Raw genomic sequence first — 56,732 nt, 5'->3', positions numbered from 1 at the left:
CCGGAGCGCGAGCTGGTGCCCTGCGCCAGGTCGTCCTTTTCGCACAACAGCACCGAGAGCCCGCGCCCGGCCGCATCGCGCGCGATGCCCGCACCATTGACGCCGCCGCCGACGACGAACAGATCGTATATTCCGGTCTCGGAACTCACCATCGTTGCTCCTGTCATCAGCACGGATTGACCGGCGGCAGACCGGCGATGTAGCGGCGGACTTCCTCGGCCGCCATTTCGGCGGCGAAGGTGACGGTGCGTACCGAGGCGCCGGCAATATGCGGCGTCAGCGTCACATTCGCCAGTTGCAGCAGCGGCCAGTCTTTCGGCACCGGCTCGATCGCGAAGGTTTCGAGCATCGCCGCCGACAGATGGCCGCTCACCAGGTTCTCATAAAGGGCGTCGTAGTCGCAGAGCGGACCGCGCGCCGTGTTCACGAAGATCGCGCCCGGCTTCATCCTGGCGAAGGTCTCGGCGTTCATCATGTTGCGCGTCTCCTCCGTGACGCGCGGATGCAGGGTCACGACATCGGAACGGGAGAGAAGCGTGTCGAGCGACACCTGCTCGACGCCGGCGTTCAGATCATCGGCCGAGAGCTGCACATAGGGATCGTGCACCACCACCTTGGTGCCGAAGGCGCGCAAAAGGCGCACCACCTTGGTCCCGATATTGCCGTAGCCGATGACGCCGACGGTCATTTCGCAGAGCTCGCGACCGGTGCGATCGGCGCGGTAGAGATCGCCCCGCCACTCGCCCTTGCGCAAGGCTTCGTGGCCGGTGCGGATCAGCCGCGTTTCGGCGAGAATGGCACCAAGCGTGAACTCGGCAACGGCGTTGGCATTGCGGCCGGGCGTGTTGACGACGCGAACGCCGGCATCGCGTGCGGCCCCCATGTCGATGTTGACAGGACCGCCGCGCGAGACGGCGACGAGCCTCAAGCCGGGCAGTGCCTGAAGCATTCCGCGCGACAGAGGCGCCAGCTGCGTCACCAGGATCTCGGCGTCACCGATGAAGTCGATAATGTCCTCCGGCTTGCCGAGATATTCCTTGAGCCCGTCCATGCCCTCGACGGCATAGCCGTGCTCCATCGGCACATCCGGCCAGGGCAGTTCGAGCGTGCGGATGTCATGGCCGTTGCCGGTCGCCTCGACGATCTTGTCGCGAAACACGTCCGGCAGCATGAACCGGTCGCCGATAATGGCTATCTTCTTCATTTCGATGTTTCCTGTTGAGTTCCCGCGGCCGCACCTTGGGAGAGTGCGTGCCAGACGGGCCTGAGCGCTGTGCGCGACTGCTGGTAGGTGGGAAAGAGTTCGTTGTAGCGGCGGGCAAGCGCCGGATCGGCGGCCTCCGCGGGGCGCTGATAGGGCGTCACCCAATCGCCGAGGCAATCGGCCATCGAGGGATAGATGCCGAGCGAGACGGCGGCGATCATCGCGGCACCGGCAGCACCGGCCTCTTCCCGCTCGCTCGTCTGGACGCTGGCGCCAAGGGCAGCACCGAGGATGCGGCGGAGCGAGGCGCTGCGGGCAGCTCCCCCCGTCAGCCGGATGCGGCCTGGAAGCGGCCCCATCTCGGCGTAGCAATCGCGCGCCGCCATGGCGAGCCCGTCGAACACCGCCTTTACCATGTCGGGAAAGCCGTGGGTGATTGACAGCCCGACGAAGGACGCCCGCGCCGTCGCGTCGACGAAGGGGCCACGCTCGCCGGCTTCCGAGATATAGGGCTGGAAGATCAATGGCGTGTCCTTGGCATCGGCCAGCCAGCCGTCGACAAAAGCGAGCAACTCGCTCTTGGATTTCTCGACCCCCATGCCCTTCAAGAGGCCTGAGGCCAGCGAGAGGATCCAGTCGATATTGAGCGTCGCGGCCATGTTCGACTGCATCTGCGCATAGGCGCCGGGGATCGGCATGCACATGGTGTAGCCGGTCAAGTCCCGGTTCAGCCGCACATCGTCGGCGCCATTGGCGAGCCGCATGTGCATGCCGGTCGAGCCGATGATCGAGCAGCCGGTATCGGTGCCCGGATCGTAGAGCCCGGCGCCAAGGGCTGTGCAGACGACATCGACGTAGCCGAGCACGATGGGCGTGCCCTCGGTGAGCCCGGTGATCCCGGCCGCTTCCGCCGACAGCGGATGATGGGTCGCCGCTCCGTCGACGATCTCGGGCAGCACATGCTTCAGCTTTTCAAGGCCGAGAAAGCGGATGACATCGTCGCTATAGCTGCGGCTGCGGAAATTGCCGAAACTGAAATTCGCCTCGGAGGGATCGGTGGCGCGTTTGCCCGTCAGCTTGAAATAGAGCCAGTCCTTGCAGTGGAAGGTGGTGGCGACGCCTGAGAGCATCTCGGGCGCATGGTCGCGCATCCAGCGAAGCTGCGGCCCCTGCTGGCAGGCGGCAAGGCCCGAGCCGGTGCTTTCGAAGCGGGCGATATCGCCGCTGTCGGCGCGCAGCCGCTCGACGGTCTCGCCGGCGCGCGCGTCGAGCCACAGCCAGCCCTTGCCGACCGGCACGCCGGCCTTGTCGATCATCCATGTGCCGTCGCCCTGACCGGTCACGGCGATCGCAGCGACACGGCCGGCGAGGTTCTCGATCTTGTCGGAGAGCTGCTTCAGCGTCGTTGCCGCGTCGGCCCAGGTGCGGTCGAGGTCCTGCACGCTGCCGGCGCGGCCTACGGCCTCATAGGCGTTCGGTAGTGCCGCCGTGGCGATCTGCCGGCCGGTGAGATCGAAGGCCACCGACTTGATGACCGACGTCCCCGCATCGATGCCGATGAGGATGTCCCGCATCAGGCGAGCTCCTGTCCGTGACTGATCGCCCGTCCGCTCTCGCCATCGAACACATGCAGGCTCGACGGATCGAGATGAATGCCGATCGGCTGGCCGACATCGAGCTCCGTGCGATCGTGCTCGACCAGCACCATGGTGCCGCCGGCAAAGTCCGCGGCGATATGGGTCTGGTCGCCGAGCCACTGGTTGACGGCGACGCGGCCCGTCACACCATCAGCGCTGCGGCGCACCGAATAGGGCCGGATTCCGAGCACCACCTTCTGCCGCTTGATGAGTTCGTCGCGCACCGCATGCGAGAAATCCGACGCCGCATATTCGAGCCGCACGCCGTCCTTGAGCCCAAAGGCCATCTTGCTGTCCGAGCCGGTGACGCTGGCCTCAAAGACGTTCATCGGCGGCTCGCCGACGAAGGTGCCGGTGAACAGATTGGCCGGCCGCTCCTTGATCTTCTGCGGCGTATCGAACTGTTGCAGCACGCCGCCCTCCATGACCGCGATGCGGTCGGCAAGCGCGTTCGCTTCGGTTTGGTCGTGGGTCACGAGGATCGCCGTCAGCCCGCGCTCCTTGATGAAGTGCTTGATGCGGCCGCGAAGCAGCGCCCGAAGCTGCGGCTCGAGCTGTCCCATCGGCTCGTCGAGCAGGTGCAGGTTGGCGTCGCGGATCAGCGCCCGCCCGAGCGAGGCGCGCTGCTGCTGGCCGCCGGAGATCGAGCTCGGATAGCGCCCGAGAATGTCCTCGATTTCGAGCAGTTTGGCGATACTGGCCACCTTCTCGTCGACGACGCCCTGCGAGAGCTTCGAGGCCTTCAGCGCAAAGGCGATGTTCTCGCGCACCGTCAGCGGCGGATAGAGTGAATAGCCCTCGAATGCCATGGCGACGTTGCGGCGCACCGGCGGCAGCGTCTGGACCTCTTTGCCTGCAAGCGAGATCGTTCCGCGCGAGACCGCCTCGAAGCCGGCGATCATGCGCAAGGTCGAAGTCTTGCCGCATCCGGAGGAGCCGAGCAAAGCGATGATCTCGCCCTTTCGCACATCCATGTTCAGCTTCTTCACGGCATGCACGCCGAAGTCGACGGGGCCGTAGAACTTGTCGACGTCCTTGATCAAAAGAGCGGTGTCGGTCATGCCGCTTCTCCATTACGCTTGGCTGCAAGGTCGGCGCGCGGCAAAAGAGCGCCGCTCGTCTTGTCGAAGAGAAAGGCCTGCGCGCCATTGACGGCAATATGGGCAGGTCCGGCGGTCGGACCAGGCGTGCCGGCCGGACGCGACACCAGGATTTCGCGGCCGCGTGCCGTCAGCGCCAGCGTCACGGTCTTTTCGTTGAGCGGCGTTTCCGCCTCGACCGTCACAGGAATGGCGCCAGGTGCTGCCGCATCGACGAAACTGATCGCCTCCGGCCTGAGCCCGATAACGCACGGACTGCCGACGACATCGGCGCCATAGTCGCCGAGCCGCACCCGTACATTCGAGAGCTCGACGAAGGCGTCTCCGCCGCTGCGCTGCGGCGTGACATCCAGCAGGTTGATCGTCGGATCGCCGAAGAGCCGTGCGATCTCGATGTCGGCGGGCGCGTTGTAGATCTCTTGCGGCGTGCCGATCTGGCGGATGCGGCCTGAGGCCATGACCGCGATCCGGTCGCCGAGCGCCATCGCCTCCTTGTAGTCCTGGGTGACGTAGACGACGGTGGCGCCTTGCGCTGCGAGCAGTCGCGGCAGTTCCAGCCGCATCTCGAAGCGGAGCTTCGCGTCGACGTTGCGCAAGGGATCATCGAGGAGAAGCAGCGGCGGCGAGCCGACAAGCGCACGGGCAAGTGCCGTGCGCTGCTTCTGACCGTTCGACAGTGCCTTCGGGTGATGCGTCAGCACATGGTCGATCTTTAAGAGCTTGGCGACCTTCTGCACGCCTGCCGCTATTTTCTCCTTCGACGATCGCGTCGCCGTCAGCGGGCTTGCAATGTTGTCGAAGGCACTCATGTGCGGGAAGAGCGCGAAGTTCTGGAATGCCATGCCGACGCCGCGATGTTCGGCATCGACATCGGTCATGTCCTCGCCGCCGATCAGCACCCTGCCCTCGTCCGGCTCGATAACGCCGGCAACCAGCCGGAGCAGCACGGTCTTGCCGGCGCCGGAGGGGCCGAAGAGCACCAGCCGTTCACCGTCGGCGACGTCAAGCGTAAGATCGTCGAGAACCGTCTGGCTCTTGTAGCGCTTGACGATATTCTTCAGTTGCAGCGTGGTCATGAGTTACCCTTTCACCGCGCCGAGCGACAGGCCTTCGACGAGGTAGCGCTGGGCGTAGAGTGCAAGTGCGAGCGTCGGCGTCACCGAAAGCACGATGGCCGCGGCGATCTGTCCGTATTGGATGCCCGAGGAGGTGACGAAGGCAAGCGCGCCGACCGTCACCGGCTGCTTGTCGGCAGATGCCAGCACCAGCGCGAAGACGAAGTTGTTCCAGGCGAAGATGAAGGCGAGCAGGCCGGCGGCGGCAATGCCCGGTCCGGCAAGCGGCAGGGCGATCTTGCGGAACGTCGCAAACCAGGAATGGCCGGCGATGCGATAGGCATATTCGACGTCGGCCGAGATGTCCTCGAAGTAGCCGCGCACGATCCAGAGAATCAGCGGCAGGCAGATCAGCTGGTAGACCCAGATCAGGCCGAAGTAAGTGTTGGAGAGCCCGAGCCACTGGAAGTACTGCGTCAGCGGCAGGAGCACCAGCAGCGGCGGCGCGAAGCGGAAGGACAGCAGCGTGAACGCGATGTCTTCCGATCCTTTGAACTTGTGGCGGGCAAAGGCATAGGCCGCTGGCACGCCGAGCACCAGCGCCACGGCGACGGAGGCGACCGACAGGAAGATCGAGTTGCCGAGATTGCGCATGAAGGCGATGTCGAGCGTTCCGGCCGCCGTCTGCAGCTTGCCGGTGATCAGCGCCGCATAGTTGGAAAGCGTCGGCGAGAACACGACCGATGGCGGGATCGCGAGGATCGTCTCGTTCGTCTGGAACGACATCAGGAAGATCCAGAAGATCGGGAACATGAAGAAGACGACGACGAGCGTGAGGGCGAGACCGCGCAAGGTCCGTTCGAGCGGAGACATGGTTTCCATTGGTCCCTCCTTTACGCTTCGCCGCGTGCGCGTTCGCGCAGCCGCAGCCAGTTCTTGATGAAGACGTTGGACAGCGTGTAGGTGATCGCCCACAGGATGATCAGCAGTGCCGCCGACCGGCCGACATTGGTCGACTGGAAGAAGTTGAGATAGGCCTCGACCTGGAAGACGGTGAGCGTGTTGCCGGGCCCGCCCTGGGTCATCGCGTAGATGATGTCGAACTGCTGGATACTGTCGAGCAACCGGAACAGCGTTGCCGTCAGGATGTAAGGTGTGAGCATCGGAAGCGTGATGCGGAAGAAGACGAAGCTGCGCGGCACGCCATCGAGTGCGGCCGCCTCGAAGGGCTGCGTCGGCAGCGAGCGCAAGCCCGCAAGCAGCAGGATCATGATGAAGGGCGTATAGACCCAGATGTCGACGAGCACGACGGTGAGCAGCGCTGTGTCCGGCGAGGACGCCCAGCGGAAATCATGCAGTCCGATCAGGCTTGCGAGATAGCTGAGGATACCGAAGCTCGGATTGGTCATCAGCTTCCACATCAAGGCGGCCAGCGCCGGCGCGATCATCAGCGGCAAAAGCAGCATGATCGAGATGAAGTTGTTGACCGCGGAGCGCCGCTGCAGCAGCAGCGCGATGCCGAGACCGAGCAGCAGTTCCAGCGTCACGGTGAGGCCGGCATAGAGCAGCGACACTTTCAGCGTGTTCCAGAAGGCCGGGTCGGTGAAGAAGTTGAGGTAGTTTTCGCCCCAGTTGAACTGGCGCGCCCAGGGCTGGCTCAACCGGTAGCGCTGGAAGGAGTAGATGACCGCCGTGAAGAACGGGATGAGGATGCCGATGCAGACGAGCAGCGCCGGCAGGCTCAGCACATAGGGAAGCATCTTCCTGCTGATCCTGAAACCGGAGGCTGGTCTCTTGAGGGTTTCTGTTGAAGCCATGTCGAGCTCCGTTCCTGACGTCTTTGAAGAGCACGCGGCACGCGGCAGCCTTCAGGCGCCGCGCCAGTTCCTCGGCATCTCAGGTTGATTTCGGCGCGACCTCAAACCGGTCGCAACAGGCCGGTCGAGCCGGCATCTCGGGATCCCCGGCGCGTGCTGGCGCCGGGGATCGCTTGGGAGGCCTATCAGCCGAGACCCGCCTCTTGGAGCTGGCGGTTGATGCTTTCCACGAGCTGGTCGAGACCCTCATCGACCGGCACCTGCTTGGCGACCATCTTCTGCAGCGTCGACGCCCATTCGGTGGTCACGTCGAAGAACAGCGGCTGCGGCGTGAACTTGATGGAGGCGCCGGCGGCCGAGGCGTCGAACATTTCGACGTAACCCGGATACTTGCCGTTGAGCTTCTCGCGGAAGATCTCGTCCTTCCAGATCGACTGGCGAACCGGATCGACGAAGTCCATCTTGGTGGCGCCGAACAGCGCATGCTCCGGACCGGAAGCCCATTGCAGGAAGTACCAGGTGGCGTCCTTGTCCTTGGAGAAGTTGGACATGGCGAGCGACCAGATCCAGATGTTCGGCGTCGAGGCAGTGGCTTCCGGGTTGGCGGCGAAGGCGGCATAGCCGAGCTTGCCGGCCATCTTGTTGTCGCCACCGTTCATGAAGTAGCCGAGGCAATCGGCGTCGAAGATCATCGCCGAAGCGCCGGCGCCAAGGTCGGTGCCGACCTGATACCAGGTGTAGGTCGACCAGTCCTTCGGACCGCTTTCCTGGATCATCTGCACGAACTTGGCGTGGTAGGCCTTGGATTCCGCCGTGCCCATCGCCGCTGACAGCTTGCCGTCGGCCGAGACGTTCAGGTCCTTCTGGTTGAAGTTGGCATAACCCGACAGGAAGCCCGGATGGATCGTCGCCCAGGAGCGCGAACCGCGAACGCCGATGCCGTAGATGCCACCGATGTCCTTCTGCAGCTTGGCCGCCACCGTGATCATGTCGTCGAGGTTCTTCGGCAGCTCGACGCCGGCCTTGTCGAACATCTCGCGGTTATAGGTGATGTTGTTCTGCTCGAACGCCCACGGAATGCACCACTGCTTGGCGTCTTCCGAGCCGAGCGCCCCGCCCGGCTGGCCGTTCCAGGCGCAGGAATTCTTCACGCCTGCGAGGAAATCGTCCCAGTTGTAGTTGGGGTTGGTCTTGGCCGGATCCTTGATCCATTCGTTGAGGTCGGCGATCCAGCCGGCCGGTCCATAGGTCCAGGTCATGTAGGCGCCGGTCATGAAGGCATCGTATTCTGCCGAGCCCGAAGACAACGCCGCCGTCACCTTGTCGAAATAGACGTCTTCCGGAAACACGTCATAGGTAACGTCGATGCCGGTCAGGTCCTTGAAGGCCTGCAGGTTGGCGATCATCGCATCGGCGTAAGGGTGCTTGTTCAAAAGCAGCTTCAGCTTCTTGCCCGAATGCGCCTTCCAGTCGAAATCGGCGGCGAGCGCCTGCGTCGACATCATGTTGAACAACGTGCCGGCCGTGCCGGCTGCCAGGCCTGCAGCCCCCAATCCCTTGAGCATGCCGCGGCGGTCCACCTCCCCACGCAGGAATGCGCTGATGAGGTCCTTCTCCTTCTCGTACATTCGTCTTCTCCTCCGTTGCGGGTATGATTGCGACTGCCGGCTACCCCACCGGTATTCCTCCCGTTAAGGCCCGGATGGCAGATCCTCCCTGCCCTCCGCATGGCCTCGAATGTTTCAGCGCCTCATGCGCCGTCGGCGGCCAGCGCCCTCGCAGTCCTCTCGTCGGTGATGAGACCGCTCAATTGCCCGCTGGCGAGCACCGCCCGGATGGCCGGAACCTTGATCTTGCCGCCGGCAACAGCGACCGTGCGGCGGTTCTTCAGGTCCTCGCGGCTGAGCGTAAACGTGCGGTCGGAAAGCGTCGTCTCGACCGGCTTGCCGTCGCGGTCGAAGAAGTGGCCGAGCAACTCTCCCATCGCCCCGCCCTTCTGGATGTCCTCGATCTCGCTGGTCTCGATCATGCCGGTCGAAACCAGCGACGCCTCGCGCTCGACGGTGCCAATGCCGACCATCAGGAGATCGGCTGTCTTGGCGAGATCGAAGACTTCGCGCACGCCGCGCTGGCTGAAGAGCACGTCGCGATCCTCGACCGTGTTGGCGAAGAACGGCACTGGCATGACATAGGCCTCTGCCCCCGTACGCTCGGCGAGCCGGTGGATCACGTCATGCGGGTTGGCGGAGAACTTGCGGGTAAGCCCGCCGAGCAGCGACACGAAGCGGGTGTTGCCGCTGGCGATCCGCGGCAGATATTCGACGCAAGCAGCAAGCGTGCGGCCATGACCGACTCCGACCAGCGCCGTTTCGCCACGCTCGATCTCACGCTTCAGGAACTGTGCGCCGGAAATGCCAAGCGCCTTCAGCGGCAGGTCATCGGAATCGAAGTCCGGCACCACTTCGCAATAGTCGAGGCCGTAGCGCGCCGAAAGCGCCTGTTCGAGCTCCACGCATTCGGAGACTTCGCCGTCGATATAGACCTTCACCAGGCCTTCCTGGTTGGCCTTCATGATCAGCCGGTGGGCCTTGAGCGAGGTGAGCCCCAGGCGCTTGGCGACCTCCGCCTGGGTCAGGCCGCCGGCATAGTGCAGCCACGCCGCCCGTGTCGCCATGCTGGTTTCGTCATCACGAATGCCCGTCCCGCCAATCGTCATTGTCTCCACCCGGCTCTTGTTGCGCTGCATGATATTTTTTGCACCGCGTGATATTTTTATCCGTTAATGAAAGAAATTTCATGGCGTGAAATTTTTGTCAATAGCGTTTGACAAATGAGCGATCACGTTTGCGAAGAGACGGTTGAGCAGTTGCGGCGGCTGCACGCAGGGGCAGCGGTCGCAGGCAAGCGCCAGACGGCGTAGGCTCGTCAAAAGCGGAAAAAGGGCAACGCAGGCGGAAGATCGAACGGCCGATCAGCGGTGCAAGGATCGCAGGATTATTGCCCGAGATTTCTCAGATAGAGCGACAGAAGCTGGGTCTGCGAGGAGATGCCGAGCTTGCGATAGACGTTGCGGCGATGAACCTTCACCGTGCCGGTGGAGATGCCGAGCCTGAGGCCGATCGATTCTGACGAATGGCCCTGCAGCACCAGTTCGATGATCGAGGCTTCGCGGTCCGTCAGATTGAGATGCTGCCAGACGCCGTCGGCCGGCGGGTGCGTCGCCTTGCGCCTGCTGCGCCCGGTTTTCGCCAGCGCCGCATCGAACCGGCGGCCGAGATCGGCCCAGTGATGGCGCACCAGGCCGGAGACCAGCGGCTCCACCTTTTTCAACAGCGCGAACTCCGTCGCGCTGAAAGTCCCCGTCGCCTCGCGCCGCATCAGCGAAAGCACGACGGTGATCTGCTCGTCGATCGGCACGAAGAAGCCGACCTCTTCGGCAAGCCCCGTCTGCACATAATAGGTGCGATAATATTCCGAGGAGAAGAACCGGTCGGGCGCCAGCTCCCGCATCCGCCAGACGCCGGGCTCACTCTTGATCGCCGCGTGGTAGAACGGGTCGAGCAGGTACGGTCCAGCCTGATAGAGGCTGACGAAGAGCACGTGATCCTTGGCGTTGAAGGTGCTGTAGAGGTCGATCGGGCGTTCCTTGCCGCGATAGGCAAAGACAACCACGTAGTCGAAGGTCATCAGCGTCGACATCAGCCGCCGATAGGTGGAGCCGACAGCATCGTCGTCCATCGCGGCACCCGCCACCAGCGGCGCCATGACCTGAAAAAGTCCTTCGAGATCGACGCTCAAACCGCCCTCCCGGCCGGTGTTTCCTGCTCTGGGGTATACTCCTCACACAGAGCAATCTGCGTTGAAATACCTCTCTCGGGGTATATACCGGCAGGGCACGCGGTGACTAGGCTGTGTGTCAATGACGGTGGAGTGCCAGGATGCAAGATCCTGGCGACATCCGATAACAACCGCAGGGAACAGACGTGACATCCGCTTCGACGAACGACATCGAGTTCCGTTCGGTCGCCAAACGTTATGGCGCCGTGACGGCCGTTTCCGACATCAATCTTCAGGTGCCGCGCGGCGCCTTCATGGCGCTTCTCGGGCCATCGGGTTGCGGCAAGACCACGTGTCTGCGCATGATCGGCGGCTTCGAGCAGCCGAGCGAAGGCACGGTCTTCATCAGCGGCGAGCCGATGAATGGCGTTGCCGCCTATCGCCGCCCGGTCAACATGGTGTTCCAGCACTATGCGCTGTTCCCCCATCTCGACGTCGAGCAGAACGTCTCCTACGGGCTGAAGCAGATGCGGCCGCGCATCGCCGGCGCCGAGATTTCTCGCCGCGCCCAGGAGGCGCTGGAGATGGTACGGCTCGGCGGTTTCGGCAAGCGCCGCATCCACGAAATGTCCGGCGGCCAGCAGCAGCGCGTGGCGCTCGCCCGCGCCATCGTCAACAAGCCGAAGGTGCTGCTGCTCGACGAGCCCCTCGCCGCCCTCGACAAGAAGCTGCGCACCGCCATGCAGATCGAGCTGCAGACGCTGCAGCGCGAACTCGGAATCACCTTCGTGCTCGTCACCCACGACCAGGAGGAAGCGCTGTCGATGAGCGATTTCGTCTGCGTCATGAATGCCGGTCGCATCGTCCAGGTCGGCCCGCCGCAGGAAATCTACGACAGGCCCGCAAGCCTCTTCGTCGCCGATTTCGTCGGCAAGACCAACCGCATCTCGGCGACCGTCGACGGCAACGCCTCGATCGAGCTCGCCAACGGCACGCGTTTTGCCGCCCCCGCGATCAACGGCACACGGGGGGCGGCCATGGTGGCACTCCGGCCCGAGGCGATCCGCCTGACGCGCAACGGTGCCGTCAGCACGGCGGCGCTGGCCGGCACCGTCACCCACCGGATCTTCCTGGGGTCAGCGGTCGAATATTCCGTCGCGGTCGACGGTCTCGGCGACTTCCTCGTGACGGCCGACCGCCGCACGCTCGGCGACAGCGAGCTGGTCGAGCCCGGCGAAAAGGTCGGCCTCGCCTTCGATCCGAACGCGCTTCACGTCTTTCCAGCCTGACATCGCCCGGCTTCCGAAGCCGGTTCTGCCGCCTACGCATGAACGTCAAACGATAAAGGGAACAGCGTCATGAGCAAATGGTACAGAGAAAATGCCCCTATCACCGCCGACCAGCTCGCGGACGAACTGATGCGCCTGAAGCGCGGCTCGGTCACGCGCCGCCACTTCCTCGGCGTCACCGGCCTCGGTCTTGCGACCGCCGTTCTGGCGCGCCAGCCCGGCCTCTTCAATTCCACCGCCTTTGCCGGCGACCTCGGCACGCAGATGTCGATCGCCACCTGGCCGAACTACCATGATCCGGCGACCTTCGAAGCCTTCCAGGCGGCCACCGGCGTTGCCGTCGAGGTCAACGTCTTCGGCTCCAACGAAGAGATGCTGGCGAAACTCCAGGCCGGCGGCACCGGCTGGGACCTCTTCGTTCCCACCAACTACACGATCTCGACCTATGTGAAGCTTGGCCTCATCGACGAACTCGATCTTTCCAAGCTTGCGAACTACGACGCGTCGACCGAGACGGCGCGCTTCACCAACGAAGGCATCGTCGACGGCAAGACCTATGCCGTGCCGAAGAACTGGGGCACGACCGGCATCGCGGTCAACTCGGCGAAGATCAAGAAGCCGGTGACGAGCTGGAAGGAATTCTTCGAGATCGCCATGACCGAAGGCGACGGCCGCGCCATGGTGCACGATTACCAGCTCACCACCATCGGCAACGCGCTGGTGTCGCTCGGCTATTCCTTCAACTCGATCAAGCCGGACGAACTCGCCAAGGCCGAGGAACTGCTGATCAAGGTGAAACCACACCTCTACGCCATCAACAGCGACTACCAGCCGTCGATGCGCGCGACCGATGCCTGGATGACCATGTGCTGGACCAATGACGGCGCCCAGCTCAACCGCGACATGCCGGAAATCCTGTTCACGCTCGGCAAGGACGGCGGCGAGATCTGGTCGGACTTCTACGCGATCCCGAAGAGTGCCGCCAACAAGGCCGCCGGCTACGCGCTGCTCAACTATCTGATGGCGCCGGAAAACGCCATGAAGGAGCACATCGCCAACGGCGCACCGACCACCGACAGCCGCGTCATGAAGCTGCTGCCGGTCGACGTTACCTCCAACAAGATCGTCTATCCGGACGAGGCCGCGCTGACGCCGCTCGAATTCGGCGCCGCCGTGACCCTCACCGACCCCGGCCGCGCCGAACTGATGGCGCGCTTCAAGTCGGCTTGATCTGGCATGTGACTGCCCCTCATCCGCCTGCCGGCACCTTCTCCCCGCAAGCGGGGAGAAGGAACAAGCGGCAAGCTCCCCGCCCTCCTGCTTCTGCCGGAAGAAAGGGACCGGGCGGGTGCCACAAATCCCCTTCCCCCACCTGCGGGGGGAAGGTGCCGGCAGGCGGATGAGGGGCCTTTCCCTCCCGCTCGCATCGAAGTGCTGATGAAACGCGAACGGAAGAATTTATGACCGCGGCAACGAACACGAAGAGAAACCTGGTGACGGCGGCGCTGGTGGCGCCGGCCGCGGCCTGGCTGATGATCTTCCTCGTGCTGCCCTTCATCGCCATGCTGGTCTTCGCTTTCGGCGAACGCGCACCGGAAGGCGGCTATCAGGCAGCCTTCACCTTTGCCCAATTCGCCAACCTGCCGACACGGGCGGCCGCCTTCTGGAACACGCTGATCCTCGCGCCGGTCGGCGCGCTCGCCTGCCTGCTGATCGCCTATCCGGTCGCCTATTATCTGGCGGTCAAGGCGAACCCGCGCTACCGGCTGATCCTCGTGTCGCTCGTCGTCGTGCCCTTCTGGACGAGCCTGCTCGTGCGCACCTATGCCTGGATGTACATTCTTGGCTCGCGCGGGATCCCCAATCTGCTCTCGATGATCGGCATCGAGGACGTGAGGATGTTGAACACGCCGGGCGCCGTGCTTCTCGGTATCGTCTACGGCTACCTGCCGCTGATGATCATGCCCATTTACGTGAGCCTTGAAAAACTCGATCGCCGCCTGCTCGAGGCCTCCGCCGACCTCGGCGGGAGGCCGGTGTCGACCTTCTTCGGCGTCACCCTGCCGCTCTCCTTGCCGGGTGTCATGACCGGCGTCGCGCTGGTGACGATCCTGCTGCTCGGCGAATACCTGATCCCGCAGCTCCTGGGCGGCGGCAAGGTTTTCTTCATCGGCAATGCGTTGGTCGATCTCTTCCTGCAATCGCGAAACTGGCCGTTCGGCTCCGCGATCGCCGTCACGCTGGTTGCCGTCGTCGTCGTGATCCTGATGGTGGCAATGCGCATTGCCTTCCGCGTCGCCGGCACAAGACAGGTGGATCTCGTCTGATGCGCGCCTTCATCTCCTCCGTCTACCTCTTCCTCTACGCCCCGATCGCGCTCGTCGTCCTGTTCTCCTTCAATGCCGGGCGCAATGCGAGCGAGTTCACCGGGTTTTCGACCGCCTGGTACGGCAAGGCGCTTGGAAATACCTTCCTGGTTTCGGCGCTGCAGAACAGCCTGCTGATCGCCTTTACCAGCGCCACACTCGCCGCGATCTTTGGCACCATGGCAGCCCTCGGGATGGAGCGGATGGCTCCGCGCAACCGGGCGATCTTCGATGCGCTGTTTGCAGCCGCAATCGTCGTGCCCGGTGTGGTCATCGGCATCGCCACGCTGGTCGCCCTCGTTGCCGTCTTCTCCTTCGTCAACCCGGCGCTGGCGACGATCTGGCCCGGCGACCAGCCGCCGCAGCTCGGCCTTGGCTACGGCTCTATCATCGCCGCTCACGGCCTGTTCTCGATGGCGCTGGTGACGATGATCGTGAAGGCCCGCATCGCCAGCCTCGGCCGCGATATCGTCGAGGCATCGAGCGACCTTTACGCGACACCGCTCACCACCTTCCGGCTGATCGTGTTGCCGCAGATCCTGCCGTCGATCCTTGCCGGCTTTCTTCTGGCCTTCACCTTCTCCTTCGACGATTTCATCATCGCCTTCTTCGTCGCGGGCTCGAAGACCACGCTGCCGATCTACGTCTTCGCCTCGATCCGCCGCGGCGTGACGCCCGAGATCAACGCGATCGCGACGCTGGTGCTCGTCGCCTCGCTGCTTCTGATCCTGACCGCCCGCATCCTGATGCGGGAAAAGAAAACGAAATCCGGGGAGTGAAACCATGATCCTGAAAGACCGGGTCGCGATCGTGACCGGAGCGGGCTCCGGGATCGGTCAGGCGGGTGCGGCCATCATGGCGCGCGAAGGCGCCCATGTCGTCGTCATCGACCGCAGCCTTTCGGCCGCGGCAACCGCCGTCGAGGCAATCGCCGCCAAAGGCGGCAGCGCCGAGGCGCTCACCATCGACGTGACGGATGACTCGGCCCTTTCTGACGGCATCGCCGATATCCTCTATCGCCACGGCCGCATCGACATTCTGCACAACCACGCCGGCGCCCAGGTCGCGGGGGACCTGGAAGAGGTCGAGGTCGCCGGCTTCGACCGCTCCTGGAACCTCAATGTCCGCGCCCATTTCATGGCAGCGCGGCTGGTCATGCCGTCGATGCGCGCCGCCGGCCGCGGCGTCATCCTCAACACCTCCTCATCCTCGGGCGTGCTCTACGACCGCGAGATGATCGCCTACACGACCACCAAACACGCCGTCATCGCCATGACCAAGCAGATGGCCGGCGACTACGCCCGCCACGGCATTCGCGTCAACGCGCTCTGCCCCGGCTGGGTCGACACCCCCTTCAACGAACCGTTCATCGCGCAAATGGGCGGCCGCGGCGCAATCGAATCCTATATCCGCGAAAAGGTGCCGCTCGGCCGCTGGGCCAGCGTCGAGGAGATCGCCGAGTCGATCCTCTTCCTCGTTTCCGACCGCTCCTCCTACATGACCGGCCAGATCCTGGTGGTGGACGGCGGCGAGACGGTGGTGTGATGAACAGAGAGTGCGGTAACATCCCGTCATGGTGAAGTGCCGCGGCGGAAAATCCGACACTGAAGAAGTGAGCGCCGGAAGGCCCACGCCGTGAGGCGGTCCCAATGCTCGCAATCACGAGATGGCAAGGCATGAGCCGGTTCAAGAATGGGCGCAGATGTGCCGCGTGTTGCATCACTTCGGCGTCATGAAGGATTACAGCGCAGCGGAATGCTACCGCATCGCCAAGGAACTGAAAAAGCTGGTCGCTGAAGGCAAGGTGGTGAAGATCAGTCGCGGGCGCTATCGCTTCCTGCCACCAGTCGACGACAGAAATGGTGAGGAATGACGGCGGCAAGTGAGGAGCCCGCTACGCCCCAGGAACAATCCCCCGGCAGGCCCAGGCAACCGCCGCAAAGGACCGCGGCCCATCGGGCTGGCCAGCCTGGTAGGCGGCCCTGACCGCCGCATCGATCTTCGCCCGCTGACCAGAATCCAGCGCACCGATGTATTTGCCGAGCGGTCCTTCGCCCGCCGCGATCGGCTGCCAGAAATCCTCGAACGACTGATAGTCCATGCGGATCATCAGTGACGTCTGCTCGACCCTTTCAAGACCGTGCGCCGCAAAGTTCTGCATCATTTCCCCGGGCCGCATCATCGGCTGGAAACAATAGCGACTGCGCACCTGCTCGGCATTTCCATCCAGCATCGCCGCCACATCGAGCACCATGCGCATGCCCGGCATGCCGCCAAAGTGATCCCAAACAACGGCTGCAACGACGCCGCCCGGCCGGGTGACTCGGCGCATCTCGGCGACCGCCTTTCCCGATTCCGGCACGAAATGCAGCACCAGCAGCGCCATCGCCCGGTCGAAGGATGCATCGGCAAAGGGCAGCGCGCAGGCGTCGGCCTGCTGGACTTTGATCCGCGGATCTGAACTCGCCCGGATCGTCGCTTCGACGAAAACAGGCGAAAAGTCGATTGCAACGATCTCGCTGACATCGGCCGCGCGCGGTAAGGCAAAGGTAAGGCTGCCCGTGCCGCAACCGACATCCAGCACCCGCTCACCGTCGGCAACACCCGCAAAGTCGATGAATGGCGGCGCAAGCCGCCGGCTCCACCGGCCCATCAACTGTTCGTAGCCGGCAGCACTCTGCACATTGAAGCTCGATGTCATGATCGCCTCCGGGCAGTGAGGCGTGCATTGTAACGTGTGGCAGGCGCGACACCAAGACACCGGCTCACCGCTCGAGCGCCGTCAGCAGAAACGGTGGAAGGTACGTCGTCAGATCGCCTGCGTGAGCGGGCGTGATTTTTGAGAATGGCAAAGCAGCAAGGAAGTCAGGAAGGTTGAGGCGTCTGAAGCAAGTTGCTCGGGATTTGTTGCAACAATTCCGCCAATCGTTTCTGCCAATGCGGATTGCGCTGTCTTAGCGGCTCTAGAGCGTCGCCTGACACGTTCTCCAATTCGCTCATCAACGCGCGCGATGATCGAGCCTCTGCAAGACGCCCGGCAGCCGCATAACAGCAGGCCAGCGTTTCTTGGACCGGCCGCCATCCGGGGCGCACCTTTTGGGCCTTCACGGCAGCAGCGAGCGCGTTTGTTCCATCGCCTGCAAACAGGTGGGCGAGCGCCAGAAAATTCAGCCAGACGAAGTTCTGCGGGTCATTGGCGTTCAACATGAGACCGTGTTCAAGCGACGCTATGGCACCGGACGCGTTCCCCCTGAACAGCTCCGCCATCCCCAGGACAAGGTGGCCAAGGGCGAAACTCGGGCTGATCTCGATCGCCCTTTCGGCGGCGAGGACCGCCTGCTCGGGCGCATTCGCGTACGCGCTGCAGATCGCCAGCGCATAGTGTGTGTACGGGTTCTTTTCGTCGAGCCGAACGGCTGCCAAGGCGGCGTCCAAACCCTCTCTGATGTCATCGGAAGGAAGCTCGCTCCATCCATAGGCGACGATGCCTGCGCTCACGCGACCAAGCCAGAGATGCGCTTCGGCAAGCTCGGGATCAAGCCGACACGCCTCCCTGAATAGCTCTCGCGCCATCAAGTGGGTCTGCTGGCCAACCTGGTGAAAATACCAGGTCCCCTGCCGCACGATCTCCCACGCCGACAAATTTCCCGTGTGCCGCGCCGGCGAGGGGAATGATGCCGTCTTCAACAGTTCTGGTTCAATCGCACCTGCAACTCTCTCTGCGATGGCGTCTTGAACTGCGAATGCCTCTTCCATTTCCAGGTCATACCGTTCGGCCCAGACCTGGCTGGCCGAGGTGGTCTCGACCAGTTGCGTGGAGACCCGAAGACGGCCGCCGGAGCGGCGCACGCTTCCTTCGAGCACGTAATCGACATCCAGGTCTCGGCCCACCTGCTTGGCGCTCACCGACTTGTGCTTGTAGACGAAACTTGAATTGCGCCCGATGACCCGAAACCACCGAAATCTCGTAAGCGCGGTGATCACATCTTCGGTGATGCCATCGACCAGATACGACTGTTGCTTGTCACTGCTCAGATTTGCAAACGGTAGGACCACGATCGATGGTCTGCCCGGGTTCGCGGGCGAACCTGGCAGTGCCGGCGACGCATCAGCGGCAACCGGATGCAGGCTATTCACCCGGGCGGCAAAACGATAGCCCGCACGCGGCACGGTGGCGATCCATTCGTTCCCCTCCGGTTGAGGGCCCAGCATCTTGCGCAAGGCAGCGATCTGAACCGAGAGATTGCTCTCCTCGACGACAGCCGCGGGCCAGGCTGCCTCCATCAGCGCGGACTTGCTCACGACCTGCATCGACGCTCGCACCAGCGCGTGCAGCAGCAACAAGCCCTTATGGCCAATTGCGACCCGCCGCCCTTCACGCGTCAGTGCGCCGCGCTCCATGTCGAGGATGAATGTCCCGAACGCGAACAGTTGCGGCTCGACACTATCGGCCACGACGTCTTCGGAAGAATTCGGAACTTTTCGCCCTCCCATTCAGGACTCCAGCCGGTCTTCTTGCGATCCTTTGCGCAGGTCGACCAGACTACCACAGAGGAGACCGAAAAATGACGATTTCAGAAGAACGAACCGACGCGCGTCCAGGCTTCTCGCGGGGCAAGGCCCTCGTATCCAAAGGGGACGCCGGTTACCGGGCTGAACAGGGGCCCGATTACCTGCCCGGCATTAGTGCAGAGTCGGTTGGCTCCACCGCACTGTGGCTCGGTATCGCTACGATACCGCCTGGAAAGCGCACCAAGGCGCATGTGCATGAGCGCCACGAAACTGCCTTCTACATGTTGAGCGGCGAAGAGCTGGAACTATGGAGTGGCGATGAACTCCAGCACCGGGATGTGATGCACCCAGGAGACTATCTGTACATCCCCGCCAACGTGTTGCACGTGGCCGTTAATCGAGCTGACCAACCAGCCGTATTTATCGGGGCGCGCAACGAGCCAACCGCGCAGGAGAGCGTTGTTCTTTATCCTGAAATGGATTCCAGAGTGCCGTAACAGGTGCAAAACTGCTTATGGCAAAGCCGCCGCCAGGTCCTTACACCTTCACAGGTCCTTACACCTTCACATGCCCGATGCCCTTGGCGGCGATCTCCTCAAGGCTCTCGTCATAGCCGGCATCCGCATAGCGGATGACGCCAAGCGAGGTGTCGTTGGTGAGGGCATAGTCGAGGCGCTCGTCGGCCTCGACCGTGCCGTCGGCAACAACGGTCACGCCGCAGCTCGTCATGTAGCCGGCATAACCGCCACCACCGGAATGGACGACCACGAGATCGGCCATGGAGGAGCAGAGCAGCATGGCGTCGAGTAGCGGCCAGTCGGCGATCGCGTCCGAGCCGTCCTTCATCCGCTCGGTCATGATGTTCGGATGCGCCATGGCGCCGGCATCGAGATGGTCGCGGGAAAACGCGATCGGGCCTTTGAGTTCGCCAGATGCCACCAGTTCGTTGACGCGCCGCGCCAGCGCCGTGCGTTCGCCGTGGCCGAGCCAGGCGATGCGGGCCGGCAGGCCCTCGAAGGGAATATGCTGGCGCGCAAGCCTGATCCAGTTGGTGACGATGCGGTTGTGCGGAAACATGTCGAGCAGCAGATCGTCGATCCGGGCGATGTCGCTCTCCTCGCCGGAAAGCGCCATCCAGCGGAAGGGGCCGATGGCGCGGGCAAAGAGCGGACGCAGATAGGCCTCGGTGAAGATCGGGATGTCGAAGGCATTGGCAACGCCGCCCTCGCGCGCCTGGGTGCGGATGAGGTTGCCGTTGTCGAAGACTTCCGCGCCCTTCTGCTGGAAGTCGAGCATCGCCTTGACGTGCTCGACGATCGAGGCGCGGCTCGCCGCCATCAATTGCCCCTGGCCGTCGTCGCGCAGCGATTTCACCTGGTCGAGGCTCATGCCCTTCGGCACATAGCCGTAGACAAGATCATGCGCTGACGTCTGGTCGGTGACGACGTCGGGCACGATGCCACGCCGGGCGATCTCCGGATAGATCTCAGCCGCATTGCCGACGAGGCCGACGGAGAGCGCCCGCTTGTCCTTCACTGCCGCGTCGATCATCGAGAGCGCAGTATCGAGATCGGGCGCGATCTCCTGCAGATAGCCGATCTCCCGGCGCTTCTTCGCCCGCTCCGCGTCGATATCGACACAGAGGATCGCCGCCCCCGCCATCCGGCCGGCAAGCGGCTGGGCGCCGCCCATGCCGCCAAGCCCCGCCGTCAGCACGAAACGCCCGGAGAGATCGCCGCCGAAACGGCGTTCGGCGATGCGCATGAAGATCTCGTAGGTGCCCTGGATCACGCCCTGGCTGCCGATATATTGCCAGGCGCCGGCCGTCAGCCCGCCCCAGCAGATCAACCCTTTTCGCTGCAAATCATAGAACACCTCGGCGTTCGCCCATTGGCCGACAATGTTGCAATTGGCCATGATGACGAGCGGCGCCTTGGCGTGGGTCTTCAAGAGCCCCACCGGCTTGCCGGACTGGATGACGAGCGTCTGGTCCTCGTCCATTTCGATGAGCGTCTTGACGATAGCCCGGTGCGCCGGCCAGTTGCGCGCCGCCTTGCCAAGTGCTGCATAGACGACCAGATTGTCAGGATCCTCGCCGACCGAAAGCACGTTTTCCAGGAGCCGCAGCAGCGCTTCCTGCCGCCAGCCCTTGGCGCGCAGCTCCGGTCCACCGGGGATGGGAAAACCAGGATGACGGGGATTGGCCTTGGGCATCGTCTCGTTCCTCTTTGTCTTGTCGGCGGGGTGGTTGCCCCACGCATTCATGGCGACGGGAGGTCGCTGCCTCTCGTTTATGGCGGGGGCAGATCCCTGCTCCCTTGCATTCGTGGCACGCGCAAGTCGCCGCCTCTCATGCTTGTGGCGACGGGTGGTGACGGCCCGACACGCACTGGCGAGAGCGGCCAATGAGGCTCGCCGCCGAGGCAGCGAGCCTCATTCACTTCGGCGGCAGCGTCTCGACGAACGCGATCGCCCCATCCAGCAACCGCCGGCGCAGCGCATCATCGCCATAGGCATCCGCCCCTGCGCGCACCCAGCCATGCATCGCCCGTCCGTTCATCACCATCAGCTCGATATCCGGCAACGCCAACGCCCAGCCGTCATTGCCCTTGCCGAGGCGCACGAGCAGAGAGCCCTCGCGCGCGCCAAGTAGCAGGTTGCCTTGAAGCAGATAGGCCCAGCCGCCGAACATGGCTTTTTCCGAAAGCCCGGCGCGGTCACCGAGCTCTTCGCGGATTAGTTCCTCTAGCCCTGCATCGCGCGCCATCACCCTGCTCCCGTCAGCTACGGCTGGAAAGCGCGTAGCGGGCGAGCTCGATGCCCATCGCCTTTTCAACCGATGGATAGACCGTCGGGTCGAGCACGCTGGAGGACAGCGGGATCACCGTCTTCGGCACATGCAGCACGAAGATCCTCATGCCCACCTGCAGCTGGCCGACACTCAAAGGCTCGCCCTCCCGCGACAGCGTGGTGATGACGTCGGGGAAGGTCGCAAGCCGCGTGCCTTCCGCAGAGTCAACCGCCATATACTCGTTCATCACGTGCAATACCGTTGAGTCAGCGCCCTTCCCCAGCGTCACCGTGCCGATGTCGAAGGCTTCCTTGGTATAGACGACCGATTTGTCAGTGATCGTGCCCTCGGCGAGAATCGCGCCATTGGTCGTCTTGACGATCGCGTCGATCACTGCGCTGCCGCCCTTGGCTTCCGCCGCGATGATCGCCTCGCCGAGCGCCAGCGCCAGCGAGATGCCGCCCAGCGCCGCATTGGCTTTCACATAGGATGCCCTGACCGGATTGCGGCAGGAGGCAATGAAGCCGCCGGACATGTCGGAGGCGGTGCGCAAGACCGGCGAGACCTTGGCCGTGGCGCCGCGCACGACCAGCTCGATATAGCGGTTCTCGTCGCGATTGCCGCCGACCGCCGTCTGGATCATCGGCTCGGGCGAACCGGCAAGGCCGATCGAGCCCATGTCACCGGTCGGGTGCGCGCGGATGTCGCCGACCGCGTCCACCACCTTGGTGCCGAGTATCGCCGACGGCAGCCAGCCGTTCAGCGTCGAGGACTTGCCGTTCTGGCCGATGATGAGCCCCGAGAGCTTCTCGCCGAGCGCCTCCTGCAACAGCTGCACGGCCTTGACGTAATCGACCCCACGCATCTCCCAAGGCGTGGTCGAGGCCGGTGCACCGATCGCGGCGGCCGTAGCCACCCAGTCCTGTGCCTCGAGTTCGTCGATCGAGACGAGCTCGGGTTTGCCGATCGAGACCGCTGCATAGCCGAGCATACGACCATGATCGGCCCAGCCGCCGCCGCCTGCGGCATAGACGGAACCGCCCTTGACCGCTGCCTCGACATCCTTTTCCTTCAGTATCCGGCCCATCTCACACCTTCTCCTGCAATTTCTTGTCGAGTCGCTTCACCGCATCGAAGAGAACGGCCGCGCCGAGCGCGATATCATCGTTTTCGGCCCACTCCTCCGGCGCATGCGAGCGCCCGCCGAGGCAGGGAATGAAGATCATCGCCGAACGGGTGATGCGTCCCATCCAGGCGGTGTCGTGACCGGCGCCGGAGGCCATGCGCCGATGCTTGGCGCCGATCGCATCGCAGCTTTCTTCAAGCGTCGAAAGCAGGAGCGGATCGCCCGGCGTCGGGTGGTTGTCCGAGATCACATTGGCGGGCGGGATCGTCACGCCCGACGCCTCGGCGACACCCTGGCAAAGGGAGCCGAGCGTTGCCAGAAACCGCTCCATTTGCGGCCGCAGCTCGGCACGCGCATCGATCAGCAGCCGGACGCGAGACGGCACCACATTGGCTGCATTCGGCTCGATCGAGAATTCACCGACCGTCGCGGTGAAATGCCCGTCGCCGTGAGAAAATTCCGTCGCCAGCCGCTCGATCTCCAACACCAGATGCGAGGCGGCAACCAGCGCGTCGCGCCGATGCCCCATCGGAGTCGTACCGGCATGGTCCGCCTGGCCCTCGACGATGATCTCGATGCGGGTGATGCCCGAGATGGCGGTGACCACCCCGACATCGAGCCGCCCAGTCTCCAGTATGGGCCCCTGTTCGATGTGCAGTTCGAGGAAGGCCTTGATGTCGGAGCGTTTCGAGCCGGAAAGCCTGGAGGGGTCACCGCCCACTTCGACGATACCCTGCCTGAGGCTCAGATCCCCTTGCGTGCGGCTGAGCCACCCATCGGGCAGCACGCCCGCCATGCCGCGGCTGCCGACGCAGGAAACGCCGAAGATCGACACTTCCTCGGCCAGGAAATCAACGATCTCCAGATCGTGGTCGAGGTCGATGCCGTTGTCAGAAAGCGCGCGCGCCACTTCAAGCGCCGCCGCCACGCCGGCGATGCCATCGAAGCGGCCGCCATCCGGCACCGTGTCGGAATGGGAGCCGAGCAGGATGGTGCCGAGCGCCGACTTGTTCCCCTTGCGCCGGCCGATCAGGTTACCGGCGGCGTCGATGCGGGTTTCAAGCCCGGCCGCGCGAAAACGCCGGTCGAGAAAGGCCCGGCCTTCGAGGAACAGCGGCGTGAAGGCGCGGCGTGTGTAGGGCCGGTCCGGCTCGGTGATACCAGCCAGGCCGTTGACGATGCCGGCAATCCGGCTGGCATTGACGGGCAGATTGGCCGGAACTTTGTGGGCGGTCTTGCTCATCACATTTCCTACATCTCGATGCCGGATGCGGGCGGAAAATCGCACGCACTTTTCCGCATTCCGCTTTACAGAGCCAAAGTGGCGAGTGGCCGGACAAACTGTCCCGCGCCCGGCTCGGCCAAAACCTGGCGACCATCGAACGCAAGCCTGCCCCGCAGATAGGTCGCTGAAACGCGCCAGGGCAGTCGAATGCCATTATAGGGCGACCAGCCGACGACGTTGTGACCGCTCTCGGCCGCATCATAGACATAGGGCTCCGGCGTCATGACGATGATGTCGGCATCCTTTCCAGGTTCCAGCGCACCCTTCTGATGATCAAGACGGAAATGCCTGGCCGGGTTCAGCGTCATCAGCTCGGCTGCGCGCGTCAAGGGAATGCCGCGCTCCAGCGCGCCCTTGACGAAGAGCGGCACCATGACTTCGAGCCCCGGAACGCCAGACGCGTTCGCCAGCATGTCCGGATTGGTCTTGCGATCCTCAGACCAGCTGACGTGATCGGTCGAGACCATCGTCACCGTGCCGTCGGCCACGTGCCGCCAGAGCTTTTCCACCTCGGCGTGCGGCCGGATCGGCGGGTTGATCTTGGCCTTGCCGCCGAGACGGCGAACATCGTTTTCCTCGTCGAGCGTCAGGTAGTGGATGCAGCACTCGATCGTCGCTTTGTAGCCCTGGGCGCGATAGGCGGCGGCAATCTCATAGCCGCGCCCGAGCGAGCAGTGCACCACATGCGCCGGGCAGCCCGTGGCGGCACCCGTCTCGTAGATCTGATTGGTGGCGAGCAGTTCCGTCAGCGGCGGACGCGACAGCCCATGGGCGCGGTAGTCGGTGATGCCAGCCGCCTTGACCTTGTCGATCGCGGCACGCACCGCCTCGTCATCCTCGTTGTGGACGCCGGCTGAAAGCCCGGTTGGCGCGATCGCCCGGAAGCAGTCTTCGAGAAGGGCTGCCGGAATGCGGGGAAAGCGCTTTGGATCGGTGCCGAAGGTCGAGAACTTGAAGGCGGCGACACCCGCCTCCACCATCTCGCCGATGCGCGCCGGTCCCTCCTCCGGGTCCACGGTGCCATAGAGCGCGAAGTCGACGCGCGCCTGCGGTCCCGCATGGTCGATCTTGCGACGAAGAGCCTCGGCCGAACAGACAAGATTGCCCTCGTCATAGGGCATGTCGACAATAGTGGTCACACCGCCGGCCGCCGCCGAGCGGGTCGACCAGAGGAAATCCTCCTGGTTCTTCTGCGACAGCGAATGCACCTGCGCGTCGACGGCCCCGGGCAGGATCAGCGCGTTGCCGAGATCATGCCGCTCCCGCGCGGCGGGTGCAGCCCCTTGCCCGACATGCACCACCTTGCCGTCGCGCACCGCCACGTGGCCGCCCTCGACGATCCTTTCGGGGAGAACAACGGTGCCTTTCAGAACGAGATCGAAATCGGACATGCTGCTCTCCCAGTCGGATTATTTGTCGAGCGCGAAGAAGTCGTCGAATTCCGGCATCGGCGCCAGAGCGACGAAGGAGCGCAACAGGTCGTGGCAGGTGAACGCATCCTGCAGCGCCTCGATCTCCTTCGAGAGCGGCCGGTCTTTGAGATACATGGGGCTGACCGAACGGGTCTGGTCATAGGCGCGCTTGACGATCCCCTGCGGCTGGTCGCCGACGAGATCGATCGCCTGGGCCGAAAGCATCGCCTCGATCGCGGCGAGCTGGCGCAGATCGCGCACCTGGGTTTCCATGCGCTCGACGATCAGCGGCAGGAAGGTCGCCTCCTCTTCGAGACCGCCGGCAACCACGATCGACTGCGCCGAAAGCGGCACGGCGAGCGACTGCACGCGCATATAGAGTTCGACCGCAAGCTTCATCAGCGGCCCGAGCCCGGTCGCGACTTCCCCCGGCGCCACCAGATTGACCGAGAGATTGCGGCGTCCGCCGTTCGACAGCAGGATGCAGCGGTTCAAAACATTGCGCGCCGCATGGGAAAAGGCGATCTGCGCCGCCTCGATATAGAGCGTCGTCGTCAGCGGCAGCGATGCGCCGGAGGAATGGACCTGGCCGCCGATGACAACAGGGTTGTCGTCGGAGAGATAGGTCTGCTCCACCAGCCGGCCGGCGGCGACCAGCAGCGTATCGACGACCGCGCCGAAGACCTGGGCGGTCATGCGCAGGCTCAAGGGATCGTGGATCGCCGTCGGTAACGGCCAGTCGGAAATGCCGGACTGGCCATAGAGCCAGGAGCCGACCAGCGCCTCGCCGCGGGTCGAGAGCGTCGCGGCCACCCGCCACGGGTCGGCGGAGGCACCGAGCGCCTGAGACGACATGACGCCGGTGACGAGCAACACGCGGATCGCGGCCGCCGCCTCGCGCAGCACGTTTACGGCAGCGGCAAAGGAAATGGCGTTGACGCTGAGAGCCGCCAGTGCATCGCGCGGCTGCATGACGAACGGCTTGAGACCCGCCTCGGCAAGCGCCGTATCGGCCGAAACGAGGCGCCCTTGGTAATAGGCCTCGCCGACACCGGTCAGCACCGAGGCGATCTGGCCCATCAGCCCGATATCGGCGCAGCCCATGGAGCCGTGGCGGCGCACCGCCGGAATGATGTCGTGCTCGCTGAGTGCCAGAAACGCCCGGATCAGGTCCGGGCTGCAGCCGGTGTGGCCCCGCATCGCGGTGTTCACGCGGATGGCGATCGCCATGCGTACGATCGCCGGCGCAAAGAATTCGCCGGTGCCGAAATGGTGGGCTCTGACCAGCGCATTGTTGAATTCGGCGAGATCGTCGGCGGTCCAGAGCCGGTCCTTCATCGAGCCGACGCCGGTGTTGGAGCCGTAGACGGGAAGCCCCATCGCGACACGTTCGGCAACCACCTTGTGGGCGGCGGCCACCCGTTCCATGCCGCCGTCGTCAGCCACCGGTCGCGCCCTTCCCGCCCCGATATCCTCGAGCGTCGCGAAGTCCAGCGGTTTCCCGCAGAGAACGGTGGTTTTGACCTGATACAGCATGCCGATAAATATCCTTCCGCGCCGAGCGCGCTTCGGTTTCGAAACGGTGCGCGGATGCTCTGATGTCTCGCACCCGACGCTCGAAAACGCCGGGGTGCTTCATGCATGCTATGCGCTTATCGCGCATCCATGCTATATCCCAAATCCGGAACGGGTGATGCATATTTCAGAACGCACCTGATGAAGGTGCCACGTCCGGGGTCATTGGAATGGATATGGCGACGATCGCTTTGGTCGATGCGGTGCTTCGTGAAGGTGGCGTTCGCCGCGCCGCAACTCTCTGCGGCCGGGCGCCGTCGAGCGTGAGCGCCGCGGTCAAGCGCTTCGAGCAGGCGATCTCCATGCCGCTTTTCCGTCGGGAAGAAACAGCGCTGGTGGTGACGCTCGAAGCGCGCGCGCGCGCCGTCGACGTCGAAGAGGCAACCGGCAAGATCACCGCCATCCTGGAAGGCGTCGAACGGGAGACGACCGCCCCCGTGCCGCCGATAGGCCTCGTCGCGCTCGACCGCTTCGTGCGCATCGCCCGCTCCGGCAGCATCCGTGCCACGGCAAAGGCGCTCGGCCTCGGCCAGCCGCAACTGACGCGGCAGATGGCGGATCTCGAACGCCATCTCGGCACCAGGCTGTTCGAACGCTCCCATGGCGGGGTCCTCTGTACGCCAACCGCGGAGCGGATCATTCCTCTCAGCGAGGCCCTGCTCGATATCTGGGCGCGGCTGACCCACGCCTCTGCCGACCGCTTTCGCCGCGACGTCGCCACCTGGCGGCTCGGCGCCGTCATGCCGCTTGGTCCGGAAAGCGAGATCGCCCGCATGCTGGCGGCCCTGACGGCGAACTGGCACCGCGCCCGCCCGCGCCAACCACTGTTCATTTCCAGCACCACGGCCGACGAACTGCTCGTCGGCCTTCGCAGCCGACGGTTCGATGTCGCGCTGCTCGATGTCGCCGAGATCCCGGCCGACTGCGACGGCCGGCTGGTGTCGCAGACGCCGCTGGTGCTGGCGGGGCCAGCCTCCGCCCTTTCGGAACTGGGCGGCAACCTGCCCCGGCTGCTCGCCGCCTGCCCGATCGCGGTGCCGAGCGTCCGGAGCGGCCTTCGCCGCGAGGCCGCGCGCTTCCTCGACGACACGCTTGATGAAGCCGAACGGCGGCGCATCACCCTCGTCGAGGTCGATTCCATCCCCGTGATCATCAACCTCGTTCGCCAGCACGGTTATCTCTCGGTGCTGCCGCAATCCTCGCTCGCCCGCGTGCATCGCCCGCCAGCCATGATCCGGCTCGGCCCCGCCTATCGGCAGTCGCTGACACTCGTCTGGCCGCGCGGCGCCTTCGCCGCCGAGATCGGCGAGTTGATGATTTCGATGATGAAGATGAGCGCCGAGACGAGATCGCCGGCGGAATCAGTTCCTGATCATCGGCCGCCAAACGCCTGAAACGACTCTGAAATTCCCGCCTGAATCGATACTTGAAGCGCGCGCTCAGCTCTTCAGCTTCAGCCGCCTGCGCGTTTCGCTCGGGCTTTCACGGTAGTGCGCCCTGTAGCTGCGCGAGAAAGAAGACGACGAGTTGAAGCCGGAGATCGCGGCAATGTCGGCAAATTCCATCCGCGTCTCGATCACCTTGCGCCGCGCCGCATTGAGACGAAGCGCCAGGTAGTGCTCGTGCGGCGCAACGCCCATCGTGTCGCGAAAGAGATCTTGCAGATGCCGGGTGCTGACGCCGATGCGGCGGGCGAGCCTGGCGAGCGTCAAGGGCGCTTCCACCGTTTCCTCCATCAGCTTGACGGCGGCACCGACGCGTGGATCGAGGATGCGCATGTTGCCGATCGTCGGCATCTGCAGGAGATCGCCGCGGGTGCGCTCCTGCTCGTAGATGAAGAGGCGGGAGACTTCGAGTGCCAGCGAATAGCCATGCGCCCGGCGGATCAGCTCCAGCATCAGGTCGAGCGTCGGCAACGAGCCACCGGTCGTGATGCGCTTGCCGTCGATGACGAAGCGCTCGCGCACCATCGTCACCTGCGGGTAGGCAGCGGTGAAATCCTCGAAATCCTCCCAGTGGGTCGTCGCCTTGAAATTGTCGAGCAGGCTGGTCTCGGCAAGCAGCCAGGAGCCGGATTCGATGCCGGCCATCAGCTCGCGGTGCCGCGCGGTCTGCGAGAGCAGCATCTTTAGCTGCGAAGTGGCGCTGCGCTGCCAGTTGTAGCTCGAGAGGATGAAAAGCGGCGACGTCTCGCGCTGCGGCCGGAAGATACCGGAGACCGGAATGGGGATGCCGCTCTTCGTTTCGATCGGCGCACCGTCGGGGCTGTAGATCGTCCAGTCGTAGAGCGGGCGGCCGGCAATGCGGTTGGCGGCACGCATCGGCTCGATGACCGAGGCAACGAGGATCAGATTGGTCTCCGGCAGCACCAGGACATCGACGTGCTGCACCTGCGAAACGTTCTGATCCATGCCCAAACTTCTCCACTCTGTCGCCGATAATGTATAGAATGAAGCCGATAATGAAAAGCAACGCGGTCTTTCTTGGCTCGTAATGGGCGCAATAAAAGGGAGACAGCAATGCCGCTCAGCATGAACCGCGAGGTATTCATCACCTGTGCCGTCACCGGCTCGGGAGACACCGTTTCAAAGTCCAGCCACGTGCCGATCACGCCGAAACAGATCGCCGAAGCGGCGGTCGAGGCGGCCAAGGCCGGCGCTGCCGTGGTCCACTGCCACGTCCGCGATCCGGAGACCGGCGCGCCGGCCCGCAGGCTTGATCTCTACAGGGAAGTGACTGACCGTATCCGCTCTGCCGATGTCGACATGGTGCTGAACCTGACCGCCGGCATGGGCGGGGACCTGATCTTCGGCAATGTCGAAAGCCCGCTCCCGCTCAGCGAGAAAGGCACCGACATGGCCGGCGCCACCGAGCGCGTCGCCCACGTGGCCGAATGTCTGCCGGAAATCTGCACGCTCGACTGTGGCACCATGAACTTTTCGCTCGGCGACTACGTCATGACCAACACGCCGTCGATGCTGCGCGAAATGGCCCGCCAGATGACCGCCCTTGGCGTGCGTCCGGAGATCGAAGCCTTCGACACCGGCCACCTCTGGTTTGCCAAGCAGCTGGTCGAGGAAGGCCTGATCGAGGATCCGGTCTTGATCCAGCTCTGCATGGGCATTCCGTGGGGCGCGCCCGACGACCTCAACACCTTCATGGCCATGGTCAACAACGTGCCTGCCAACTGGACCTTCTCGGCCTTCTCCATCGGCCGCAATGCGCTCGCCTATCCGGCAGCAGCCATCCTTGCCGGCGGCAACGTCCGCGTCGGCCTCGAAGACAACCTCTATATCGGCAAGGGCCAGCTCGCCACCAACGGTCAGCTCGTCGAAAAGGCGGTTGGCGTCATCGAGGGCATGGGCGCCAAGATCATCGGACCGAAAGAGGTCCGCGAGAAACTGAAGCTGACGAAGCGCTGAGCAAGGACTGGACACCATGAGCTTTATAACCAAAGCAGCCTGTGTCGGCGGCGGCGTCATCGGCGGCGCCTGGGTGGCGCGCTTTGCGCTTGCCGGCATCGACGTAAAAATCTTCGACCCGCATCCGGAAGCCGAGCGCATCATCGGCGAAGTCATGGCCAATGCCGAGCGCGCCTATGCCATGCTGACCATGGCGCCGTTGCCGCCGAAGGGAAAGCTCACCTTCTGCAAGAGCATCGAGGAAGCGGTCGAAGGCGCTGACTGGATTCAGGAAAGCGTGCCGGAGCGGCTGGAACTGAAGCGCGGCGTGATCACCAAGATCGATGCCGCCGCAAGGCCCGATGCGCTGATCGGGTCCTCCACCTCGGGCCTTTTGCCCTCCGACCTGCAGTCCGAGATGCACCACCCCGAGCGCATGTTCGTGGCGCATCCCTACAACCCCGTCTACCTCTTGCCGCTCGTCGAGCTCGTCGGCGGCAAGAAGACGTCGAAGGCGACGATCGAGCGCGCCATGCAGGGCGTCGAGCAGATCGGCATGAAGGGCGTCGTCATCGCCAAGGAGATCGAGGCCTTCGTCGGCGACCGCCTGCTCGAGGCACTCTGGCGCGAGGCGCTCTGGCTGATCCAGGACGACATCTGCGATACCGAAACGCTCGACAACGTCATGCGTTATTCCTTCGGCATGCGCTGGGCGCAGATGGGCCTGTTCGAGACCTATCGCATCGCCGGCGGCGAGGCCGGCATGCGCCACTTCCTCGCCCAGTTCGGCCCCTGCCTGAAGTGGCCCTGGACGAAGTTCACCGACGTCGTCGACCTCGACGATGCGTTGGTCGAAAAGATCGGCGCCCAGTCGGACGCGCAGGCCGCCGGTCGCTCGATCCGCGAGCTCGAACGCATCCGCGACGAAAACCTCGTCGGCATCATGCATGCGCTGAAATCCGGTAACGGCGGCGAAGGCTGGGGTGCGGGCAAGCTGCTTGCCGATTTCGAGGCCAAGCTCTGGGCCAACGCCCGGAAGCCGGAAGCCGACCTCGGCGACGTCAAGCCGCTGCGCATCCTCGACACCAAGGTCAGCGCCGCCTGGGTCGATTACAACGGCCACATGACCGAGCACCGTTATCTCCAGGTCTTCGGCGACACCTCCGACGGCGTGCTGCGCCTGATCGGCGTCGACCTCGACTATGTCCGCGACGGTCACAGCTACTACACGGTCGAGACCCATATCCGGAACCTTGGCGAAGCCAAGCTCGGCGAGGCGCTCTACTCGACCTGCCAGATCCTGTCGTCGGACGAAAAGCGTCTTCACATCTTTTCGACGATCTACAACGCCGCAACCAACGAGGCCGTCGCCACCGCCGAACAGATGATGCTTCATGTCGACAGCAAGGCCGGCAAGGCGGTCGCGGCACCCGAGGCGGTGCTGAGCAAGCTCCGCGCAATCACTGAAGCCCATGCGCAACTGCAGACGCCCGATGGTGCCGGACGCTTCGTCGGCCAGAAGCGCGCCTGACCGCAACAGCGGCAGGCCAGCAACAACAGGCAGCTTCGCCTTCCGGCGGAGCCGCAAACCGCAGCCGAAGGACGCTTGAGGAGGCGGCCATCGTTTGCGGCACCTACGTCAGCGGCGCGAAAACGAGGGGAACAACACAATGAACTTCGCACTGACCGAAGAACAGCAGATGATCGTCGATACGGTCAGGAGCTTCGTCGAAACGGAAATCTATCCGCATGAGGACGAGGTCGAGCGCACCGGCGTAGTGCCGCGCGAACTCGGTCAGGAGATCGCCCGAAAATGCAAGGAGATCGGCTTCTTCGGCTGTAATTTCCCGGAGGAAGTCGGCGGCGCCGGTCTCGATCACACCTCCTTCACCCTGGTCGAGCGCGAGCTTGGCCGCGGCTCCATGGGCCTGACCGTCTTCTTCGGTCGCCCCTCTGGGATCCTGATGGCCTGCAACGCCGAGCAGCGCGAAAAGTACCTGCTGCCGGCCGTCAAAGGTGACAAGTTCGATGCGCTTGCGATGACCGAGCCGGACGCCGGCTCGGACGTGCGCGGCATGAAGTGCTTTGCCCGCAAGGACGGCGACGACTGGATCGTCAACGGCACGAAGCATTTCATCAGCCACGCCGACATCGCCGATTTCGTCATCGTCTTCATCGCGACCGGCGAAGAGGATACGCCGCGCGGCCCGAAGAAGAAGATCACCTGCTTTCTCGTCGATCGCGGCACGCCCGGCTTCGAGATCCGCAAGGGCTACAATTCCGTATCGCACCGCGGCTACAACAACTGTGTCCTGACCTTCGACGATTGCCGCCTGCCCTCCGCCCAGATCCTCGGCGAGGTGCACAAGGGTTTCGACGTCGCCAACGACTGGCTGTTCGCCACCCGCCTGACGGTGGCGGCGACTTCGGTCGGCCGTGCCCGTCGCGCCTTCGACTATGCGCTGAATTACGCCGCCGAACGCAAGCAGTTCGGCAAGCCGATCGGTGCCAACCAGGGCGTCTCCTTCAAGCTCGCCGACATGATCACCGAGATCGACGCCGCCGACCTCCTGACCCTTTCGGCCGCCTGGCGGCTCGATAACGGCCTGCCCTCGAACCGCGAGATTGCGTCCGCCAAGGTTTTTGCCACCGAGATGCTCGCCCGCGTCACCGACGAGGCGATCCAGATCTTCGGCGGCATGGGCCTGATGGACGACCTGCCGCTCGCCCGCTTCTGGCGCGACGCTCGCGTCGAACGCATCTGGGACGGCACGTCTGAAATCCAGCGCCACATCATCAGCCGCGACCTGCTGCGGCCGCTGGGAGCGTGATCGGCCGATGATACGCTCCCTCGACCGCCTCATCCGCCCGCGCACCATCGCCGTCTTCGGCGGCAAGGAAGCCCGGCGTGTCATCGAGCAATGCGACAAGATGGGCTTTACCGGTGAGATCTGGCCAGTGCACCCGCGCGAAGCCGAAATCCTCGGCCGCAAGTGCTATCGCTCGGTGGCAGAACTGCCAGGCGCACCGGATGCCTCCTTCGTCGGCGTCAACCGGCAGCTGACGATCGATATCATCCGCGATCTTGCGAGCCGCGGCGCCGGCGGCGCCGTCTGCTACGCCTCCGGCTTTCGCGAGGCGGCAAGCGAGCTTGACGACGGCAACGACATGCAGGAGGCGCTGGTGGCGGCTGCCGGCGACATGCCGATCGTCGGGCCGAATTGCTACGGCTTCATCAACATGCTCGATGGCGCCCTGCTCTGGCCGGACCAGCACGGCATGCAACGCGTCGAAAAAGGCGTCGCGATCCTGACGCAGTCCTCCAACATCGCCTGCAACATTTCGATGCAGACGCGCGGTCTGCCGCTTGCCTATGTCATGACTGCCGGCAACCAGGCGCAGACGGGCCTCTCCGACATCGCCTGCGCCGTGCTCGAAGACCCGCGCGTCACCGCCGTCGGCCTGCATATCGAGGGTTTCGACAGCGTTGTTGCCCTCGAGCGGCTGGCGACGCGCGCGCGCGAACTCGGCAAACCGGTCGTGACGCTGAAGGTCGGCAAGTCGGAAGCGGCGCAGCTTGCGACGGTGTCGCACACCGCATCGCTTGCCGGCAACGACCGCGTCTCCTCGGCGCTTCTTGCCCGCCTCGGCATCGGCCGAGTGGACACGTTGCCGGCGCTCTTGGAAACGCTGAAGCTGCTGCATGTGGCAGGCCCACTCGAGAGCAACGACATCTCCTCGATGAGCTGCTCCGGCGGCGAGGCCTCGCTGATGGCGGATGCCGGCGAGCGCTACCGGGTCAATTACCGGCCCTTGCGCGACGAGCAGAAGAAGCCGCTGAAGGATGCGCTCGGCGAGATGGTGACGATCGCCAACCCGCTCGACTACCACACCTTCGTCTGGGGCAACCGCGAGAAGCAGACCACCGCCTTTACCGCCATGATGAAGGGCGGCTACGCGATCAATCTGCTCGTGCTCGACTTCCCGCGCCTTGACCGCTGCGACCCGGCAGACTGGGAAACCACCTGCCATGCGGTGATCGACGCGGCCCGGGCAACGGGTGCCCGCGCCGGCATCGTCGCCAGCCTTGGCGAAAACATGCCGGAAGCCACCGCCCTCTTCCTGATGAAGGCGGGCGTCGTACCCTTCTTCGGCATCGAGGAGGCACTGGCAGCCATCGAGACGGCCGCCGACATCGGAGCCGCCTGGGCCAAACCCGCCCCGCCCCGCCTGCACGATGGCGGTGTCGCCGCTGCCGGTGAAGCCATCACGCTCAGCGAACACGAGGCCAAGGTGGAGCTTGCTGCCGCCGGTCTGACCGTGCCGAAGGGCAAGACCGCAGCAACCGCCGAAGAAGCCGCAGACGCTGCCGAAGCGCTCGGTTTCCCGGTCGTGCTGAAAGGCCTCGGCGTCGCCCACAAGACCGAAGCGGGTGCCGTGAAACTCAACCTTGCGAGCCGCGCGGACGTCCTTGCGGCGGCCAAGGCCATGGCCGCCGTCACCTCCGGGTACCTTGTCGAGAAGATGGTGGCGAAACCGGTCGCCGAGCTCATTATCGGCGCCACGCGCGACCCCGTCGCCGGCCCGGTTTTGACGATCGGTGCCGGCGGCATCCTCGTGGAACTGCTCGATGATTCCGCCATCCTGACGCTGCCGACGACGCCGGAAGCGATCGGGGAAGCAATCGGCGGGCTGAAGATCCGCAAGCTGCTCGACGGCTATCGCGGCGCGCCTGCTGCCGATTACGCCGCTTTAACCGCGGCTGTCGCGGCAGCGGCATCCTATGTCGTTGCAAACGCTTCGAAACTCGAAGAACTGGATATCAATCCATTGATGGTGTTGCCGAACGGTCAGGGTGCCGTTGCCGCCGACGCTCTCATTCGCCGGAGGAACTGACCCTCATGACCGGACCTATCCTCACACGCCGCGAAGGCGGTATTCTGGAAGTCACGATCGACCGGCCGAAGGCGAACGCCATCGACCTGAAAACCAGCCGGGTCATGGGCGAGATCTTCCGCGACTTCCGCGACGACGACAGTCTACGTGTCGCGATCATCACCGGCGCCGGTGAAAAATTCTTCTGTCCGGGATGGGACCTGAAGGCTGCTGCCGACGGTGACGCGGTCGATGGTGACTACGGCGTCGGCGGCTTCGGCGGCATGCAGGAACTGCGCGATCTCAACAAGCCGATCATCGCCGCGATCAACGGCATCTGCTGCGGCGGCGGCCTCGAGATCGCGCTTTCGACCGACCTGATCCTTGCCGCCGAACACGCGACCTTCGCGTTGCCCGAAATCCGCTCCGGCACCGTTGCCGATGCTGCCTCGATCAAGCTGCCGAAGCGCATCCCCTATCACATCGCCATGGACATGCTTCTGACCGGCCGCTGGCTCGACGTGCAGGAAGCCCACCGCTGGGGCTTCGTCAACGAGATCCTGCCGGCGGGCAAACTGATGGAGCGCGCCTGGGAGCTCGCCCGCCTGCTCGAAAGCGGCCCGCCGCTGGTCTATGCGGCGATCAAGGAAGTGGTCCGCGCCGCCGAGGGCGAAGCCTTCCAGACGACCATGAACAAGATCACCCAGCGGCAGTTCAAGACCGTCGATATTCTCTATTCGAGCGAAGACCAGCTGGAGGGCGCGCGCGCCTTCGCGGAGAAGCGCGACCCCGTGTGGAAGGGTCGCTGAGACCGAACGAGAATGCGTGCGGTTTCCGCCCGCAACGCGCTTCGAACAGCACCGCCGACCCTTGGCGGCGTAGGCAACAGAGCCGGATGACCGGCACCGGAACGTGACGAGACGCGCGGGCAACATCGCGCGCCATTAAACACGTGTCCATAAGCCACGCTTATGGAAATAAATTGTAATTTAGGGCGTTACAACAAGAGTTCCAGCGATTACGCTTATCGATCTGAACGAAGGACGCCCGGCCAGAAGGAAGGAGAGACAAGAACCCGGAAGAAAACAAGCGGCCCTCCGGCCCAGTCCGAAGCCATCGATACAATGGCTGTACGCAGCAATCTCTACCAACCACAACGAACGGCGAATGCCGACGAGAAAAGGGAACAGGGGAATGAGCGATTACAAGGATTACCTCACACGACAGGTCATGCTCGGCAAGATGAACCGGCGCGAGTTTTTGGGCCGCGCGGCAGCAGCCGGCATTCTCGCCTCGACGGCCGGCACTTTGTTTGCCACCAGCGCTGCAGCGCAGGAGCCGAAGCGCGGCGGTCACCTGAAACTCGGTCTCGAAGGCGCTGCCGCCACCGACTCGAAGGACCCGGCCAAGGCGCTGTCGCAATTCATGTTCGTCGTCGGCCGCAACTGGGGCGACATGCTCGTCGAAAGCCACCCGACGACCGGCGCGCCGGTGCCGGCACTCGCCGAATCCTGGGAGCCCTCGACCGACGCGTCGACCTGGACCTTTACCATCCGCAAGGGCGTAAAATTCCACGACGGCAAGGAGCTGACGCTCGACGACGTCATCAAGACGCTGCAGCGCCACACCGACGAAAAGTCTGAATCCGGCGCGCTCGGCGTGATGAAGTCGATCAAGGAAATCAAGGCCGACGGCGACAAGCTGGTGCTCGTGCTGACCGAAGGCAATGCCGACCTGCCGCTGCTTCTGACCGACTATCACCTCATCATCCAGCCGGGCGGCGGCATCGACAAGCCGGACGCAATGATCGGCACCGGCCCCTTCAAGGTGACGAGCTTCGAAGCCGGCGTTCGTGCCACCTTCGAGAAGAATGCCGACGACTGGCGCACCGACCGCGGCTATGTGGACTCGGTCGAGCTGATCGCCATGAACGACGCCACGGCCCGCATCGCCGCGCTTTCCTCCGGCCAGGTGCACTACATCAACCGCGTCGATCCGAAGACGGTCAACCTTCTGAAGAAGGCGCCGACGGTCGAGATCCTGAACACGTCCGGCCGCGGCCATTACGTGTTCATCATGCATTGCAACACCGCACCCTTCGACAACAACGACCTGCGCATGGCGCTGAAATATTCGATGGACCGCGAGACCATGGTCCAGCGCATCCTCGGCGGCTACGGCAAGGTCGGCAACGACTTCCCGATCAACGACACCTACGCCCTCTTCCCCGAAGGCATCGAGCAGCGTGCCTATGATCCGGACAAGGCGGCCTTCCACTACAAGAAATCCGGCCACAGCGGTCCGGTACTGCTGCGCACCTCCGACGTCGCCTTCCCGGGTGCTGTCGATGCAGCGGTGCTCTACCAGGAAAGCGCCAAGAAGGCGGGCATCGAGATCGAGGTCAAGCGCGAGCCGGGTGACGGCTACTGGACCAACGTCTGGAACGTGCAGCCCTTCTCCACCTCCTACTGGGGCGGCCGTCCGACCCAGGACCAGATGTACTCCACCGCCTATCTTTCGACCGCCGACTGGAACGACACCCGCTTCAAGCGTCCGGATTTCGACAAGATCCTGCTCGAGGCCCGCTCTGAACTCGACGAGGCCAAGCGCAAGGACATGTACCGCACCATGGCCATGATGGTGCGTGACGAAGGCGGCCTGATCCTGCCGATGTTCAACGACTTCGTGAACGCCTCCACCAAGCAGGTGAAGGGCTACGTGCACGACATCGGCAACGACATGTCGAACGGCTATGTCGCAACCCGGGTATGGCTGGACGCATGATGATGGAAAGCGGACCGCTCACTGGTCCGGTTCCGACGGATGGAACCGCGGGTGCAACACACCCGCGGTCTGCCGAACTTTCCGGAGTACCAGCAAAACCCAACCCTGCCACCAATCCCTCGAACGGTGAAATCGGCGGCACCTTCTGGCGGCGCTTCACCTTCCGCCGCCCGCTCGCGGCGCTGATCCTGCAGCGCCTCGGCTTGAGCGCCGGCCTTCTCTTCGCCGTATCGCTGATGATCTTCGGCGGCATCGAGGCGCTTCCCGGCGACTTCGCCACCACCTATCTCGGCCAGTCGGCAACGCCGCAGGCGGTCGAAAACATCCGCAAGGATCTCGGCCTCGACCGGCCCTGGACCGAACGCTACGTCTCCTGGCTCGGCGGCGCTGTCCAAGGCGATTTCGGCACCTCCTGGGCGAGCAAGAATTCGGTCGGCGAGCAGATTTCCAAGCGCCTCGGCAACTCGCTGTTCCTTGCCTTCTTCGCAGCCCTCGTCTCCGTACCGCTCGCCGTCGGCCTCGGTATGCTGGCGGTGCAGTTCCGCAACCGGCTGCCCGACAAGATCATCAACGTCGTCTCGCTCGCGGCGATCTCGCTGCCCGAGTTCTTCGTCGGCTATCTCCTGATCATGTTCTTCGCCGTCAAATACGGCGTCGCGACCTTCCCCGCGACCGTCTATGACAGCATGAGCTTCACCGAACGTCTCTCGGCGATCGCGCTTCCCGTCGCGACCCTCGTTCTCGTCGTTCTCGCCCACATGATGCGCATGACCCGCGCGGCGATCCTCAACGTCATGTCGTCGGCCTATGTCGAGACGGCGGAACTGAAGGGCCTCGGCATGTTCCGCATCATCGCGCGTCACGCCGCCCCCAATGCGGTGGCGCCGGTCATCAACGTCATTGCGCTCAACCTGGCCTATCTCGTGGTCGGCGTCGTCGTGGTCGAAGTGGTCTTCGTCTATCCGGGCATGGGCCAATATATGGTGGATGCGGTGACCGTGCGCGACATGCCGGTCGTTCAGGCCTGCGGTCTGATCTTTGCCGCCTTCTACATCTTCCTGAACATGGCGGCCGACATTCTCGCGATCATCGCCAACCCGAGACTGAGGCATCCGCGATGAACCTGAGATCCATCCCCTTCAGCGCCTGGATCGGCATCGCCGGCATCGCGATTGCGATCTTCTGCGCCCTCTTTGCGCCTGTCATCGCCCCCTTCGGCGAACGCGACGTGGTCGGCGACGTCTGGCTTCCGGCCGGCGGCGACTTCCTGCTCGGCACCGACAATCTCGGCCGCGACCTGCTGTCGCGTCTGATCTATGGCGCCCGCACCACCATCTTCGTGGCATTTGCGGCAACCGTGCTTTCCTTCTCGCTCGGCATGATCCTGAGCTTCACCGCCGCTGTTGTCGGTGGTTTCACGGACCAGCTGTTTTCCCGCTTCAACGACCTGATGATGGCGATTCCGACGCTCATTTTCGCCCTCGTCGTTCTCGCCGTCCTGCCGCAGCATCTGTGGATCCTGATCCTGGTGATGGCGGTGCTCGACAGTACCCGCGTCTTCCGCATCGGCCGCGCCGTGGCGCTCGATGTCGCGGTCATGGAGTTCGTCGAGGCGGCAAGGCTGCGTGGAGAAGGTTCGCTCTGGATCATCTTCCGCGAGATCCTGCCGAACACACTGTCGCCGCTCTTGGCAGAATTCGGCCTGCGCTTCGCCTTCTCGATCCTGTTCCTCTCCACCCTCTCCTTCCTCGGCCTCGGCATCCAGCCGCCGGCAGCCGACTGGGGCGGCATGGTCAAGGACAACAAGGACGGCATCATCTTCGGCATTTCGGCAGCGCTCATACCCGGTGCTGCGATCGCGACGCTCGCGATCTGCGTCAACCTCGTGGTCGACTGGCTGATGAAGAGAACCTCGAGCCTCAAGGGAGGACGCGGCGATGCCTGAGATGCTCTCCGTCAAGAACTTGAAGATCGAAGCGACCAGCTACCCGCCGGGCGAACCGCCGAAGGTCGTCACCCTCGTCGAGGGCGTCTCCTTCGACGTTCAGAAGGGCAAGGTGCTCGGCCTCATCGGCGAGTCCGGCGCCGGCAAGTCGACCATCGGCCTTTCGGCGCTCGCCTATGGCCGCGGCGGCGTGCGCATTACCGGCGGTCAGGTCCTGCTCGACGGCAAGGACATTCTGACGCTCGACAAGAACGGCATCCGCTCGATCCGCGGCGCCCGCGTCTGCTACGTCGCGCAATCGGCAGCGGCCGCCTTCAATCCGGCGCATCGGCTCGGCGACCAGGTGATCGAGGCGTCGCTCCGCCACGGCATCATGAGCCGCGAGGAGGCTAAGAAGCGGGCGCTCTATCTCTTCCGCGTGCTGGGCCTGCCCAATCCGGAAACCTTTGGCGAGCGCTATCCGCACCAGGTCTCCGGCGGCCAGCTGCAGCGCGCCATGACCGCCATGGCGCTCTGCCCCAACCCGGAGCTGATCGTCTTCGACGAGCCGACGACCGCGCTCGACGTCACCACCCAGATCGACGTGCTCGCCGCGATCAAGCATGCGATCGAAGAGACGCACACGGCAGCCCTCTACATCACCCACGACCTCGCCGTCGTCGCCCAGATCTCCGACGACATCATGGTGCTGCGCCATGGCAAGACGGTGGAATACGGCTCGACGAAGCAGATCATCGAAGAGCCGCGCGAGGAATACACCCGGGCACTCGTCAGCGTCCGCCAGACGAAACGCGAGGAAGCCGCCGACCAGACCGGGACGCAGTTGAAGATCGAGCATATCAGCGCCGGCTATGCCAACGGCTTCAAGGTGCTGCATGATGTCTCGATGCATCTGCCGAAAGGCCAGACACTGGCGATCGTCGGCGAAAGCGGCTCGGGCAAGTCCACCCTTGCCCGCGTCATCACCGGGCTTTTGCCGCCGACCGAGGGGCGCATCACCTTCGCGGGCAAGGAGCTGCCGCGGGCGCTGAAAGGCCGCAGCAACGACGAGCTCCGCCGCATCCAGATGATCTACCAGATGGCCGATACGGCGATGAACCCGCGCCAGACGGTGCGAGACATCGTCGGTCGACCGCTCTCCTTCTACTTCGGCATGCACGGCCAGAAGAAGACGGAGCGGGTCAAGGAACTGCTCGACCAGATCGAAATGGGAACGCGTTTCCTCGATCGTTATCCGGCCGAACTTTCGGGCGGCCAGAAGCAGCGCGTGGCGATCGCAAGGGCGCTCGCCGCCAAGCCGGAGCTGATCCTCTGCGACGAGCCCACCTCGGCACTCGATCCGCTTGTGGCCGAAGGCATCCTGAATCTGCTTCTGAAGCTTCAGGAGGAAACCGCTGTTTCCTATGTATTTATCACCCACGACATCGCCATCGTGCGGGCGATCGCCGACAGCGTCGCGGTCATGCATCGCGGCCGCCTCGTGCGCTTCGGGCCGAAGTCGAAGGTGCTGTCGCCGCCCTTCGACGACTACACGGACCTGCTGTTGAAGTCGGTTCCGGAGATGGAAATCGGCTGGCTGGAGCGGGTGCTGAAGACACGCCGCATGGAAAGCGCCGGCAACTGAAAAACGAGACGGCGGCACGATCGCGTGCCGCCGTCTCATGCCTTCGTCAGGCAAGCTCAGCGTTGCCAGAAGGCCTTGCTCGTCTCTGCGCGAACCTCAGCCCTCGTCATCCCGATATCCTTGAGCCGCTCCGGATATTGATCGGCCATAAGCTGAAGTTGCTCGCGGACGCGAACGCGGTCCTCCCAGACGACAAGGATCCGGAAGGGATCGTGGCGGCCGAGGCTGTCGGCCAGATGCTTGGCCGGCTGGTTGAGATCAAGCCGGACGGCATGATAGAAATCGGACATTCCCGAAAGCAGGCTGCTCATCGCCGTTCCCACCTCTTCCTGCCCCTCAGGGCGTTGAAACATTGTCGGAACTTTAGGCCCGTGGAACGCGTCCCACATCGCGCAGCTGCTGTGTTTTCCTCTCCTGCATTTGTAGTATTTTGCCTGCAGCACCGCGCGCCCCGTTGGACGCGCAAGAGGCACTGTGGCACCTTGCCTTATGTCGCCATTGAAAACGGCCCGGTCAGATGGCAGGAAGCAGCCATGAACCGTATCCCGACACCACAGGTCGCCACCGAAGCCTTGTCAGACCGCGAGCGCGCCGTGGCCGAGCGTTTTGCCGCCGGCCTGACCTATCGCGAAATCGGCGGGGCGCTGTTTATCGCGCCGTCGACGGTGCGCACGCATCTGGCGACGATCTACGGCAAGCTCGGCGTTCGCAACAAGATCGAGCTTGCCGCCTCGGTCGCGCAGATGGTGGCCGGCAGGACGGCGACCGAGGCGGTCGCGCCGTTGCGCGACGCCGAGCCCGCCTCGCCGACGCTCGCCGTCTTTCCCATTGAAAGCCTCAATCCGGAGGAGCGCTGGCGCCGTTTCGCCGACGGGCTGTCATCCGACATCTGCGTCGATCTCGCGCGCTTCGCCGATCTGCCCGTGATCGCCTTCCACACAATGAAGCTGCTCGGCAACCGGCCGGAAAGCTTCGAAGACCACGTCCAGGCGGTCGGCGCCACCTATGCCATCACCGGGCAGCTGCGCGCGGACGACCGGCGGGTCCGCCTGACGATCCAGCTTTCCGATACCCGCACCGGCATGACGCTCTGGAGCGAGCGCTACGAGCGCACGATGGAGGACGTGCTGACGCTGCAGGACAGCCTCACCGAAAGCGTCATCAACGTGCTCGCCGGCTGCTTCGGCACGCTGGCCGCCATCGGCCGCAAGGCGAGCCGGCAAAAGCCGCCGGGCAGCCTGCAAGCCTATGACTACTTCCTGCTGGGCGTCGAACAGCACAATCGCTTCAGCCCCGATGGCAACGCCGCCGCCATGCAATTGCTGACGCGCTCGATCGAGCTCGATCCGGGGCGGGCGCGCGCCTGGACCGAACTTGCCTATGCCCATTCCATCCAGGCGGCGAACGGCTTCGGCGACGACCTCGAAAGCGCAAGAAAGAACTGGCGCAGCGCCGCCGAGGAGGCGCTGCGGCTCGATCCGACGGATCCGGCCGGCCATACCTGTATCGGCGATTTCAAAGCCTGCATCGGTGATCTGGCGGGTGCCGCCGAGGCCCACGCCCGGGCGCTCGAATATGGCAGGAACAACGCCGATACGCTGGCGCTGCTCGCGGGAGCCAAGGCCCTGATCGTCGGCGATCCCGCCGACGGGATTCCCTTCATCGAGCGCGCCCTCTCGCTCAACCCGCTCGGCCCTCCCTGGTACCACGGCATGTTCGCGCGCGTTCTCTTCGTCGTCGGGCGCTATCGCGCGTGCTTGTCCGCGCTTGAAAAGAGTTCGCAGGAATCGCCGAACACACTGATGTTCCAGGCGATGGCACACGCGTACCTTGGCGAGATGGAGGAAGCGGCAGAGGTCGTATCGCGGCTGCAAACCCAGTTCCCGTCGTTCACGGTCGAGGGCTTCATTGCCGGCTATCCCATCTCCAATCCGCCGGCGCTTTCGGCCGTTCGGGAGGGTGCCCGGTTGGCCAGGCTCGTCTGACGATAGCTGTCACTTCTGCCGGCAATCGACGTCGCCCACCCTCTGCGCCGCCTCGCCTTCGAAGGTCACCGTCGCCTCGCCCTTGGCCGAGCAGTCGCCCTTTTCGCCGCTGCCGGCGCGGAAGTGCACCACCGGCTGGCCTTCGACCATGATGCTCGGCACCACCTCGTAGAGTTCCGGCGGGCAATTGGCGACATCGGAAAGCCTGAGCGCCGGCTGCCCGCCGATCATCACGCTGGACGCACCCGAAAGCGCACAGGACGGGATCGGCGCCCGTGCCTCCTCGGCCTTTGCCGGTGACATCGGCAATGCGAAGCAAAGGCAGGCGATAGCGGCCAAAGCAGATTTCATGATCCCCTCCTCGATCGGTGCGTTCGGCGAAACCTACCACATGGCGACGCCGCCTCAATATTCGGTCGGCACGGTCAAGAGCTCGGCATCGGGCGTATCGAGGAAGGCTCGCACCGTCTGCGGCAGGTGCCGCGAGCCGAAGGACAGCACGCCGCAGCGTGAGAGCATCTGCCGCAGATCCGGCTGCGCCCCGAGCGAGCGCCAGATCATCCGGGACGCGTAAGGCAGGTTTTCCTTGCGCCAGGAGACCCCCATGGTGGTGCCGCGCAGATAGACCCGCTGATGCACTTCGAACGGCAGAAGGATGGTCTGCGCCAGCATCGGCTCGCGCCCGATGCTGCGCTCGGCGATGAAGATGCGGTTTCGCCAGAGAGTGACGAGGCCGACATATTTTGAGAACTGCTGGATCTCGTTTGCGGGATCGCGGATGCGCTCGATCGATTTCACCCGGATCGAGCCTGCCTCCTCGTAGATCCGCGCGCAGGAGCAGACGACCAGCCCCGGCCAGGAGAGCGACACGTGATAGGTCTGGTAGTAGCCGACATGGCGCCGGAGGCCCGCGATGTCGCCCGGGAAACCCTCAAGCAGCAGGCCGGCATCCGAGCGGTCCCGATCGGGGCGCGTCATGCGCGCCTCGAACTGTTTGGCCGGCAACGCGAAGTCTTCGGCCGAAAGCCCGAAGAAGCGGGCAATGCGCGCCACATTGTGCGCCGATGGCCGCGCCTCGCCACCGATGTAGCGGTTGAACTGCTGGCGGTTAATGCCGATTTCGCGGCAGATCTGCGAGATCGACCGTCGCGTCGCACAGGCAAACTTGAGATTGGCGGCGAAGATGTCGATGTCCTGCACGATGCTTTTCGAACCCCATTCAACGCGCTTCCAATCCCTGTCGAACAGGAAGCATTCAGGTAGCGTAAAAGAGCGTAAAGAAGCGTCAAGTCGCGAAATTGTGTGCCGGTCGGCAAACGCTAGGTTTTCCCTAACAAGCATCACTCCAAAGGGAACCCTAGAATGACCGAATTCACGAAGCGTCCTGACGGCCTCCTTATCCCCGCGAGCCTTGCCTCGACCGGCCTCAGCCGGCGCGGCTTCCTGGCCGGCACGGCAGCATTGGGCCTTGCGGCCGGTTTCGGCGGCACGCTCGCCGCCACGGACGCAAGGGCTCAGGAGCCGAAGCGTGGCGGCCATCTGAAGCTCGGTCTCAAGGGCGGCGCCACGACGGACTCGCTCGACCCGGCCGCCTATAGCGGTTCCGTTTCCTTCGTCATCGGTCACCTCTGGGGTGATACGCTGGTCGAATCCGACCCGAAGACCGGCGCGCCCCTGCCGGCGCTTGCCGAATCTTGGGAGCCCTCGGCCGATGCGTCCGAGTGGACCTTCAAGATCCGCGGCGACGTGAGCTTCCACGACGGCAGCAAGCTGACCGTTGCCGACGTCGTCGCCACGCTGAAGCGCCATGCGGACGAAGGCTCGAAGTCCGGCGCGCTCGGGCTGATGCGCTCGATCAAGACGATCGAGGAGAAGGCAGGCAGCCTGGTGCTGACGCTCACCGAAGGCAATGCCGACCTGCCGCTGCTTCTGACCGACTATCACCTGATCATCCAGCCGAAGGGCGGCGTCGACAATCCGGCCTCGCCCGTTGGTACCGGCCCCTACAAGCTTGCAAGCTACGAGGCAGGCCTGCGCGCCACCTTCGAGAAGAACGCCGATGACTGGCGCTCGGACCGCGGCTTCGTCGACAGTGTCGAGATCATCGTGATGAACGACACGACGGCGCGCATCGCAGCACTTTCTTCCGGCCAGGTCCACTTCATCAACAACATCGACCCGAAGACCGTGCCGCTCCTGAAGCGCGCCCCGCGCGTCGAGATCCTCAGGACCTCCGGCAAGGGCTTCTACAGCTTCCTGATGCATTGCGACACCGCGCCCTTCGACAACAACGATCTGAGGCTGGCGCTGAAATATGCGGTCGATCGACAGGCGATCCTCGACCGGGTGCTCGGCGGCTTCGGCACGCTCGGCAACGACTATCCCGTCAACGGCAACTATGCGCTGGCACCCGAAGGCATCGAGCAGCGCGCCTATGACCCGGACAAGGCGGCCTTCCACTTCAAGAAGTCCGGCCATGACCGGCCGATCCTGCTGCGCACCTCCGACGCCGCCTTCCCGGGTGCTGCCGACGCCGCGGTGCTCTTCCAGGAAAGCGCCAAGAAGGCGGGCATCGAGATCGAAGTGCGCCGCGAGCCGGAAGACGGCTACTGGACCAATGTCTGGAACGTGCAGCCCTTCTGCGCCTCCTATTGGGGCGGCCGGCCGACGCAGGATTCGCGCTACTCGACCTCCTATCTCTCGACCGCCGAATGGAACGACACCCGCTTCAAGCGTGAAGATTTCGACAAGCTCCTGCTGCAGGCCCGCTCCGAGCTCGACGAGGCCAAGCGCAAGGAAATGTACCACACCATGGCTATGACGGTGCGCGACGAAGGCGGCCTGATCCTGCCCGTCTTCAACGATTACGTGAACGCCGCCTCGGCTTCGCTCAAGGGCTTCGTCGACGACATCGGCAACGATCTCTCGAACGGCTACGTCGGCAGCCGCGTCTGGTTCGACAGCTAAGCCATTGTGACGAAAGCCGGACGCGGGCTCGCGTCCGGCATTTCCCGAGAAAACAAAGAGATCGTTAGAACCACATGTCAGAGCGCGAATTCACAGTCATCGAAAACGAATGGATCCGGCTGAAGGACGGCACCGAGCTTGCCGCCCGCATCTGGATGCCGGCCGGCACGGAGGCCGATCCGGTTCCGGCCGTGCTCGAATACCTGCCCTACCGCAAGCAGGGCGGCACGAGCCTGCGTGACGAATCCACCTATCCTGTCTTTGCCGCCGCCGGCATTGCCGGCGTGCGCGTCGACATCAGAGGCTCCGGCGAAAGCGAAGGCGTGATCGACGGCGAATATACGCCGCGCGAGCTTTCCGACGGTTGCGAGATCGTCGAATGGATCGCCGCCCAGCCCTGGTCAAACGGCAAGGTCGGCATGATGGGCATCTCCTGGGGCGGCTTCAACTGCCTGCAGGTCGCGGCCTTGAAGCCGCCGGCGCTGAAAGCCGTCATCTCCATCGCCTCGACCGTCGACCGCTACAACGACGACATCCACTACAAGAACGGCTGCCACCTCTCCGCCCAGCTGTCCTGGGCGGCGACCATGCTCGGCTACCAGTCGCGCTCGCCGGATCCCGCCATCGTCGGCGACCGTTGGAAGCAGATGTGGATGGAGCGGCTGGAGAAGGAGCCCTTCTTCATGGAGGAATGGCTGGAGCACCAGCGTCGAGACGAATTCTGGCAGCACGGATCGATCTGCGAAGATTTCGACAGGGTTGGGATCCCCGCGCTGGTCATCGCCGGCTGGGCCGACGGCTACCGCAACACGCCCTTGAAGGCGGTCGAAGGCCTTGGGGACAAGGCCAAGGCGCTGATCGGCCCCTGGGTGCACAAGTACCCGCATTTCGCCTTTCCGAAGCCGCGCGCCGATTTCCACGGCGAGGCGATCCGCTGGTGGAACCGCTGGCTGCGCGACGAGGAAAACGGCGCCGAGAACGGGCCACAGGTGCGCGCCTATATTCTCGACGGGCCCCGCCCGTCGCTCCGGCGTGACAGCGATCCCGGCCGCTGGGTGGCGAAGGACGCCTGGGCAACGCCGGAAATGCAGCTCTTCGGCATCTCCCATGACGGCCGGCTGACGCCGTCGGCCGGCGGCACCGGCATCGGCGAGGTCTACCTGAAATCGCCGCTCGATACCGGCACGGCATCCGGCGAGTATTTCACGCTGAAGCCCGATGCCGAAATGGCCGGCGACCAGCGCATCGACGATGCCGGCTCGCTCACCTTCGAGACGGCACCGCTACTGGATGCCGCCGACTATCTCGGCCAGCCAACGCTGACCGTCGACGTCACCTGCCAGGAGCCTACCGCCAATCTCGCCGTGCGCCTCGTCGACGTGCATCCTGACGGTACCGCCACCCGCGTCGCCTTCGGCGTGCTCAACCTTTCGCATCGCGACGGCAACGCCCAGCCGCGCGCCATGGAGCCCGGGCGCAAGACGCGCATCACGCTTACGCTCGATGCCTGCGGCTACCGCTTCCGCGCGGGAAATCGCATCCGGGTGTCGCTCTCGACCTCCTATTGGCCGCTGATCCTTCCCACCCCGACCGATCCGGGCCTTTCGATCGACACAGCAAGCCTCTCGCTCGCCCTTCCCCTGCTCGGCGCCCACAGGGAGATCGCCGTGCCCGAGCCGGAGAACCCCGACCCGCTGCCAAAGTATCGCGAGCTGACGCGCGGTATTTCGAGCCGCACCGTCGAGCGCGACATGACCCACGGCATGACCCATTACCGTATCTACGAGGACACCGGGCTTTCAGAACATCCGGATACGGGCCTTGCCACCCAGGATATCCGCGACGAGACCTGGTCGATCGCACCGGACGACCCCTCGTCGATGATCGGAACCTCGACCTGGACCTGTGTTGCCAAGCGCGAAGGCTGGTCTGTGCGTACCGTCTCGACCTCGACGCTCCACTGCACGAAAAGCGAGTGGATCACCGAGGCGGAGGTCGTCGCCTATGAGGGCGAGACACGGATTTTCGAGAAGCATTTCAAGAAGCGCATCCCCCGCGACTTCATGTGAAGGGCACGGGCGGCCGGTTCCAACGCGCTGCCCCGCCCCCGCATTGACATCTCACACAAGTCATTGTACCAATCGGTAAAGAGTTTACTAATTGGTACAACCATGCGCCATTTCTTCTCGCGTCATCAGCCTCCCGTTCATATCAACCGCGGCTTGATTGCCGGCATCGGCGGCCTCGTCGCCATCGCCGCCGTCGGCGCCCTCACAGGCCTTGTCGGCCACCCCATGTTGATGGCGCCCTTCGGCGCCAGCTGCGTGCTGATCTTTTCCGTCACGGCGAGCCCGCTGTCGCAGCCGGCCAACGTCGTCGGCGGCCACTTCGTTGCCACCCTCGTCGGCCTGATCCTCAGAACCGTCTTTCCGAATGAATGGTGGGCGGTCGCCATCGCCGTCGGCGCGGCGATCGCGCTGATGGCGGCATTGCGCATCACCCATCCGCCGGCAGGCGCCAACCCGCTCGTCGTCTTCGCCGCCGATCCCGGCTTCGAATTCCTGCTCTTCCCGGTGCTGACCGGCTCGCTTATTCTCGTCGCCGTTGGCGCGCTGTTCCACCGTTTCGCCAAGGTCGAGTATCCGCTCGCGAGGAAGCCCGCATGAGCCGCGTCGTCGCTGAGCGAAAGGACGTGATCGCCATGCTTGCGGAAATCTTCCGCGAGCACGGTTATGACGGCACCAGCCTCAGCCTGATCACCGAGAAGACCGGGCTTGGCAAAGGCAGCCTCTACCACTTCTTCCCCGGCGGGAAGGAGGAGATGGCAGAGGCCGTGCTTGGCGATATCGCCGCCTGGTTCCGCACGCACATCTTCGAGCCACTACGCAATGCGGAAGACCCGGCCGCAGCGCTGGACGCGATGTTTGCCGCCGTCGACGGCTACTTCCGCCAGGGCAGACGCCTCTGCCTGATGGGGGTAATCGCCACGAGCGGCGCACACGACCGCTTCGCCCGCGAACTCAACCGCTATTTCTCCGATTGGCGTGCCGATCTATCCGCAACGCTTGAACGCGCCGGCACACCGGCCGCCGAGTGCGACGGCGTTGCCGAGGAAATCGTCGGCGGCATCCAGGGCGCGCTGATCCTTGCCCGAAGCCTCGAGGACCCCGGCGCCTTCGTCCGGGTGCTGGCCCGCCTCAAGGCGCGCCTGCCCGTATCATCGTAAAAGCAAGCGACCACCCTTCCTCCCCCGCCCAAATTGACAAAAATCAGATCGCGGCTTGAGCCTGCCTTGACAATCGCCTTTTCGCACGGATATTAACCGCTAAGTTAAATAACTCTACGGTTAAAGACTGGGCGTATTGGGGCGCCCAGAGGAGGATTCATGACAGCGGCGACCGCAAACGCAGCACGCAAGGATATCAGCCTGGAAATCGTGCGCGACTTCGAGGCGCCGATAAACCTCGTCTTCAAGGTCTGGTCGACGCCGGAGCACCTGTTGCGCTGGTGGGGACCGCAGGACTTCACGCCGCATTCGGTCAACATGGACTTCCGTCCGGGCGGGGCCTGGCGCGCCTGCATCCGCTCGCCCGAAGGCCAGGACTATTGGATGAGCGGCATCTTTCGCGAAGTGCGCGAGCCCGAGAAGCTGGTCTTCACCTTCGCCTGGGACGAAGACGGCGAGCCCGGCAGCGACACGCTGATCACCGTTTCCTTCGCCGATATCGGCGGCAAGACGCGGCTCACCTTCCAGCAAACACCATTCGAGACCGTCGAAGAGCGCGACTCGCACCAGGATGGCTGGGGCGAGTGCCTCGAGCGGCTCAGGGATTACGTCGACCATGTCTGAGATTTCGAACCTTGAAACCGAAAACGCGCCCGGTCCGAAGGCGACCCGGCGCGAATGGATCGGGCTCGCCGTGCTGGCGCTGCCCTGCATGCTCTATTCCATGGACCTGACGGTGCTGAACCTCGCGGTCCCGCAGCTTGCCGAACAGCTCAAGCCCTCGGCCGCCCAGCTTCTCTGGATCATCGATATCTACGGCTTCATGGTCGCAGGCTCGCTGATCACCATGGGCACGCTCGGCGACCGCATCGGCCGCCGGCGCCTGCTGATGATCGGCTCGGTCGCCTTTGGCCTGGCGTCGATCTTCGCCGCCTTCGCCTGGAATGCCGAGACGCTGATCATCGCGCGCGCGGTGCTTGGTGTCACGGCAGCAACGCTTGCGCCCTCCACCCTCTCGCTCATCCGCAACATGTTCCTCGACGACCGCCAGCGCACGTTTGCGATCGGGGTGTGGATCGCCAGCTTCTCGGCCGGCGGCGCCATCGGCCCCGTGGTCGGCGGGCTGATGCTGTCGCAGTTCTGGTGGGGCTCGGTCTTCCTGCTCGCCGTGCCGGTCATGGTGCTGATCCTCATCCTCGGGCCGATCCTCCTGCCGGAATTCCGCGATCCCGAGGCCGGCCGGATCGATCTCGTCAGCGCCGCCCAGTCGCTCGTCGCCGTGCTTTCGGTGATCTACGGCATGAAGCACATCGCCGAGGCCGGGTTCGATACGATCGCAGTCTTCTTCATCCTGCTCGGCATCGTCGTCGCGATCCTGTTTGCGCGGCGCCAGCTTCGTCTCGCCGATCCGCTGATCGATCTGGCGCTGTTCAGGACGCCGGCCTTCAGCGCCGCCCTTGGTGTCAATATCCTCGGTCTCTTCGTCGGCTTCGGCGCTTTCCTGTTCGTCGCGCAATACCTGCAGCTGGTGCTCGGGCTCACGCCCTTCGTCGCCGGTCTCTGGTCGGTGCCGACGGGTGTGGCGATGATCGTCGCCTCGATGACCGTGCCGATGCTTGCCACCCGTTTTGCCGCCTCCAACCTGATTGCGGCGGGCTTCGTGCTGACGGCGATCGGCTTTGCCATCTGCACCCAGGTCGGCACCACAAGCAGCCCGCTTCTCGTCACCACAGGCCTCGTGGTGCTCTGCCTCGGTTTTGCCCCGGTCGGCACGCTGACGACGGATATGATCGTTGGCTCTGCCCCGCCGGAGCGCGCCGGCGCCGCCTCGGCGATCTCGGAGACCAGCTTCGAGTTCGGCGGCGCGCTCGGCATTGCCGTGCTCGGCAGCCTGCTGACCTCGGCCTATCGCGGCCGCATGGACCAGCTGGTGGTCACCGGCCTGCCGGAGGAAACCGTTGCCGCAGCCCGGCAGACGCTCGGCGGAGCGGTCGCGGTGGCTGCCGACCTGCCTCCTGCAGAAGCCGAACGGCTGCTGACGGCGGCGCGCGACGTCTTCACCCAGTCCTTCGCCTTCACCGCCTCGATCTGCGTGCTGCTATCGCTCGGCACCGCACTCATCGCCTTCCTGCTCCTGCGCAAGGCCAGCGATGACGGTGACGGCAAGGCGCAGGTGGCCGCCGATCAGCCGGCGCATTCGGGCAACGCCGGTTAACGGTGCCCGGCGCCAGACGCCGGGCCGGAAACGCAAAGTAGCGCAATATCAAGCGGCGCCGGCCAGATGGCCGGCGGGCGATGATCTGCGTCCAATCCCAGGGAGGAAACCGATGAAGAAGCTCTATCGCGGCAGCTGCCATTGCAGCGCCATCGCCTTCGAATGCCAGCTTGATCTCGCCGAGGGCATCCGCCGCTGCAACTGCTCCTTCTGCGCCAAGACGCGCATGCAGAAGGCCTTTGCGCTGCGCGAAGAATTCGAGATCACGTCAAGCAAGGACCGGCTGACGAGCTACCGGGCCGACAATTCGAGCTGGATCGAGGGCGACGTCGATCATTATTTTTGCAGCCGCTGCGGTGTCCGGCCCTTCTCGCGTGGCTACCACAAGGATTTCATCGGCCATTTCTACGCGGTCAATGTCGCCTGCCTCGATGGTGTCAGCGACGCGGAACTCGCCGAGGCGCCGATCATCTACGAAAACGGCCGCGATGACGACCACTTCAACGCGCCCGCCGACACGCGCTTCATGTGAGCGCACACGGCCAGTCAGGCGACGGTCAGCGCCCGGAGCGCATCGAGCGCTCGCTCGGCATCCGCTTCCGGCACGAAGATGTGGTCATGGTAATAGGCGGCGATCACATTGGCGCTGATGCCCTCGCGCGTCAGCGCTGCCGAAACGGCCGCCGTCAGCCCCACGGCCTCGAGCGCCGAATGCACGTTGAGCGTGATGCGGCGAAGCAGCGGACCATAGGCGAGCCCGGCCTCGTCGGCGGCCGCGCGGGTAACGACCAGGGTCAGCCCCTCGTCCTCGCGATAGGTGGCAAGCGCCTCCAGCGCCTGGTAGCGCGCCTGATCCTGATAGGCGACGGTACAATAGACGTAGGTCTGCGGAAACAGCACCGGGTTCATCGTCGAAAGCAGTTTCGCGAGATCCGTTACTCCGGCCATGTCATCGTCCCTCGTTCTCGACGCCTCGTGCTTGCCCACTGGTATCGGATCGTCACGTTGGCGTGAAGCACGCGATCGCGATTTGACCGTTGCCAATCCCATGAAAACATGAGGTCATCGAACACCGGCGCTGGAGCCGGGCGACGGGAGGACGCGATGGCGCGCAGCAAGTCGGTACAAACCTCTGACAGATCCCTCACAAGATTGACCGCGGCCTTCGCCGCGTTGCTGGCGTTTTCGCCCATCGCCGCCGCCCAGGAGCCGGCCGTCGTCATCCCGCCGCCGTCACTCGACGAGAAGTCATCCGCTTCGACCGAAATCGCCGTCTTTGCCGGCGGCTGTTTCTGGGGCGTGCAGGGCGTCTTCCAGCACCTTAAGGGCGTGAAGAAAGCGGTCTCCGGCTATTCCGGCGGCACCGCGGCAACCGCCGACTACGAGACGGTGAGCGGCGGCAAGACCGGCCATGCGGAGGCGGTGGAAGTGACCTTCGATCCGCGCGACGTCACCTATGGCCGGCTGCTGCAGGTGTTCTTCTCCGTCGCCCACAATCCGACCCAACTCAACTATCAGGGGCCGGATCACGGCCCACAGTATCGATCGGCGCTCTTTACCGTCACCGATGAACAGAAGCGGATCGCCGATGCCTATATAGCCCAGCTCGGCAAATCAGCCGCCTTCCCGGCAAGGATCGTCACGCAGGTTTCGCCCTTCAAGGGCTTCTACGCTGCCGAGGACTATCATCAGGATTTCCTGACGCGAAACCCGACGCACCCCTATATCGTCTACAACGACCTGCCGAAGATCGAGAACTTGAGAACCCTGTTCCCCGAGGCCTTCCAGGCAAATCCGGTGCTGGTGTTCAAGCCGAAGAGCTAGGCCCGCTTCTCAAACGGACACAGCAGGTCGTCAACGCGTTCCGACAAGGACCGCCACGCCTTCCGCCAGCCGGCGAAACCCGTCGCGCGCGCCCTCGCTCATGTGCCGCGCCCTCAGCCACGCATGGATCATCTGCGGCTCCTCGCGGAAGGTGACGTTCACGCCCGCCATGGCAAGCCGCGCCGCATAGAGGCGGGCATCGTCGCGCAAGGGGTCGAAGAAGGCGCCGGTTACATAGCTCGGCGGCAGGCCCGAGAGATCCGTTTCCGCCAGCGGCGCGGCGAAGGGATTGCCCATCGGCGCCTTGAGGATATCGCGATAATAGCTGACATCGGCGGTCGTCAACCCCGGCGCCTCGGCCATGTCGGCATAGGAACCCGACACGAGATCGCCGCCAAGGCCGGGATAGATCAGCACCTGGCCAACGATGCCGGAAAGCCTTTCCGCCCGTGCCTTGAGAACGATGCCAGCCGTGAGATTGCCGCCGGCGCTGTCGCCGGCCACGACGACCGGGCGGCCGTCGGACAGGAGGTGTTGCAGCACGGCGTAGCTGTCGTCAAAGGCAGCCGGCCAGACATGCTCCGGCGCGAGCCGATAATCGACCGAGACCAGCTCGGCCTGAGCGAAATCCGCAAGCTCGGCACAGATCGCATCATGGCTGTCGAGTGAACCGACGACGAAGCCGCCGCCATGGATGTAATAGATGCGCGTTTCGCTCGAGACCTTGGCCGGCCGGTAGCGCCGGGTCGGGATACGGCCGTCGACGAGTTCATCCATGCGCGTCAGCCCGGCCGGGCTCGGCGCATCGAACTCGGCGCAGAGCGCGTCATACCATTTGCGCTGCTGCTCGATCGAGGCGTCGACCGCGTCGGCGGGATAGAAGTCCTCGCAGCGGCGATGAAAGGCGAGGATCCCCTCCTCTGTCGGCATCGGCCGCTTGGTCACCTGATCCACGTCGTCCTCCCTGCAATCCCGAAGTCGCCTGCAGCTTAGCACCGGCGTGCCGGCTCCCTGTCCGAAAACCGACATGACGGGAAAAAATCGGCGGTCGATCCGGTTGCATCGGCCACCCGCTTGCCAGCCCTGCCTCGCACCTATTAACTCTCGCCATGGCCTTCACTTTCAGACAGTTGCAATATTTCGTCGCCGTCGCCGAACAGGGATCTATCACCCGTGCGGCGCAGAACCTCTCGATCTCGCAATCCTCGATCACCGAGGCGATCAAGGAGCTGGAAGGCGATCTCGGCGTCGAGCTCTTCGACCGGCATCCGCGGGGCCTGTCGATCACCCACAACGGCCACCAGTTCCTGCGCCACGCCACCAAGATCCTCTCCAATGTCTCGGACGCCCGCCGCAGCTTTTCCGACAGCCGCGAGGAAACCGGCGGCAAGCTCAACCTCGGCGTCACCTCGCTGGTGGCCGGTTACGTGCTCTCCGATCTGCTGGCGCGATACCGCCGCGCCTGCCCCGGCGTGGAAGTCAGCGCCATCGAGGACAACGGCTCCTATCTCGAACATCTGCTGATCGGCGGCGAGCTCGATGTCGCCGTCATGGTCATCTCCAACCTGCGCGACCGCATGGCGCTGCAGGCGGAGATTTTGGAGACCTCGCCCTATCGCCTGTGGCTGCCGATCGGCCATCCGCTTGTCAGCGCCGACATCATCTCCGTCAGCGATATCGCCAAGGAACCGCTGATCATGCTGACAGTGGACGAAATCGAGGAGAACACCGGCAAGCTTTTGTCCGCACTTGGCGCCCGCCCGCATGTCGCCTTCCGCACCCGCTCGGTCGAAGCGGTGCGCAGCCTGGTGGCGACAGGCGCCGGCATCGCGCTTTTGCCTGACCTCGTCTACCGCCCTTGGTCGCTGGAAGGCGACCGCATCGAGAGCCGCGACGTGTCGGGCGCGCTTCCCGTCGTGCAGGTCGGCATGGTCTGGCGCAAGGGCTCCGGCCTGCCACAATCGGCACGCGATTTCGTCGGTATCGCCGAAGCGCTGAGAAGCGCCAGACCGCGCTAATTCACTAAATTTATTAGTCTTCTCCCGACACTGGCCACACCTTTGGCGTGCCGGTGGGTGACCGATATCGGAAAAACCGAAAGCGACATTCTGTTTAATGAATTTGCGAATACGGTGAAATGAAGGCACGCTTCATCTTGGGAACGAAGCCGCAAAACGCGGCTCAAAACTGGGAGAATTCAGATGAAGCAGATGCTCAAATCCTGCACGGCATTGACCCTGTCGCTCGGCCTTGTCGCCCCGGCCTTCGCGCAGGAGCCGCTGAAGGAACTCGGCAAGGGCGAAGGCGAACTCTCCATCGTCGCCTGGGCCGGCTACATCGAGCGCGGCGAGACCGACAAGGCCTATGACTGGGTCACGGATTTCGAAAAGCAGACCGGCTGCAAGGTCTCGGTCAAGACCGCCGCCACCTCGGACGAAATGGTGGCGCTGATGAACGAAGGCGGCTTCGACCTTGTCACCGCCTCGGGCGACGCCTCGCTGCGCCTCGTCGCCGGCAAGCGCGTCCAGCCGATCAACACCGATCTCATCCCGAGCTGGAAGACGATCGACGAGCGCATGCAGAACGCGCCCTGGTACACAGTCAATGGTGTCCACTACGGCACGCCCTACGTCTGGGGCCCGAACGTGCTGATGTACAACAAGGACGCCTTCAAGGGCGAAGCGCCGAAGAGCTGGAACGTCGTCTTCGAGGAAATGAACCTGCCCGACGGCAAATCCAACAAGGGCCGCGTCCAGGCCTATGACGGCCCGATCCATGTGGCCGACGCTGCCAACTACCTGATGAAGCACAAGCCGGAACTCGGCATCAAGGACCCCTACGAAATCAATGAAGACCAGTACAAGGCAGCGCTCGAGCTGCTGCGCGGCCAGCGCAAGATCGTCGGCCGCTACTGGCACGACGCAATGATCCAGATCGACG

52 protein-coding genes (2 of these 52 running past the window's edge) are annotated in these 56,732 nt (G+C 64.2%); 28 read left to right on the top strand and 24 right to left on the bottom strand.

Annotation, left to right across the window (positions count from 1 at the left end; all coding sequences use genetic code 11):
* The 10 genes from ASD63_RS00570 to ASD63_RS00525 all read right to left on the bottom strand — a co-directional run.
* Positions 1-152, bottom strand: the 5' end (the start) of a protein-coding gene (locus tag ASD63_RS00570; protein ID WP_090425622.1) for a glycerol-3-phosphate dehydrogenase. The gene continues 1,366 nt to the left of window position 1, outside the view; 152 of the gene's 1,518 nt are visible here — the first part of the coding sequence; the start codon lies at positions 150-152; the stop codon falls past the left edge of the window.
* A 14-nt stretch (positions 153-166) separates the two neighbouring features.
* Entirely contained in the window at positions 167-1,204 is a 1,038-nt protein-coding gene (locus ASD63_RS00565; protein ID WP_034792206.1) for a 2-hydroxyacid dehydrogenase, read from the bottom strand.
* Positions 1,201-2,778, bottom strand: coding sequence for an FGGY-family carbohydrate kinase (locus tag ASD63_RS00560; RefSeq protein WP_034792204.1), 1,578 nt, complete (start codon positions 2,776-2,778; stop codon positions 1,201-1,203). The genes ASD63_RS00565 and ASD63_RS00560 overlap by 4 nt, the downstream gene beginning before the upstream one ends.
* Positions 2,778-3,902 carry an ABC transporter ATP-binding protein gene (locus ASD63_RS00555; RefSeq protein ID WP_034792202.1) on the bottom strand — a complete coding sequence of 375 codons (1,125 nt, stop codon included), beginning with the start codon at positions 3,900-3,902 and terminating at the stop codon, positions 2,778-2,780. The genes ASD63_RS00560 and ASD63_RS00555 overlap by 1 nt, the downstream gene beginning before the upstream one ends.
* Entirely contained in the window at positions 3,899-5,017 is a 1,119-nt protein-coding gene (locus ASD63_RS00550; protein WP_034792200.1) for an ABC transporter ATP-binding protein, read from the bottom strand. Before ASD63_RS00550 ends, ASD63_RS00555 begins: the two co-directional genes overlap by 4 nt.
* A 3-nt stretch (positions 5,018-5,020) precedes the next feature.
* Positions 5,021-5,878 carry a carbohydrate ABC transporter permease gene (locus tag ASD63_RS00545; protein WP_034792198.1) on the bottom strand — a complete coding sequence of 286 codons (858 nt, stop codon included), beginning with the start codon at positions 5,876-5,878 and terminating at the stop codon, positions 5,021-5,023.
* Between the two features lie 11 nt (positions 5,879-5,889).
* Entirely contained in the window at positions 5,890-6,813 is a 924-nt protein-coding gene (locus ASD63_RS00540) for a sugar ABC transporter permease (protein WP_034792195.1), read from the bottom strand.
* A gap of 185 nt (positions 6,814-6,998) precedes the next feature.
* Positions 6,999-8,441 carry an extracellular solute-binding protein gene (locus ASD63_RS00535; RefSeq protein ID WP_034792193.1) on the bottom strand — a complete coding sequence of 481 codons (1,443 nt, stop codon included), beginning with the start codon at positions 8,439-8,441 and terminating at the stop codon, positions 6,999-7,001.
* A 122-nt stretch (positions 8,442-8,563) separates the two neighbouring features.
* Positions 8,564-9,529: a sugar-binding transcriptional regulator gene (locus ASD63_RS00530; protein ID WP_034793557.1), complete on the bottom strand. Its 966-nt coding sequence runs from the start codon at positions 9,527-9,529 to the stop codon at positions 8,564-8,566.
* A 278-nt stretch (positions 9,530-9,807) separates the two neighbouring features.
* On the bottom strand, positions 9,808-10,611 hold the full coding sequence (locus ASD63_RS00525; RefSeq protein WP_034792165.1) for a LuxR C-terminal-related transcriptional regulator: 804 nt from the start codon (positions 10,609-10,611) through the stop codon (positions 9,808-9,810).
* Between the two features lie 185 nt (positions 10,612-10,796).
* Here ASD63_RS00525 and ASD63_RS00520 point away from each other — a divergent pair, with 185 nt between their 5' ends.
* From ASD63_RS00520 to ASD63_RS00495, 6 genes are all read left to right on the top strand, one after another.
* Positions 10,797-11,879: an ABC transporter ATP-binding protein gene (locus ASD63_RS00520; RefSeq protein ID WP_034792163.1), complete on the top strand. Its 1,083-nt coding sequence runs from the start codon at positions 10,797-10,799 to the stop codon at positions 11,877-11,879.
* A 69-nt stretch (positions 11,880-11,948) separates the two neighbouring features.
* The gene (locus tag ASD63_RS00515; protein ID WP_029742636.1) at positions 11,949-13,109 is read left to right on the top strand and encodes a spermidine/putrescine ABC transporter substrate-binding protein; all 1,161 of its coding nucleotides are present in this window, start codon (positions 11,949-11,951) and stop codon (positions 13,107-13,109) included.
* A gap of 230 nt (positions 13,110-13,339) precedes the next feature.
* Positions 13,340-14,206: an ABC transporter permease gene (locus ASD63_RS00510; protein ID WP_029742635.1), complete on the top strand. Its 867-nt coding sequence runs from the start codon at positions 13,340-13,342 to the stop codon at positions 14,204-14,206.
* Positions 14,206-15,024 carry an ABC transporter permease gene (locus ASD63_RS00505; RefSeq protein WP_029742634.1) on the top strand — a complete coding sequence of 273 codons (819 nt, stop codon included), beginning with the start codon at positions 14,206-14,208 and terminating at the stop codon, positions 15,022-15,024. The genes ASD63_RS00510 and ASD63_RS00505 overlap by 1 nt, the downstream gene beginning before the upstream one ends.
* Before the next feature lie 4 nt (positions 15,025-15,028).
* Positions 15,029-15,790 carry an SDR family oxidoreductase gene (locus ASD63_RS00500; RefSeq protein ID WP_034792159.1) on the top strand — a complete coding sequence of 254 codons (762 nt, stop codon included), beginning with the start codon at positions 15,029-15,031 and terminating at the stop codon, positions 15,788-15,790.
* 157 nt (positions 15,791-15,947) lie between these two features.
* Entirely contained in the window at positions 15,948-16,118 is a 171-nt protein-coding gene (locus ASD63_RS00495) for a hypothetical protein (protein ID WP_156552976.1), read from the top strand.
* 21 nt (positions 16,119-16,139) lie between these two features.
* Here the strand turns inward: ASD63_RS00495 and ASD63_RS00490 are convergent, their stop codons facing one another.
* Together ASD63_RS00490 and ASD63_RS00485 are read right to left on the bottom strand one after the other, a co-directional pair.
* Positions 16,140-16,946 (bottom strand): class I SAM-dependent methyltransferase, encoded by an 807-nt coding sequence (locus ASD63_RS00490; RefSeq protein ID WP_034792154.1) that lies wholly within the window; start codon positions 16,944-16,946, stop codon positions 16,140-16,142.
* Between the two features lie 164 nt (positions 16,947-17,110).
* On the bottom strand, positions 17,111-18,700 hold the full coding sequence (locus tag ASD63_RS00485) for a winged helix-turn-helix domain-containing protein (protein WP_335666816.1): 1,590 nt from the start codon (positions 18,698-18,700) through the stop codon (positions 17,111-17,113).
* Between the two features lie 110 nt (positions 18,701-18,810).
* Between ASD63_RS00485 and ASD63_RS00480 the strand changes: the two genes are divergently transcribed.
* The gene (locus ASD63_RS00480) at positions 18,811-19,254 is read left to right on the top strand and encodes a cupin domain-containing protein (protein WP_082572744.1); all 444 of its coding nucleotides are present in this window, start codon (positions 18,811-18,813) and stop codon (positions 19,252-19,254) included.
* A 58-nt stretch (positions 19,255-19,312) separates the two neighbouring features.
* Here ASD63_RS00480 and ASD63_RS00475 read toward each other — a convergent pair whose 3' ends face one another.
* The 6 genes from ASD63_RS00475 to ASD63_RS00450 all read right to left on the bottom strand — a co-directional run bounded on the left by ASD63_RS00475 (position 19,313) and on the right by ASD63_RS00450 (position 26,907).
* Positions 19,313-20,971 (bottom strand): urocanate hydratase, encoded by a 1,659-nt coding sequence (locus ASD63_RS00475; RefSeq protein ID WP_034793553.1) that lies wholly within the window; start codon positions 20,969-20,971, stop codon positions 19,313-19,315.
* Positions 20,972-21,194: 223 nt separating this feature from the next.
* The gene (locus ASD63_RS00470) at positions 21,195-21,524 is read right to left on the bottom strand and encodes a TfoX/Sxy family protein (RefSeq protein ID WP_034792152.1); all 330 of its coding nucleotides are present in this window, start codon (positions 21,522-21,524) and stop codon (positions 21,195-21,197) included.
* Positions 21,525-21,537: 13 nt separating this feature from the next.
* Positions 21,538-22,635 (bottom strand): DUF917 domain-containing protein, encoded by a 1,098-nt coding sequence (locus tag ASD63_RS00465; protein ID WP_034792150.1) that lies wholly within the window; start codon positions 22,633-22,635, stop codon positions 21,538-21,540.
* Between the two features lies 1 nt (position 22,636).
* Positions 22,637-23,917: a Zn-dependent hydrolase gene (locus tag ASD63_RS00460; protein WP_060528747.1), complete on the bottom strand. Its 1,281-nt coding sequence runs from the start codon at positions 23,915-23,917 to the stop codon at positions 22,637-22,639.
* Between the two features lie 65 nt (positions 23,918-23,982).
* Complete coding sequence (locus ASD63_RS00455; RefSeq protein ID WP_060528746.1) at positions 23,983-25,350, bottom strand: amidohydrolase family protein; 1,368 nt, start codon at positions 25,348-25,350, stop codon at positions 23,983-23,985.
* 18 nt (positions 25,351-25,368) lie between these two features.
* Positions 25,369-26,907, bottom strand: coding sequence for an aromatic amino acid ammonia-lyase (locus tag ASD63_RS00450; protein ID WP_034792145.1), 1,539 nt, complete (start codon positions 26,905-26,907; stop codon positions 25,369-25,371).
* Between the two features lie 215 nt (positions 26,908-27,122).
* Between ASD63_RS00450 and ASD63_RS00440 the strand changes: the two genes are divergently transcribed.
* Positions 27,123-28,340 carry a LysR family transcriptional regulator gene (locus tag ASD63_RS00440; RefSeq protein WP_159415442.1) on the top strand — a complete coding sequence of 406 codons (1,218 nt, stop codon included), beginning with the start codon at positions 27,123-27,125 and terminating at the stop codon, positions 28,338-28,340.
* Between the two features lie 45 nt (positions 28,341-28,385).
* Here the strand turns inward: ASD63_RS00440 and ASD63_RS00435 are convergent, their stop codons facing one another.
* Positions 28,386-29,357 (bottom strand): GlxA family transcriptional regulator, encoded by a 972-nt coding sequence (locus ASD63_RS00435; protein ID WP_029742620.1) that lies wholly within the window; start codon positions 29,355-29,357, stop codon positions 28,386-28,388.
* Between the two features lie 108 nt (positions 29,358-29,465).
* Here ASD63_RS00435 and ASD63_RS00430 point away from each other — a divergent pair, with 108 nt between their 5' ends.
* From ASD63_RS00430 to ASD63_RS00390, 9 genes are all read left to right on the top strand, one after another.
* Positions 29,466-30,368, top strand: a complete 903-nt coding sequence (locus tag ASD63_RS00430) for a 3-keto-5-aminohexanoate cleavage protein (RefSeq protein WP_029742619.1) — start codon at positions 29,466-29,468, stop codon at positions 30,366-30,368.
* Positions 30,369-30,384: 16 nt separating this feature from the next.
* The gene (locus ASD63_RS00425; RefSeq protein WP_034792138.1) at positions 30,385-31,878 is read left to right on the top strand and encodes a carnitine 3-dehydrogenase; all 1,494 of its coding nucleotides are present in this window, start codon (positions 30,385-30,387) and stop codon (positions 31,876-31,878) included.
* A gap of 139 nt (positions 31,879-32,017) precedes the next feature.
* The gene (locus ASD63_RS00420) at positions 32,018-33,178 is read left to right on the top strand and encodes an acyl-CoA dehydrogenase family protein (RefSeq protein ID WP_029742617.1); all 1,161 of its coding nucleotides are present in this window, start codon (positions 32,018-32,020) and stop codon (positions 33,176-33,178) included.
* Positions 33,179-33,185: 7 nt separating this feature from the next.
* Entirely contained in the window at positions 33,186-35,243 is a 2,058-nt protein-coding gene (locus ASD63_RS00415) for an acetate--CoA ligase family protein (protein WP_034792136.1), read from the top strand.
* A 5-nt stretch (positions 35,244-35,248) separates the two neighbouring features.
* The gene (locus ASD63_RS00410) at positions 35,249-36,031 is read left to right on the top strand and encodes a carnitinyl-CoA dehydratase (protein WP_029742615.1); all 783 of its coding nucleotides are present in this window, start codon (positions 35,249-35,251) and stop codon (positions 36,029-36,031) included.
* Between the two features lie 385 nt (positions 36,032-36,416).
* Entirely contained in the window at positions 36,417-38,006 is a 1,590-nt protein-coding gene (locus ASD63_RS00405) for an ABC transporter substrate-binding protein (protein WP_029742614.1), read from the top strand.
* Positions 37,991-39,127, top strand: coding sequence for an ABC transporter permease (locus tag ASD63_RS00400; protein WP_034792133.1), 1,137 nt, complete (start codon positions 37,991-37,993; stop codon positions 39,125-39,127). Before ASD63_RS00405 ends, ASD63_RS00400 begins: the two co-directional genes overlap by 16 nt.
* Complete coding sequence (locus tag ASD63_RS00395) at positions 39,124-39,951, top strand: ABC transporter permease (RefSeq protein ID WP_029742612.1); 828 nt, start codon at positions 39,124-39,126, stop codon at positions 39,949-39,951. Before ASD63_RS00400 ends, ASD63_RS00395 begins: the two co-directional genes overlap by 4 nt.
* Positions 39,944-41,575 (top strand): ABC transporter ATP-binding protein, encoded by a 1,632-nt coding sequence (locus tag ASD63_RS00390; protein ID WP_060528745.1) that lies wholly within the window; start codon positions 39,944-39,946, stop codon positions 41,573-41,575. Before ASD63_RS00395 ends, ASD63_RS00390 begins: the two co-directional genes overlap by 8 nt.
* 56 nt (positions 41,576-41,631) lie before the next feature.
* Here the strand turns inward: ASD63_RS00390 and ASD63_RS00385 are convergent, their stop codons facing one another.
* Positions 41,632-41,928, bottom strand: a complete 297-nt coding sequence (locus ASD63_RS00385; protein WP_127889278.1) for a hypothetical protein — start codon at positions 41,926-41,928, stop codon at positions 41,632-41,634.
* 180 nt (positions 41,929-42,108) lie between these two features.
* Between ASD63_RS00385 and ASD63_RS00380 the strand changes: the two genes are divergently transcribed.
* Positions 42,109-43,560, top strand: coding sequence for a LuxR C-terminal-related transcriptional regulator (locus ASD63_RS00380; protein ID WP_034792124.1), 1,452 nt, complete (start codon positions 42,109-42,111; stop codon positions 43,558-43,560).
* A gap of 9 nt (positions 43,561-43,569) precedes the next feature.
* Here the strand turns inward: ASD63_RS00380 and ASD63_RS00375 are convergent, their stop codons facing one another.
* Both ASD63_RS00375 and ASD63_RS00370 read right to left on the bottom strand, forming a co-directional pair.
* A complete protein-coding gene (locus ASD63_RS00375; protein ID WP_060515882.1) occupies positions 43,570-43,911 on the bottom strand; it encodes a PAAR domain-containing protein in 342 nt (113 codons plus the stop codon).
* 54 nt (positions 43,912-43,965) lie between these two features.
* On the bottom strand, positions 43,966-44,760 hold the full coding sequence (locus ASD63_RS00370) for a helix-turn-helix transcriptional regulator (protein ID WP_029742607.1): 795 nt from the start codon (positions 44,758-44,760) through the stop codon (positions 43,966-43,968).
* 162 nt (positions 44,761-44,922) lie between these two features.
* Here ASD63_RS00370 and ASD63_RS00365 point away from each other — a divergent pair, with 162 nt between their 5' ends.
* From ASD63_RS00365 to ASD63_RS00335, 7 genes are all read left to right on the top strand, one after another.
* Complete coding sequence (locus ASD63_RS00365) at positions 44,923-46,527, top strand: ABC transporter substrate-binding protein (RefSeq protein ID WP_051659243.1); 1,605 nt, start codon at positions 44,923-44,925, stop codon at positions 46,525-46,527.
* Positions 46,528-46,601: 74 nt separating this feature from the next.
* Positions 46,602-48,596, top strand: coding sequence for a CocE/NonD family hydrolase (locus ASD63_RS00360; protein ID WP_034792119.1), 1,995 nt, complete (start codon positions 46,602-46,604; stop codon positions 48,594-48,596).
* 102 nt (positions 48,597-48,698) lie between these two features.
* The gene (locus ASD63_RS00355; RefSeq protein WP_034792117.1) at positions 48,699-49,193 is read left to right on the top strand and encodes an HPP family protein; all 495 of its coding nucleotides are present in this window, start codon (positions 48,699-48,701) and stop codon (positions 49,191-49,193) included.
* Positions 49,190-49,753 carry a TetR/AcrR family transcriptional regulator gene (locus tag ASD63_RS00350; RefSeq protein ID WP_034792115.1) on the top strand — a complete coding sequence of 188 codons (564 nt, stop codon included), beginning with the start codon at positions 49,190-49,192 and terminating at the stop codon, positions 49,751-49,753. Before ASD63_RS00355 ends, ASD63_RS00350 begins: the two co-directional genes overlap by 4 nt.
* 159 nt (positions 49,754-49,912) lie before the next feature.
* Positions 49,913-50,377, top strand: coding sequence for an SRPBCC domain-containing protein (locus ASD63_RS00345; protein WP_034792113.1), 465 nt, complete (start codon positions 49,913-49,915; stop codon positions 50,375-50,377).
* Positions 50,370-51,968 carry an MFS transporter gene (locus ASD63_RS00340; RefSeq protein ID WP_051659242.1) on the top strand — a complete coding sequence of 533 codons (1,599 nt, stop codon included), beginning with the start codon at positions 50,370-50,372 and terminating at the stop codon, positions 51,966-51,968. The genes ASD63_RS00345 and ASD63_RS00340 overlap by 8 nt, the downstream gene beginning before the upstream one ends.
* A gap of 112 nt (positions 51,969-52,080) precedes the next feature.
* Complete coding sequence (locus ASD63_RS00335) at positions 52,081-52,500, top strand: GFA family protein (RefSeq protein WP_034792111.1); 420 nt, start codon at positions 52,081-52,083, stop codon at positions 52,498-52,500.
* Between the two features lie 14 nt (positions 52,501-52,514).
* Here ASD63_RS00335 and ASD63_RS00330 read toward each other — a convergent pair whose 3' ends face one another.
* The gene (locus ASD63_RS00330; protein ID WP_034792109.1) at positions 52,515-52,916 is read right to left on the bottom strand and encodes an ACT domain-containing protein; all 402 of its coding nucleotides are present in this window, start codon (positions 52,914-52,916) and stop codon (positions 52,515-52,517) included.
* Between the two features lie 156 nt (positions 52,917-53,072).
* Here ASD63_RS00330 and msrA point away from each other — a divergent pair, with 156 nt between their 5' ends.
* On the top strand, positions 53,073-53,792 hold the full coding sequence (gene msrA / locus ASD63_RS00325; protein ID WP_034792106.1) for a peptide-methionine (S)-S-oxide reductase MsrA: 720 nt from the start codon (positions 53,073-53,075) through the stop codon (positions 53,790-53,792).
* Between the two features lie 30 nt (positions 53,793-53,822).
* Here the strand turns inward: msrA and ASD63_RS00320 are convergent, their stop codons facing one another.
* Positions 53,823-54,746, bottom strand: coding sequence for an alpha/beta hydrolase (locus tag ASD63_RS00320; RefSeq protein WP_177235698.1), 924 nt, complete (start codon positions 54,744-54,746; stop codon positions 53,823-53,825).
* A gap of 155 nt (positions 54,747-54,901) precedes the next feature.
* On the opposite strand from ASD63_RS00320, the gene ASD63_RS00315 reads away from it, so the two are divergent.
* Together ASD63_RS00315 and ASD63_RS00310 are read left to right on the top strand one after the other, a co-directional pair.
* Positions 54,902-55,810 (top strand): LysR family transcriptional regulator, encoded by a 909-nt coding sequence (locus tag ASD63_RS00315; protein ID WP_029742595.1) that lies wholly within the window; start codon positions 54,902-54,904, stop codon positions 55,808-55,810.
* Positions 55,811-55,993: 183 nt separating this feature from the next.
* Positions 55,994-56,732 carry the 5' portion of an ABC transporter substrate-binding protein gene (locus ASD63_RS00310; protein WP_034792104.1) on the top strand. It continues 422 nt past the right edge of the window, so only the first 739 of its 1,161 coding nucleotides appear in the window; the start codon lies at positions 55,994-55,996; its stop codon lies off the right edge, out of view.

Source organism: Ensifer sp. Root558, assembly GCF_001427045.1.
Classification (GTDB): Bacteria; Pseudomonadota; Alphaproteobacteria; order Rhizobiales; family Rhizobiaceae; genus Ensifer; species Ensifer adhaerens.
This window is presented reverse-complemented; position numbering and strand designations above follow the sequence as displayed.

What these genes read in the sequence shown, in the direction of transcription:
- ASD63_RS00565 (WP_034792206.1), bottom strand. Translation starts at nt 1,204, where the DNA reads ATGAAGAAGATAGCCATTATCGGCGACCGGTTCATGCTGCCGGACGTG.
- ASD63_RS00560 (WP_034792204.1), bottom strand. Translation starts at nt 2,778, where the DNA reads ATGCGGGACATCCTCATCGGCATCGATGCGGGGACGTCGGTCATCAAG.
- ASD63_RS00555 (WP_034792202.1), bottom strand. Translation starts at nt 3,902, where the DNA reads ATGACCGACACCGCTCTTTTGATCAAGGACGTCGACAAGTTCTACGGC.
- ASD63_RS00550 (WP_034792200.1), bottom strand. Translation starts at nt 5,017, where the DNA reads ATGACCACGCTGCAACTGAAGAATATCGTCAAGCGCTACAAGAGCCAG.
- ASD63_RS00545 (WP_034792198.1), bottom strand. Translation starts at nt 5,878, where the DNA reads ATGGAAACCATGTCTCCGCTCGAACGGACCTTGCGCGGTCTCGCCCTC.
- ASD63_RS00540 (WP_034792195.1), bottom strand. Translation starts at nt 6,813, where the DNA reads ATGGCTTCAACAGAAACCCTCAAGAGACCAGCCTCCGGTTTCAGGATC.
- ASD63_RS00535 (WP_034792193.1), bottom strand. Translation starts at nt 8,441, where the DNA reads ATGTACGAGAAGGAGAAGGACCTCATCAGCGCATTCCTGCGTGGGGAG.
- ASD63_RS00530 (WP_034793557.1), bottom strand. Translation starts at nt 9,529, where the DNA reads ATGACGATTGGCGGGACGGGCATTCGTGATGACGAAACCAGCATGGCG.
- ASD63_RS00515 (WP_029742636.1), top strand. Translation starts at nt 11,949, where the DNA reads ATGAGCAAATGGTACAGAGAAAATGCCCCTATCACCGCCGACCAGCTC.
- ASD63_RS00510 (WP_029742635.1), top strand. Translation starts at nt 13,340, where the DNA reads ATGACCGCGGCAACGAACACGAAGAGAAACCTGGTGACGGCGGCGCTG.
- ASD63_RS00505 (WP_029742634.1), top strand. Translation starts at nt 14,206, where the DNA reads ATGCGCGCCTTCATCTCCTCCGTCTACCTCTTCCTCTACGCCCCGATC.
- ASD63_RS00500 (WP_034792159.1), top strand. Translation starts at nt 15,029, where the DNA reads ATGATCCTGAAAGACCGGGTCGCGATCGTGACCGGAGCGGGCTCCGGG.
- ASD63_RS00495 (WP_156552976.1), top strand. Translation starts at nt 15,948, where the DNA reads ATGTGCCGCGTGTTGCATCACTTCGGCGTCATGAAGGATTACAGCGCA.
- ASD63_RS00490 (WP_034792154.1), bottom strand. Translation starts at nt 16,946, where the DNA reads ATGACATCGAGCTTCAATGTGCAGAGTGCTGCCGGCTACGAACAGTTG.
- ASD63_RS00480 (WP_082572744.1), top strand. Translation starts at nt 18,811, where the DNA reads ATGACGATTTCAGAAGAACGAACCGACGCGCGTCCAGGCTTCTCGCGG.
- ASD63_RS00475 (WP_034793553.1), bottom strand. Translation starts at nt 20,971, where the DNA reads ATGCCCAAGGCCAATCCCCGTCATCCTGGTTTTCCCATCCCCGGTGGA.
- ASD63_RS00470 (WP_034792152.1), bottom strand. Translation starts at nt 21,524, where the DNA reads ATGGCGCGCGATGCAGGGCTAGAGGAACTAATCCGCGAAGAGCTCGGT.
- ASD63_RS00465 (WP_034792150.1), bottom strand. Translation starts at nt 22,635, where the DNA reads ATGGGCCGGATACTGAAGGAAAAGGATGTCGAGGCAGCGGTCAAGGGC.
- ASD63_RS00460 (WP_060528747.1), bottom strand. Translation starts at nt 23,917, where the DNA reads ATGAGCAAGACCGCCCACAAAGTTCCGGCCAATCTGCCCGTCAATGCC.
- ASD63_RS00455 (WP_060528746.1), bottom strand. Translation starts at nt 25,350, where the DNA reads ATGTCCGATTTCGATCTCGTTCTGAAAGGCACCGTTGTTCTCCCCGAA.
- ASD63_RS00450 (WP_034792145.1), bottom strand. Translation starts at nt 26,907, where the DNA reads ATGCTGTATCAGGTCAAAACCACCGTTCTCTGCGGGAAACCGCTGGAC.
- ASD63_RS00440 (WP_159415442.1), top strand. Translation starts at nt 27,123, where the DNA reads ATGGCGACGATCGCTTTGGTCGATGCGGTGCTTCGTGAAGGTGGCGTT.
- ASD63_RS00435 (WP_029742620.1), bottom strand. Translation starts at nt 29,357, where the DNA reads ATGGATCAGAACGTTTCGCAGGTGCAGCACGTCGATGTCCTGGTGCTG.
- ASD63_RS00430 (WP_029742619.1), top strand. Translation starts at nt 29,466, where the DNA reads ATGCCGCTCAGCATGAACCGCGAGGTATTCATCACCTGTGCCGTCACC.
- ASD63_RS00425 (WP_034792138.1), top strand. Translation starts at nt 30,385, where the DNA reads ATGAGCTTTATAACCAAAGCAGCCTGTGTCGGCGGCGGCGTCATCGGC.
- ASD63_RS00420 (WP_029742617.1), top strand. Translation starts at nt 32,018, where the DNA reads ATGAACTTCGCACTGACCGAAGAACAGCAGATGATCGTCGATACGGTC.
- ASD63_RS00415 (WP_034792136.1), top strand. Translation starts at nt 33,186, where the DNA reads ATGATACGCTCCCTCGACCGCCTCATCCGCCCGCGCACCATCGCCGTC.
- ASD63_RS00410 (WP_029742615.1), top strand. Translation starts at nt 35,249, where the DNA reads ATGACCGGACCTATCCTCACACGCCGCGAAGGCGGTATTCTGGAAGTC.
- ASD63_RS00405 (WP_029742614.1), top strand. Translation starts at nt 36,417, where the DNA reads ATGAGCGATTACAAGGATTACCTCACACGACAGGTCATGCTCGGCAAG.
- ASD63_RS00400 (WP_034792133.1), top strand. Translation starts at nt 37,991, where the DNA reads ATGGCTGGACGCATGATGATGGAAAGCGGACCGCTCACTGGTCCGGTT.
- ASD63_RS00395 (WP_029742612.1), top strand. Translation starts at nt 39,124, where the DNA reads ATGAACCTGAGATCCATCCCCTTCAGCGCCTGGATCGGCATCGCCGGC.
- ASD63_RS00390 (WP_060528745.1), top strand. Translation starts at nt 39,944, where the DNA reads ATGCCTGAGATGCTCTCCGTCAAGAACTTGAAGATCGAAGCGACCAGC.
- ASD63_RS00385 (WP_127889278.1), bottom strand. Translation starts at nt 41,928, where the DNA reads ATGTTTCAACGCCCTGAGGGGCAGGAAGAGGTGGGAACGGCGATGAGC.
- ASD63_RS00380 (WP_034792124.1), top strand. Translation starts at nt 42,109, where the DNA reads ATGAACCGTATCCCGACACCACAGGTCGCCACCGAAGCCTTGTCAGAC.
- ASD63_RS00375 (WP_060515882.1), bottom strand. Translation starts at nt 43,911, where the DNA reads ATGAAATCTGCTTTGGCCGCTATCGCCTGCCTTTGCTTCGCATTGCCG.
- ASD63_RS00365 (WP_051659243.1), top strand. Translation starts at nt 44,923, where the DNA reads ATGACCGAATTCACGAAGCGTCCTGACGGCCTCCTTATCCCCGCGAGC.
- ASD63_RS00360 (WP_034792119.1), top strand. Translation starts at nt 46,602, where the DNA reads ATGTCAGAGCGCGAATTCACAGTCATCGAAAACGAATGGATCCGGCTG.
- ASD63_RS00355 (WP_034792117.1), top strand. Translation starts at nt 48,699, where the DNA reads ATGCGCCATTTCTTCTCGCGTCATCAGCCTCCCGTTCATATCAACCGC.
- ASD63_RS00350 (WP_034792115.1), top strand. Translation starts at nt 49,190, where the DNA reads ATGAGCCGCGTCGTCGCTGAGCGAAAGGACGTGATCGCCATGCTTGCG.
- ASD63_RS00345 (WP_034792113.1), top strand. Translation starts at nt 49,913, where the DNA reads ATGACAGCGGCGACCGCAAACGCAGCACGCAAGGATATCAGCCTGGAA.
- ASD63_RS00340 (WP_051659242.1), top strand. Translation starts at nt 50,370, where the DNA reads ATGTCTGAGATTTCGAACCTTGAAACCGAAAACGCGCCCGGTCCGAAG.
- ASD63_RS00335 (WP_034792111.1), top strand. Translation starts at nt 52,081, where the DNA reads ATGAAGAAGCTCTATCGCGGCAGCTGCCATTGCAGCGCCATCGCCTTC.
- ASD63_RS00330 (WP_034792109.1), bottom strand. Translation starts at nt 52,916, where the DNA reads ATGGCCGGAGTAACGGATCTCGCGAAACTGCTTTCGACGATGAACCCG.
- msrA (WP_034792106.1), top strand. Translation starts at nt 53,073, where the DNA reads ATGGCGCGCAGCAAGTCGGTACAAACCTCTGACAGATCCCTCACAAGA.
- ASD63_RS00315 (WP_029742595.1), top strand. Translation starts at nt 54,902, where the DNA reads ATGGCCTTCACTTTCAGACAGTTGCAATATTTCGTCGCCGTCGCCGAA.